Origin of the sequence: Pseudomonas sp. NFACC25 (assembly GCF_900100935.1) — a bacterium.
In the GTDB taxonomy this organism is placed as follows: Bacteria; Pseudomonadota; Gammaproteobacteria; order Pseudomonadales; family Pseudomonadaceae; genus Aquipseudomonas; species Aquipseudomonas marginalis.
This window is the reverse complement of record NZ_FMUC01000016.1, coordinates 56,340-114,010: the sequence shown is the minus strand read 5'-3', so window position 1 is coordinate 114,010 and position 57,671 is coordinate 56,340. Positions and strand designations below refer to the sequence as shown.

At 61.6% G+C, this 57,671-nt stretch carries 48 protein-coding genes and 1 pseudogene (2 of these 49 cut by a window edge); 13 read left to right on the top strand and 36 right to left on the bottom strand.

Features of this window, described 5'->3' with window-relative positions; genetic code table 11:
* Positions 1-629 carry the beginning of an AMP-binding protein gene (locus tag BLQ09_RS26770; protein ID WP_092359158.1) on the bottom strand. 1,054 nt of this gene lie to the left of the window's left edge, so 629 of the gene's 1,683 nt are visible here — the first part of the coding sequence; its start codon is at positions 627-629; the stop codon falls past the left edge of the window.
* A gap of 263 nt (positions 630-892) precedes the next feature.
* Between BLQ09_RS26770 and BLQ09_RS26765 the strand changes: the two genes are divergently transcribed.
* Complete coding sequence (locus BLQ09_RS26765) at positions 893-1,669, top strand: ABC transporter substrate-binding protein (RefSeq protein WP_092359156.1); 777 nt, start codon at positions 893-895, stop codon at positions 1,667-1,669.
* A 55-nt stretch (positions 1,670-1,724) separates the two neighbouring features.
* Here BLQ09_RS26765 and BLQ09_RS26760 read toward each other — a convergent pair whose 3' ends face one another.
* From BLQ09_RS26760 to BLQ09_RS26735, 6 genes are all read right to left on the bottom strand, one after another.
* Positions 1,725-2,351: a helix-turn-helix transcriptional regulator gene (locus tag BLQ09_RS26760; protein ID WP_027603534.1), complete on the bottom strand. Its 627-nt coding sequence runs from the start codon at positions 2,349-2,351 to the stop codon at positions 1,725-1,727.
* Positions 2,351-3,484 (bottom strand): NAD(P)/FAD-dependent oxidoreductase, encoded by a 1,134-nt coding sequence (locus tag BLQ09_RS26755; RefSeq protein WP_092359153.1) that lies wholly within the window; start codon positions 3,482-3,484, stop codon positions 2,351-2,353. The genes BLQ09_RS26760 and BLQ09_RS26755 overlap by 1 nt, the downstream gene beginning before the upstream one ends.
* Positions 3,481-4,416: an ornithine cyclodeaminase family protein gene (locus tag BLQ09_RS26750; RefSeq protein WP_092359150.1), complete on the bottom strand. Its 936-nt coding sequence runs from the start codon at positions 4,414-4,416 to the stop codon at positions 3,481-3,483. Before BLQ09_RS26750 ends, BLQ09_RS26755 begins: the two co-directional genes overlap by 4 nt.
* A gap of 113 nt (positions 4,417-4,529) precedes the next feature.
* The gene (gene adeC / locus BLQ09_RS26745) at positions 4,530-5,981 is read right to left on the bottom strand and encodes an AdeC/AdeK/OprM family multidrug efflux complex outer membrane factor (RefSeq protein ID WP_027603537.1); all 1,452 of its coding nucleotides are present in this window, start codon (positions 5,979-5,981) and stop codon (positions 4,530-4,532) included.
* 1 nt (position 5,982) lies between these two features.
* Positions 5,983-9,144, bottom strand: coding sequence for an efflux RND transporter permease subunit (locus BLQ09_RS26740; protein WP_092359148.1), 3,162 nt, complete (start codon positions 9,142-9,144; stop codon positions 5,983-5,985).
* An 18-nt stretch (positions 9,145-9,162) separates the two neighbouring features.
* Positions 9,163-10,374, bottom strand: coding sequence for an efflux RND transporter periplasmic adaptor subunit (locus BLQ09_RS26735; RefSeq protein WP_092359146.1), 1,212 nt, complete (start codon positions 10,372-10,374; stop codon positions 9,163-9,165).
* Positions 10,375-10,524: 150 nt separating this feature from the next.
* Between BLQ09_RS26735 and BLQ09_RS26730 the strand changes: the two genes are divergently transcribed.
* Positions 10,525-11,148: a TetR/AcrR family transcriptional regulator gene (locus BLQ09_RS26730; protein WP_027603540.1), complete on the top strand. Its 624-nt coding sequence runs from the start codon at positions 10,525-10,527 to the stop codon at positions 11,146-11,148.
* Positions 11,149-11,164: 16 nt separating this feature from the next.
* On the opposite strand, the gene BLQ09_RS26725 is transcribed toward BLQ09_RS26730, so the two are convergent.
* The 10 genes from BLQ09_RS26725 to BLQ09_RS26680 all read right to left on the bottom strand — a co-directional run bounded on the left by BLQ09_RS26725 (position 11,165) and on the right by BLQ09_RS26680 (position 22,913).
* On the bottom strand, positions 11,165-12,145 hold the full coding sequence (locus BLQ09_RS26725; RefSeq protein WP_027603541.1) for a helix-turn-helix domain-containing protein: 981 nt from the start codon (positions 12,143-12,145) through the stop codon (positions 11,165-11,167).
* A 58-nt stretch (positions 12,146-12,203) separates the two neighbouring features.
* Positions 12,204-13,682, bottom strand: a complete 1,479-nt coding sequence (locus tag BLQ09_RS26720; RefSeq protein ID WP_027603542.1) for an aldehyde dehydrogenase family protein — start codon at positions 13,680-13,682, stop codon at positions 12,204-12,206.
* A 49-nt stretch (positions 13,683-13,731) separates the two neighbouring features.
* On the bottom strand, positions 13,732-14,580 hold the full coding sequence (locus BLQ09_RS26715) for a VOC family protein (protein WP_027603543.1): 849 nt from the start codon (positions 14,578-14,580) through the stop codon (positions 13,732-13,734).
* Positions 14,577-16,238, bottom strand: a complete 1,662-nt coding sequence (locus tag BLQ09_RS26710) for a bifunctional 3-(3-hydroxy-phenyl)propionate/3-hydroxycinnamic acid hydroxylase (protein ID WP_092359144.1) — start codon at positions 16,236-16,238, stop codon at positions 14,577-14,579. The genes BLQ09_RS26715 and BLQ09_RS26710 overlap by 4 nt, the downstream gene beginning before the upstream one ends.
* A gap of 21 nt (positions 16,239-16,259) precedes the next feature.
* Positions 16,260-17,087: an IclR family transcriptional regulator gene (locus tag BLQ09_RS26705; protein WP_027603545.1), complete on the bottom strand. Its 828-nt coding sequence runs from the start codon at positions 17,085-17,087 to the stop codon at positions 16,260-16,262.
* Between the two features lie 3 nt (positions 17,088-17,090).
* Positions 17,091-17,942 (bottom strand): fumarylacetoacetate hydrolase family protein, encoded by an 852-nt coding sequence (locus BLQ09_RS26700; RefSeq protein ID WP_092359142.1) that lies wholly within the window; start codon positions 17,940-17,942, stop codon positions 17,091-17,093.
* Positions 17,943-18,133: 191 nt separating this feature from the next.
* Positions 18,134-19,579: a carotenoid oxygenase family protein gene (locus BLQ09_RS26695; RefSeq protein WP_092359140.1), complete on the bottom strand. Its 1,446-nt coding sequence runs from the start codon at positions 19,577-19,579 to the stop codon at positions 18,134-18,136.
* 25 nt (positions 19,580-19,604) lie between these two features.
* The gene (locus BLQ09_RS26690; RefSeq protein WP_027603548.1) at positions 19,605-20,801 is read right to left on the bottom strand and encodes an MFS transporter; all 1,197 of its coding nucleotides are present in this window, start codon (positions 20,799-20,801) and stop codon (positions 19,605-19,607) included.
* A gap of 39 nt (positions 20,802-20,840) precedes the next feature.
* Entirely contained in the window at positions 20,841-21,833 is a 993-nt protein-coding gene (locus tag BLQ09_RS26685; RefSeq protein WP_092359137.1) for a SphA family protein, read from the bottom strand.
* Positions 21,834-21,974: 141 nt separating this feature from the next.
* The gene (locus BLQ09_RS26680) at positions 21,975-22,913 is read right to left on the bottom strand and encodes a LysR family transcriptional regulator (protein WP_027603550.1); all 939 of its coding nucleotides are present in this window, start codon (positions 22,911-22,913) and stop codon (positions 21,975-21,977) included.
* A gap of 108 nt (positions 22,914-23,021) precedes the next feature.
* Here BLQ09_RS26680 and BLQ09_RS26675 point away from each other — a divergent pair, with 108 nt between their 5' ends.
* From BLQ09_RS26675 to BLQ09_RS26655, 6 genes and pseudogenes are all read left to right on the top strand, one after another.
* Positions 23,022-24,521, top strand: coding sequence for a CoA-acylating methylmalonate-semialdehyde dehydrogenase (locus tag BLQ09_RS26675; protein WP_092359136.1), 1,500 nt, complete (start codon positions 23,022-23,024; stop codon positions 24,519-24,521).
* 238 nt (positions 24,522-24,759) lie between these two features.
* Entirely contained in the window at positions 24,760-25,698 is a 939-nt protein-coding gene (locus BLQ09_RS26670) for a pectate lyase family protein (RefSeq protein ID WP_092359134.1), read from the top strand.
* A 251-nt stretch (positions 25,699-25,949) separates the two neighbouring features.
* Complete coding sequence (locus BLQ09_RS26665; RefSeq protein ID WP_027603553.1) at positions 25,950-27,200, top strand: glycoside hydrolase family 68 protein; 1,251 nt, start codon at positions 25,950-25,952, stop codon at positions 27,198-27,200.
* 212 nt (positions 27,201-27,412) lie between these two features.
* Positions 27,413-28,540: pseudogene (locus BLQ09_RS32050) on the top strand (HAMP domain-containing protein); the annotation flags it as partial.
* Between the two features lie 144 nt (positions 28,541-28,684).
* A complete protein-coding gene (locus tag BLQ09_RS32045) occupies positions 28,685-29,398 on the top strand; it encodes a methyl-accepting chemotaxis protein (RefSeq protein WP_371914553.1) in 714 nt (237 codons plus the stop codon).
* Between the two features lie 17 nt (positions 29,399-29,415).
* Positions 29,416-30,336 (top strand): substrate-binding domain-containing protein, encoded by a 921-nt coding sequence (locus BLQ09_RS26655; protein ID WP_092359129.1) that lies wholly within the window; start codon positions 29,416-29,418, stop codon positions 30,334-30,336.
* 73 nt (positions 30,337-30,409) lie between these two features.
* On the opposite strand, the gene BLQ09_RS26650 is transcribed toward BLQ09_RS26655, so the two are convergent.
* Positions 30,410-31,828 (bottom strand): MFS transporter, encoded by a 1,419-nt coding sequence (locus tag BLQ09_RS26650; protein ID WP_092359126.1) that lies wholly within the window; start codon positions 31,826-31,828, stop codon positions 30,410-30,412.
* An 88-nt stretch (positions 31,829-31,916) separates the two neighbouring features.
* Here BLQ09_RS26650 and soxR point away from each other — a divergent pair, with 88 nt between their 5' ends.
* Positions 31,917-32,369 (top strand): redox-sensitive transcriptional activator SoxR, encoded by a 453-nt coding sequence (soxR, locus tag BLQ09_RS26645; RefSeq protein ID WP_092359124.1) that lies wholly within the window; start codon positions 31,917-31,919, stop codon positions 32,367-32,369.
* A gap of 5 nt (positions 32,370-32,374) precedes the next feature.
* Here soxR and BLQ09_RS26640 read toward each other — a convergent pair whose 3' ends face one another.
* From BLQ09_RS26640 to xylA, 4 genes are all read right to left on the bottom strand, one after another.
* Positions 32,375-33,511: a sugar ABC transporter permease gene (locus BLQ09_RS26640; protein ID WP_092359122.1), complete on the bottom strand. Its 1,137-nt coding sequence runs from the start codon at positions 33,509-33,511 to the stop codon at positions 32,375-32,377.
* Complete coding sequence (xylG, locus tag BLQ09_RS26635; RefSeq protein ID WP_175472332.1) at positions 33,512-35,056, bottom strand: D-xylose ABC transporter ATP-binding protein; 1,545 nt, start codon at positions 35,054-35,056, stop codon at positions 33,512-33,514.
* A gap of 5 nt (positions 35,057-35,061) precedes the next feature.
* Positions 35,062-36,063, bottom strand: coding sequence for a D-xylose ABC transporter substrate-binding protein (xylF, locus tag BLQ09_RS26630; protein WP_027603560.1), 1,002 nt, complete (start codon positions 36,061-36,063; stop codon positions 35,062-35,064).
* 403 nt (positions 36,064-36,466) lie between these two features.
* Entirely contained in the window at positions 36,467-37,783 is a 1,317-nt protein-coding gene (xylA, locus tag BLQ09_RS26625; protein WP_092359118.1) for a xylose isomerase, read from the bottom strand.
* A 139-nt stretch (positions 37,784-37,922) separates the two neighbouring features.
* Between xylA and BLQ09_RS26620 the strand changes: the two genes are divergently transcribed.
* Both BLQ09_RS26620 and BLQ09_RS26615 read left to right on the top strand, forming a co-directional pair.
* A complete protein-coding gene (locus BLQ09_RS26620) occupies positions 37,923-39,149 on the top strand; it encodes a XylR family transcriptional regulator (protein WP_051429293.1) in 1,227 nt (408 codons plus the stop codon).
* Positions 39,150-39,338: 189 nt separating this feature from the next.
* On the top strand, positions 39,339-40,010 hold the full coding sequence (locus BLQ09_RS26615; protein WP_133822149.1) for a hypothetical protein: 672 nt from the start codon (positions 39,339-39,341) through the stop codon (positions 40,008-40,010).
* Between the two features lie 86 nt (positions 40,011-40,096).
* Here the strand turns inward: BLQ09_RS26615 and BLQ09_RS26610 are convergent, their stop codons facing one another.
* The 7 genes from BLQ09_RS26610 to BLQ09_RS26580 form a co-directional block, all read right to left on the bottom strand.
* Positions 40,097-42,505, bottom strand: coding sequence for a glucose/quinate/shikimate family membrane-bound PQQ-dependent dehydrogenase (locus BLQ09_RS26610; protein ID WP_092359116.1), 2,409 nt, complete (start codon positions 42,503-42,505; stop codon positions 40,097-40,099).
* A 180-nt stretch (positions 42,506-42,685) separates the two neighbouring features.
* On the bottom strand, positions 42,686-43,447 hold the full coding sequence (locus tag BLQ09_RS26605; RefSeq protein WP_092359114.1) for an SIR2 family NAD-dependent protein deacylase: 762 nt from the start codon (positions 43,445-43,447) through the stop codon (positions 42,686-42,688).
* A 23-nt stretch (positions 43,448-43,470) separates the two neighbouring features.
* Positions 43,471-43,950 (bottom strand): DUF4760 domain-containing protein, encoded by a 480-nt coding sequence (locus BLQ09_RS26600; RefSeq protein WP_053139554.1) that lies wholly within the window; start codon positions 43,948-43,950, stop codon positions 43,471-43,473.
* A complete protein-coding gene (locus tag BLQ09_RS26595) occupies positions 43,943-44,371 on the bottom strand; it encodes a DUF1810 domain-containing protein (protein ID WP_092359112.1) in 429 nt (142 codons plus the stop codon). The genes BLQ09_RS26600 and BLQ09_RS26595 overlap by 8 nt, the downstream gene beginning before the upstream one ends.
* A 23-nt stretch (positions 44,372-44,394) precedes the next feature.
* A complete protein-coding gene (locus BLQ09_RS26590; RefSeq protein WP_092359110.1) occupies positions 44,395-45,849 on the bottom strand; it encodes a toxin-antitoxin system YwqK family antitoxin in 1,455 nt (484 codons plus the stop codon).
* 158 nt (positions 45,850-46,007) lie between these two features.
* Entirely contained in the window at positions 46,008-47,051 is a 1,044-nt protein-coding gene (locus BLQ09_RS26585) for an LLM class flavin-dependent oxidoreductase (protein WP_064052580.1), read from the bottom strand.
* Positions 47,052-47,245: 194 nt separating this feature from the next.
* Complete coding sequence (locus tag BLQ09_RS26580) at positions 47,246-47,731, bottom strand: flavin reductase family protein (RefSeq protein WP_092359108.1); 486 nt, start codon at positions 47,729-47,731, stop codon at positions 47,246-47,248.
* 322 nt (positions 47,732-48,053) lie between these two features.
* Between BLQ09_RS26580 and BLQ09_RS26575 the strand changes: the two genes are divergently transcribed.
* Positions 48,054-49,460, top strand: coding sequence for a purine-cytosine permease family protein (locus BLQ09_RS26575; protein WP_092359106.1), 1,407 nt, complete (start codon positions 48,054-48,056; stop codon positions 49,458-49,460).
* Here the strand turns inward: BLQ09_RS26575 and BLQ09_RS26570 are convergent.
* From BLQ09_RS26570 to BLQ09_RS26540, 7 genes are all read right to left on the bottom strand, one after another.
* Entirely contained in the window at positions 49,448-50,014 is a 567-nt protein-coding gene (locus BLQ09_RS26570) for a sarcosine oxidase subunit gamma (protein WP_065939713.1), read from the bottom strand. The genes BLQ09_RS26575 and BLQ09_RS26570 overlap by 13 nt on opposite strands.
* A 3-nt stretch (positions 50,015-50,017) precedes the next feature.
* Positions 50,018-52,915 carry a 2Fe-2S iron-sulfur cluster-binding protein gene (locus tag BLQ09_RS26565; RefSeq protein ID WP_092359104.1) on the bottom strand — a complete coding sequence of 966 codons (2,898 nt, stop codon included), beginning with the start codon at positions 52,913-52,915 and terminating at the stop codon, positions 50,018-50,020.
* A complete protein-coding gene (locus BLQ09_RS26560; protein ID WP_027603573.1) occupies positions 52,912-53,211 on the bottom strand; it encodes a sarcosine oxidase subunit delta in 300 nt (99 codons plus the stop codon). The genes BLQ09_RS26565 and BLQ09_RS26560 overlap by 4 nt, the downstream gene beginning before the upstream one ends.
* Before the next feature lie 13 nt (positions 53,212-53,224).
* Positions 53,225-54,466: an FAD-dependent oxidoreductase gene (locus tag BLQ09_RS26555; RefSeq protein WP_027603574.1), complete on the bottom strand. Its 1,242-nt coding sequence runs from the start codon at positions 54,464-54,466 to the stop codon at positions 53,225-53,227.
* Positions 54,448-55,353: a bifunctional methylenetetrahydrofolate dehydrogenase/methenyltetrahydrofolate cyclohydrolase FolD gene (gene folD / locus BLQ09_RS26550; protein WP_027603575.1), complete on the bottom strand. Its 906-nt coding sequence runs from the start codon at positions 55,351-55,353 to the stop codon at positions 54,448-54,450. The genes BLQ09_RS26555 and folD overlap by 19 nt, the downstream gene beginning before the upstream one ends.
* Positions 55,350-56,216, bottom strand: a complete 867-nt coding sequence (gene purU, locus BLQ09_RS26545) for a formyltetrahydrofolate deformylase (protein ID WP_027603576.1) — start codon at positions 56,214-56,216, stop codon at positions 55,350-55,352. Before purU ends, folD begins: the two co-directional genes overlap by 4 nt.
* A gap of 341 nt (positions 56,217-56,557) precedes the next feature.
* Positions 56,558-57,157 carry a helix-turn-helix domain-containing protein gene (locus BLQ09_RS26540; protein ID WP_027603577.1) on the bottom strand — a complete coding sequence of 200 codons (600 nt, stop codon included), beginning with the start codon at positions 57,155-57,157 and terminating at the stop codon, positions 56,558-56,560.
* A gap of 282 nt (positions 57,158-57,439) precedes the next feature.
* On the opposite strand from BLQ09_RS26540, the gene glnT reads away from it, so the two are divergent.
* Positions 57,440-57,671, top strand: partial view of a type III glutamate--ammonia ligase gene (glnT, locus tag BLQ09_RS26535; protein ID WP_027603578.1) — the 5' portion only. Its footprint extends 1,103 nt past the window's final position; the window shows 232 of its 1,335 coding nt (coding positions 1-232); it begins with the start codon at positions 57,440-57,442; the stop codon falls past the right edge of the window.

Here is a 57,671-nt window from a genome sequence, read left to right as displayed (position 1 = left end):
AGCACCATCTTCGGTTTTGAAGTGGTACCGGAGGTGAAATACAGCAGCATCGGGTCCGTGGCCAAGGTACGGCCCTCGACCTCGAACCGCTCGGGGTATTCGAAGGCGGCGCTGTGCGCGACCCAGCCAGTCGGCGCCGCTCCCACGCAGACGCGGCTGCAACCTTCGCCCAGGCCCTCGAACTTGCCGACATGCGCCGCACCGACCACCAGGTGGCGGACCTGGCCCCGCTCGATGCGGTCGTGCAGGTCGACGGGGTTGAGCAGGGCGGTGGCGGGGATCACCACGGCGCCGAGCTTGAAGGCCGCCAGCATGGTTTCCCACAGCGCCACATCGTTGCCGAGCATCAGCAGCACGCGCTCGCCACGCTTCACGCCGAGGGCGCGCAGGTGGTTGGCCACCTGGTTGGAACGCGCGGCCAGTTGCTGGAAGCTGTAGCGCTGCTCGCTGCCGTCCTCTTCGACGATCCACAGCGCGTCGGCGGCATTGCCCTCGGCGATGGCATCGAAGTAGTCCAGGGCCCAATTGAATTCGCTCAGCTGTGGCCAACGAAAATCCCGGGCGGCGGTGGCGTAGTCGGTGCGGTGCGCGAGCAGGAAATCCCGGGCAGCCAGGAAGGACTGGGTCATGGTCGGTGTCCTTAATTATTGTTGTGGGGACTGGCCCTTCGGGTGCACCGAGAGGCTGGACCGAGTATAGGCACGCATAAATAAGAGCAAAACGCTCAAAAACACCGGAGCGTTGTGCAAAAAAGTCATGGGCGATAAGGGCTGGCGAGGAGTGATTGACGGGTGATACGTAAAAGTCCAGTATGGAATTATAAGTACAAAATACCCGCTCCAGCTTTTTCTTCACGCTTGCCAAAACCAATAACAACTCGCGAGACACGACCATGAAGAAACTCTCCCTCATCACCGCCATGGCCTTGGGCCTGATCGCCTCCAGCCAGCTGCTGGCCGCCGAGAAAACCCTGCGTATCGGCATCGAAGCGGCTTACCCGCCGTTTGCGTCCAAGACCGAAGAGGGCAAGATCGTCGGCTTCGACTACGACATCGGCAATGCGCTGTGCGCGCAGATGAAGGTCAAGTGTGTGTGGGTCGAAGGTGAATTCGACGGCCTGATTCCTTCCCTCAAGGTGAAGAAAATCGACATGGCGTTGTCGTCCATGACCATCAATGACGATCGCAAGAAGTCGGTGGATTTCTCCCACAAGTACTACTTCACCTCGTCGCGCCTGGTGATGAAGGACGGTGCCGTGGTGGACGACCAGTACGCCAGCCTCAAGGGCAAGACCGTGGGTGTGCAGCGCGCCACCACCACCGACCGTTACGCCACCGAGGTGTTCGAACCCAAGGGCATCAACGTCAAGCGCTACAGCAATAACGAAGAGATCTACATGGACCTGGCGGCAGGCCGGCTGGATGCGATCTTTGCCGACACCATTCCCTTGAATGACTTTTTGCAGATGCCTCGGGGCAAGGGCTACGGGTTTGTCGGCCCGGAACTCAAGGACCCGAAATACGTGGGCGAGGGCGCCGGGATCGCGGTGCGCAAGGGCAATACCGCACTGGTCAGCGAACTGAACAGCGCCATCGACGGCATTCGCGCCAGTGGGGAATACCAGAAGATTTCACAGCAGTACTTCAAGGCCGATATCTACGGCGATTGAGCGTCCTGCGCGGGCAAAATGTGGTGGGAGAGGGCAAGCCCCCTCCCACATTTGATCAGCCCTTGAGTTCCTTCAAGTGCTTGTAGACCGTGGCCCGCCCCATGCCCAGCACATTGGCCACATAGTTCGAGGCGCTCTTGCCCTTGAACGCGCCTTCGGCATGCAGCGCCAGTACCAACTCGCGCTTGTGGTCACGGGTGAGCAGGTTCAGGCTCAGTTGGCGCTCGCGCATCCAGGCATGCAGGAACGTGTTGATGCGCTCCTGCCAGTCATCGCGAAACAGCGAGTCCGGTTGCGGGATCAGCTTGCTCGGCGACAGGAACAGGTCCAGCGCGGCCTTGGCGTTTTCGAACAGTGAGATATTCAGGTTGATGCACAGCACTGCCAGCCGGCGACCTGTGTGGTCATGCAGCACGGTGCTCAGGCTGCGGATTTTCTGGCCATCCCAATTGAGCTTTTCGTAGGGGCCGATATTCACGTCGCTGACGTCGGCGCTGAGCATGTCCTCCAGCGCCGAGTCGTCGCCAATGCCCCGTTTGGACAGGTTATTGGCGATGTAATCGACTTTTTGCGTGCGCAGGTCATGCAGCACCACTTCGGCGTGGGGGAAGAACAGCGTGGCGATTGCATCGGCAATCGCACGGAAATTCTGCAGGACTTTTTCGTGTTCGGCGCTGTTCATCAATGGGGCTCCAGGCGGGCGAGGGAGAGCATACCAGCGTCGAGGGCGAACCGTGTCAGTGCCTCCGGCAACGCTTCACCGCGCACCAGCGCCGCACTGGCCTGGCCCATGGCGGGGGAGGTCTGGATCCCATAACCGCCTTGCGCCGCGACCCAGAACAGGCCGGGCACCAGCGGGTCGAAGCCGCTGAGCAAATCACCATCGTGCACAAAGCTGCGCAGGCCGGCCCAGGTGCGCGTCGGGCGGCGGATGCTCAGGGTGGTGGCTTCTTCGATCTGGTAGATGCCCATGGCGATGTCCAGTTCTTCGGGCTGGATATCCTGGGGCTCCACCGGGTCGGCATTCGCCGGCGAGCCGAGGAACATGCCGGCGTCGGGCTTCATGTAGAAGGCTTCGTCGAGGGCCACCAGCATCGGCCAGGCATGGCTGTCCACGCCTTCGGGGCCGGCGAAGATAAATGCCGAGCGCCGCTTGGGTTGCAGGCCGATGGACGCGGCGCCCGCCAGCCCGCCGATATGATCGGCCCAGGCGCCGGCGGCGTTGATGATGATCGGCGCGGTGTAGGTCCCGTCCTGGGTGCTTACGTGCCAGAGGCCCGCGCTGTCACGGCTCAAGCCCAGCACGTGGCTGTCGGTGCGCACTTCGCCCTGATTGCGTCGGATACCGCGCAGATAGCCCTGGTGCAGGGCGTCGGTGTCGATGTCGCTGGCGGTCGGGTCATACAGCGCGCCATGGACTTTTTCCCGGCGCAGGATCGGCAGGCGCGCGCAGGCTTCATCCGCCGTGAGCCGTTCGACCTGGGGCACCGTGGCCTTGGCACTCAGGTACTGGGCCTGCAATTCGGCAGCGTCGCCGTTGAAGTCCACGGTCATTTCGCCGCGCGGCGTCAGCAGCGGGTGCTCGCAGAAACCCGGCGGCGGGTTATCGAAAAACGCGCGGCTGGCCTGGGTCAACGCCCGCACCTGCGGGGTGCCATACGCCGCCGTGTAGAGCGCCGCCGAGCGTCCGGTGGAGTGATAGGCCGGGTGGGATTCACGCTCCAGCACCAGCACCTTGGCATGCTGCGACAACCAGAAACCCGTGGACGCGCCGGCAATGCCGCCGCCGATGATGATGAAGTCGGCGTGGCTCATAACAGTCTCCATAGGGCATTGGCCAGGGCGATGTCTTCCAGGCCCAGGCCGATGGAACGGAAAAATACGTGGCGGTCATAGGGCGGGCGCTGTACCTGCTCACTGAGCAGTTCGGGCAGGTCGCCGACGATCGCGTTTTTGTCCCAGCCGTGCTGTTCAGCGGCGATCAGCATCTCGCCGGCCGAGCCGGGGGTGGTCTGGCGATAGTCGCAGAACACCTGCATGGCGTTGAGGCTCTGGGGCGGCACTTCATGGGCACGCGGGGCGTTGGTGCTGATCGAGGTGATCAGCGCCGGCTTGCTCAAGCGCGACGGGTCGATCACCGGGCCGGCCGATGAGGTGCACAGCAGGATCACATCGGCGTCGGCCACCGCCGCATCGCAGCTGTCGGCGACGCTCAAGCGTGGATCCAGGCGTTTGATGGCGTCGGTATTGGCAGTGGCCAGGCTGGGCGAAAACACACTGATGCTCTGCCAGTCCCGCAGGTTTTTCACGTAGTGCAGATGCGCCTGGGCCACCTTGCCGTTGCCGATGATCGCCAGGCGCCGTGCTGCCTGCGGGGCCAACGCCTCCACCGCCAGCGCAGTGGTCGCGGCGGTGCGCGCGGTGGTCAACTCGGCGGCATCGCACAGCAACAGGGGCTCGCCGGTTTGCATCGACATCAACAGCGTCCAGGCCGTTACCAGCGGCCCTTGCTCGCGCACGATATACGGCGAGGTCTTGACCCCGTACACCCCCTCTGCAGCCAGCACGCCCAGGTAATTGATGAAGTCGCCCGCGCCGTGGGGGAACGCCACTAACTGCTGCGCCGGTTGCACCGCATGCCCGGCGGCCAGGGCGCGGAACAGCGTGAGCAGGATCTGCGGTACATCGACTTGGGCGAGCAATTCGCGGGCCTGGGCTTGGTTGATGACAAAAGGGGGGCTGGACATGGAGAACTTCCAAATTAAACTAATTTGTCCATTATGGACTTTTAGTTTTATTGGGCAACCACTGGGCGCAAAAAATCTGCAGACCTTCTCCCCTCCGTTAGAAGCAACGGTGGTCAGTTTGTCACTGAGCTCACCTTGGCGACCACGGCCCCGCGAGTTTCGACCCATCCTCCTCCAAGCACTTTGTAGAAGGTCACCAGGTTTGTCAGGCGCGACAACTGCGTGCCGATCAGGTCCTGTTGCGCGGTGTAGAGCGAACGTTGCGAGTCCAATACCGTGAGGTAACTGTCGATCCCCTGACTGAAGCGTGCCTGTGACAGCCGATAGCTTCTGGCGGTCGCATCTACCAGCGCTTGCTGTGCATCAAGCTGGCGCCCCAGTGTGCCGCGTTGCGCGAGCGCATCGCTGACTTCGCGAAACGCCGTTTGAATCGCCTTCTCGTAGTCCGCTACATAGATGTCTCGATCCGCTGTGGCGCTGGCCAGGTTGGCTTGGTTGGTACCGCCATCGAAGATCGGCAGCGAGAGTTGCGGCGCGAAACTCCAGGTTCCCGAACCGCCTTTGAACATGTTCGACAAACTCGCGCTTGAAGTCCCCGCCGAAGCCGTGAGGGTAATGCTTGGGTAAAACGCCGCACGGGCGGCGCCGATGTAGGCATTGGCGGCCTTCAGGTCGCGCTCGGCCTTGAGTATGTCGGGGCGGCGTTGCAGAAGGTCCGAGGTCAAGCCGGGCGGGATGTTGGCCAAAGGGCTCGCTTCGGCTGTCGAGCGTTCGGGCAGGGTCTTGGGCAGCAGCGCGGCTGGCAGATCGGCACCGACTACCAGGCGCAATGCGTTCAGGTCCTCGGCGACTTGAGCGGTATATTTTTCCACATCGACGCGTGCCGTTTCGACGCTGGTCTGTGCCTGGCTCAGGGTGAGGGCGGAAGATGAACCCAGGTCGAACATGCGCTGGTCGAGTGCGTAGCTGTCTTGCTGGCTGGTGAGCGTATCGTGCGCCAGCTTGAGTCGGTCCTGGTCGGACGCCAGTGTGAGGTAGTCCGTGGCGACTTCCGCGATCAGGCTGATTTGAGTGCTTCGGCGATTCTCAGCCGTGGAGAAGTATTGCTCGAGTGCCTGCGCGCTGAGGCTGCGCAAGCGACCAAACAGGTCCAGTTCGTAGGCACTGAAGCCCAGCGTCGCGCTGTAGCTGTGCGTGACCATGGCCTGGCCCGTCTGGGATTGATCGGCCGGTGTGCGGCTGGCGCTGGAGCTGCCGCTGGCATCGACGCTGGGAAATAACGCCGCGTCTTGAACGCGGTAGGTGGCGCGAGCCTTTTCGATATTGAGCACCGCCACCCTCAGATCGCGGTTGTTGGCCAGGGCCAGCTCGATGACCTTTTGCAGGGACGGGTCGGTGAACACATCGCGCCAGCCCAGGTCAGCGACCGGCACGGTGGGCACTACGCCCTGGTCTTCGGGAAACGTCGCCGGGACGGGCGAGGGTGGAGGCTGGTAGGCCGGTATCAGGCTGCAACCGCTCAACAGAGCCCCCACTACCAGTACAGAACGTGTAAACCGTTGCATATCAGAGACCTTGTGCAGGGGCTGGTTGGGCAGGGGATTGCGTGGATGTCGGCGCAACGGTTTTTGGGTTGAACAGGCGCATCACCAGTACAAAAAACAGTGGAACAAAGACAATCGCCAGGAGCGTGCCGGAGAGCATGCCGCCGATCACTGCGCTGCCCAACGCGTGCTGTGCACCGGCCCCCGCGCCGCTGCCCAATACCATCGGTAACACGCCAAGAATGAATGCCAGGGACGTCATGAGTACCGGACGCAAGCGCATGCGCGCGGCTTCGAGTGCTGAATCCACCAGGCTCTGACCGCCGGCGTAGAGGTCTTTGGCGAACTCCACGATCAGGATGGCGTTTTTCGAGGCGAGGCCAATGGTGGTCAATATCCCGACCTGGAAGTACACGTCGTTCATTTTCCACGTCAGGATTGCGCCGACCAGGGCCCCCAGCACCCCCAGCGGTACCACCAGCACCACTGACAATGGAATCGCCCAGCTCTCATACAGTGCGGCCAGGCACAGGAACACGAACAGGATCGACAGGCTGTACAGCAAGCCGGTCTGGCCGGTCGAGGCTTTTTCCTGGCGCGACAGGCCAGTCCATTCGTAGCCGATGCCGGTCGGCAACTTGGCAACGGCGTCTTGCACGATCGCCAGTGCTTCGCCGCTGGACGCGGCTCCAGGCATGGCCATGCCCAATATCTCTACGGACGGGACGCCGTTATAGCGTTCAAGCCGTGGCGACCCCGAGGCCCACACCGCCTTTGAAAAGGCAGAGAAGGGCACCATGCCGCTGTCACTGTTGCGGATGTACCAGCGATTGATGTCATCGGGGAGCATGCGGTAGGTGGCATCCGCCTGCAGCATGACCTTTTTGACCCTGCCCTTGTCGATGAAGTCATTGACGTAACTGCTGCCCCAGGCAGCCGAGAAATTGTCATTGATATCGACGATCGACACACCCAGTGCCTGGGCCTTGTCCGGGTCAATCTCGAGCTGCAGTTCAGGCGCGTCTTCCTGGCCGTTGGGCCGCACCGCCACCAGGCGCTTGTCTTTTGCGAGCTCGGCGAGCAGTTGGTTACGCGCACTCATCAAGGCTGCGTGGCCAAGGTTGGCGCGGTCTTGCAGCATCAGGTCGAAGCCGGTGGCATTGCCCAACTCCGCCACGGCCGGCGGGGCGAACGCAAATACCCGTGCGTCCCTGAGCGTCGAAAAGTAAGCCATGGCTTTGCTGGACACACCAGACACACTGAGCGCGTCACCCTTGCGCTCATCCCAGGGCCTGAGTTTGACGAACGCCAGGCCGGTGTTCTGGCCACTGCCGGCAAAGCTGAAGCCGGACACTGTGAACACGCCGGAGACCGCATCTTTCTGATCGACCAGGAAGTGTTGCTCGACCTGATGAATGACTTCATCGGTACGCGCGCCTGTCGCACCGGGTGGCAATTGCACCAGTACGAACAGGGTGCCCTGGTCTTCATCGGGCAGGAAGCCGACCGGCAACTTCATGAAGCCGAAGACCACCGCGCCCAGCACCACGGCGTACACCAGCATGTACCGCCAACCCTTGCCCACGATGTGGCGCACGATGCCTTGGTAGCCAAGGTTGCCTCGGTCAAACGAACGGTTGAACCAGCCGAAGAAACCGGTGGTAGCAGCGCCATGGCCTTGCTCAATGGGTTTGAGTAACGTTGCGCACAGGGCGGGTGTGAGCACCAGCGCTACCAGTACCGACAGCGTCATGGCCGAGACGATGGTGATGGAAAACTGTCGGTAGATCACGCCGCTGGAACCACTGAAAAACGCCATCGGCACAAATACGGCGGCCAGCACCAGGGCGACGCCCACCAAGGCTCCGGTGATCTGGCCCATTGACTTGCGAGTGGCCTCCTTCGGCGATAGCCCTTCCTGGGCCATGATCCGTTCGACGTTTTCCACCACGACAATGGCATCGTCCACCAGCAAACCGATGGCCAGTACCATGGCAAACATGGTCAGCGTATTGATCGTGAAACCGAACGTCGCGAGCACGCCGAAGGTGCCGAGCAGCACCACAGGTACAGCTATCGTCGGAATCAGCGTGGCCCTGAAGTTTTGCAGGAACAGGTACATCACCAGGAAAACCAGTGCCACGGCTTCAACCAGGGTACGTACGACCTCCTCGATCGAAATACGCACGAAGGGCGTGGTGTCATAGGGCTTTTGCACGGCCATGCCGGGCGGGAAGAATTGCTCAAGCTCTGCTACCCGGGCGTCTATCGCCTTGACGGTGTCCAGGGCGTTGGCACCCGCGGCGAGCTTGATAGCCAGGCCAGCAGCGGGTTTGGCGTTGTAACGTCCGGCACTGGTGTAGCTTTCACTGCCCAGTTCTATGCGCGCAACGTCACGCAGGCGCACCTGAGAGCCATCAGTCTGGGTGCGCAGCAGGATGTCCTCGAATTCTTTCGCCGTTCTCAGGCGGGTCTGCGAGGTGATCGTCGCGTTGATCTGCTGGTTGCTGGTAGCGGGGAGGGCGCCCAACTGCCCGGCGGAGACCTGGACGTTCTGCGCCTGGATCGCGGTTTTCACATCGGTTGGCGTAAGGCTGAAGTTGGCCAACTGGTCGGGGTTGAGCCAGATGCGCATGGCGTACTGTGAGCCAAACAGCGTGGTGTCGCCCACCCCTTCAACCCGACTGATCGCATCCTGCACGTTGGCGGCCACGTAGTCCGAGAGGTCGGAGCCGCTCATGCTGCCGTCCTCGGAAGTAAACGCCAGGACATTGAGGAAGTTCGTCGCTGACTTTGTCACCGTCAGGCCCTGGTTCTGCACCTCTTGCGGCAACAGCGGTGTTGCCAGCGCGAGCTTGTTCTGAACCTGCACCTGCGCGGTATCGGGGTTGGTGCCGTTCTCGAACGTGAGTGTGATGGTGGCCGAACCGGAGGACTCACTGGTGGATGACATGTAGCTCAACCGGTCCAGCCCCTTCATCTTCTGCTCGATGATCTGGGTGACCGTGTCTTCCAGTGTCTTGGCCGACGCGCCGGGATAGGTGGCAGTAATTGCCACGGCGGGAGGCGCGATATCCGGGTACTGCGCGATCGGCAGCGTGAGGATCGAAAGGATGCCGGCCAGCATCACGAGAATAGCCAGCACCCATGCGAACACCGGGCGATCAATAAAAAAACGTGCCATGAGTAGCTCTCTCGCAGGTCAGTTTGACGCGGTGGCCTTGATGGCTGGCGCAGGGGGGGCAACGTGGGAGGCGTCGTCAGTCGGTTTGGTTACCCACGGTGTGACATTCACCTCCAGGCCCGGCGCGGCGTTTTGCTGGCCGTCGACTACAAGCTGGTCCCCCGGCTCAAGTCCGGCCTGCACCAACCACTGATCGCCTACTGCCCGCTCGGTCTGTAGTGGTCGACGCTGCAGTTTTTTCTCGCTGTCGACGACATAGGCGAACGGCTTGCCCGCACCATCCCTGGAGACCGCTTGCTGGGGCACCAACAGGGCGTTTTCCTTGACGGCCTCCTGCAGTATCGCGCGCACATACATGCCGGGCAGCAGGTCGCCGTCGGGGTTGGGAAATACCGCCCGCAAGGTGATCGTGCCGGTGTTCTGGTCCACGGTGACATCCGAGAATTCCAGGGTGCCCTCGTGCGGATAAGCGCTGCCATCTTCAAGCAGCAATTGCACCTTGGCCGAGTTGGCGCCGCTCTTTTGCAGTTCGCCTCGGGCCATCGCGTGTTTGAGTTGCAGCAGCGCGGTGCTGGATTGGGAGAGGTCGACGTACAGGGGATCCAGCTGTTGGACCGTCGCCAGTTCCGTGGTCTGGCTGGCGGTAACCAGTGTGCCGGGGGTGACGCTCGACTTGCCGATGCGCCCGGAGATCGGTGAATCCACACGGGCGTAAGACAGATTGATACGGCTGCTTTCAACGTCAGCCTTGGCTGATGCTACCTGGGCTTCGTCCTCGCCGAGGGAGGCGCTTGCATCATCGTAGTCCTGTTGGCTGACCGCCTGGATGGCCAGCAATTGCTTATAGCGTTCGGCCTTGAGCCGCGCAGTCTTGAGGGTTGCTTGCGCTTTGGCGAGCGCTGCTAGATTGCTGTCGTGGGTGGCCTTGTAGGTGGCCGGGTCGATTTGATACAGCGCCTGGCCTGCAGTGACATCACTGCCTTCCTTGAACAGGCGAGTCTTGATGATCCCGGCAACTTGCGGGCGTACCTGCGCGACCAGGTACGCTGAGGTGCGGCCGGGGAGTTGTGTCGTCAGCGCCAGATGCCGGGGTTGCACGGTGATCACCCCCACGGTCGGTTTGCCCTGTGCGGGCGGAGGACCACCCGGCGGCTTGCCGCAGGCGGTGAGAAAGCAAGCAGCAGTACAGGCTGCGAAGAAGCTTAAGAAGTAAGTCAGGGGCGGGCGCAAGGCATTCTCCAGGGCGGGAAGGAGGAAGCGGGTTAGTTATTTAAATACCGTACCGTACGGTAATGTATTGAGGTAAATTTGCGCCGTCAACCGGGATGAACGCCCCTGGGGTATCATCCGGGCGTTTGTGGAAGCAGTGGAGCAAGGGTTATGCGAGTCAAGACTGAAGCCAAACGCGAGTCCATCGTCGAGGCTGCAGCGCAGGTTTTTCTGGAGTTCGGCTTTGATGGTGCGTCCATGACGCAGATCGCCACGCGAGTGGGCGGATCAAAGGGGACGTTGTACGGGTACTTCAGCAGTAAGGAGGAGTTGTTTGTCGAGGTCATGCATGGCATGGCCAAGCGTTTCCTGGAGCCCATCTTCGAAGCGTTGCAGAAGGACCATGATGACTTGCGGCATGCATTGCAGCAGTTCGGCGAGCGCACCCTGGCCGTGTTGTGCCTGGAAGCTTCCATTCAGGCACGCCGCGCGATCATCGCGCAGTCGGGTCGCAGTGACATCGGCTTGCGGTTCTACGAGCGGGGCCCGAAAAAAGGCATGCGCGAAGTGGCCAGTTTCCTGACACGCCGGATCGAGGCGGGCCAGCTCAGGCCGTGCGACCCGGAGGTCGCAGCCTGCCACCTGATGGCACTGTTGGATTCGGAGACCGTCACTCCTTGTCTGTTGGGCGTCAACCGCAAGCCTTCGACCGCCCATATACGAGCAGCGGTAAGTCGTGCGCTGGATACCTTTCTGGCGGGCTATGCGCTCGGGCCTCACAGCGTTGTCCCCTAGGGAAACGCGGCCTGGCTCATTGGGCGGCGCTGGCCGTTTCACGGTAGAGCCTGGGCGGCATGCCGAATGCTGCCTTGAAATGGCGACTGAAGTGAGCGCTGCTGCCATAGCCCCAGGCGTAAGCAATGTCGGTGAGCGAGCGATGGCTGAGGTCACGGTTGCGTAGGTCTTGCGCACAGCGCGCCACGCGGCGTTGCCAGATGTACTCGCTGACACTGCAACCGAATTCGTCCTGGAATGCCCGATGCAGACTGCGCACGGAGCAGTGTTCGGCAAACGCGATGCGCTCGATGCTCAGGTCGCGGTCGGCCAGGTGAAGTTCGATATAGCGCTTGAGGCGGTTCTGCTTGTAGTGACGGAAGTCGTGTTCGAGCTTCTTCTCTTCCTGCTTGTTGCCCAGCGCATTGTTCAAAAGCCCGACGATACTGTCGCCGATCAGCGCCGCCGACTGGCTGTTCAGCAGCGGATATTGGCTGTAGGCGTCAACGATAAGGTGCATCAACATCCGCCCAAGCCCGTTGCGCGCGCTGATATGCAGGTCGTCAGCGTCCAGTGCCTGCCCGGCGCCTTCGTTGAACAACAGGATGAAGTGCTCACAGCCTTGTGGGCTGCTGACGTTGAATGGTTGGGCGCAGTCAACCACCAGCAACTCGTCGGGCGCCAAGGCGTTGCTGTGCTTGCCTTGCTGGAAATGACTGACGCCGGCGGTTTGCAGAATCAACATGCGTGACGTATCGGGTGCCTCGACTGCTTTGCTCAGGTGACGGGAGTAGCGGTGCGCGCTGGCGGTCATGCGGCAAAAACGCAGTTTTCCAAGATCGCCGTATTCCAGGCGGCCCTGGAAATCGGCATCGTGCAAAGGTTCGATGTAGGTGGACTCGAGGCGCTTGATGTACTCCGGCGTGCGGCCGAGGTTGTCACTCATAAACTCCTTCCACTTCATCAGGCGGTCGGAGCGCATCACTTGATCGGTAGAAACGCAGGCTAGATTGCTCATGGTTCGCCTCTTTTTATTGTTATGGGGTGGGCCACACCGGGTGGGCCCACCCTGTTTCCTAGAAGGGGTAGTGGTGGCTCCCGGCTTGCCAGGTCACCCAGTGCGCACGTGTGAATTCATCCAGGGCATAGTGACCGTTGAAGCGTCCCAGCCCGGAGTTCTTTTCGCCACCGAACGGGGCATTGGGCTGGTCGTCCACAGTGATGTCGTTAATGTGCGTCATCCCAGCCACGATGCCACGGGAAAAATTCAGCGCGCGGGCCATATCTTTACTGAACACGGCGCTGGACAGCCCATATTCGCTGGCGTTGGCCAGGGTCAGGGCATGTGCCTCATTGTCGGCGATCAATATTGGCAGCAAGGGCCCGAAGGTTTCATCGTGCGCCAGTTCGTGGTCGAAAGGGACATCCCCGTATACATGGGGCGGCAGCACCAGCCCGGACGCCGGGCCACCGTGCAGTTTCTTCAGGCTCGCGCTGTCGGCGGCATTGACCTTGCGCAGCAGGCCGTCCAACTGGCTGCGGTTGATCACCGGGCCAATCACTGTATCGGCGAGGTTAGGGTTGCCGGTTTTCAAGTTGCGCACGCGCTCCACCACCAACGCGCTGAAGTCGGCGTAGAGCGAACGGTCCACAATCACCCGATTGACGCTCATGCAGATCTGGCCCTGATGCAGGAAGCGTCCGACCACTGCTGCATGCGCGGCAAGGTCGATATCCGCATCATCGAGCACCACCAGCGGCGCGTTGCCGCCAAGCTCCAGGGCGACCCGCTTGATGTGCTGGCCGCCGGTGGCGATGCGCCCGACATTGCGCCCGACATCGGTAGACCCGGTAAATGAGATCAGGCTGGGAACGGGGTGCCCCACAAAGGCATCGCCGATTTCCGAGCCGGCGCCGACCACTACATTGAGCGTGCCCTCGGGAAAACCCGCTTCTTCGAACAGGTGCGCAATCAGCAGGCCGCCGGTCACGGCCGTGTCGCTGGCCGGTTTAAGGACCACCGTATTGCCCAGTGCCAACGCCGGAACCACCGAACGCATGCTCAAGTACAGAGGGAAGTTCCAGGGGCTGATGACCCCAATCACCCCGAGCGGCTCACGGAACACGAAGCTTTGTTCGCCGGGCTTGTAGCTGCTCAGGATGCGCCCCTCCACCTGCATGGGCAGCGCAATGCATTCACGCACCAGGTTCAGGGTGAATTGCCACTCCATGGTCGCCTTGATACGGGTACTGCCGGACTCGCGAATCAGCCAGTCGATGATCTCTTCGCGGCGTTGCTGGATGACGTGAGCGAGCTTTTCCAGCTGGGCGCCCCGTGTGGTTGGATGCAACTGCGCCCACGGGGTTTGTGCGCGTTGTGCTGCTGCGTAGGCCGCGTCGAGGTCGGCAACGCTGGCCAGGGGCATTTCGAGCAATGTCTCGCCGTTGAAAGGATTGCGATCGTCCAGCCGTGCTGAGGAACGACCGGTGTGCCAGGTGCCGTCGATGAACTGGTCGCCATTGAGGGCGTAAGGGGTTGGGCGTTGGGCAGTCATGGTTTTACCTTTGGGTCAGTGGGGCACGTGGTTTCAGAGCGAGACGGGCTCAGGTTCTGATCCACGCGCGGCCCCAGGAATTGAGGGTGTGTTCTTCTTGCGGCCAAGTGCCAGGAGGGTCGCTCGCTTCGGTGATTTGCAGCTCCGCCGAGAACTCCAGCCGGTTGCGATCGGCATCCACCACCATGAAGAACAGGTTGTCGCCCGGCCCATGACGACCGGGGCCAAAGAAAATGCTGATGCGCTCCTTGGCAAAGCGATCACCCCAGTCTCGAATGTCATTCCATTCATTGGTTTCGTAACAGTGATGATCCCACTCGTTTTTCGAGCCGCGGAAGAACGCCAGCGAATGGTGCTCATCGTCCGAACGCAGGAAGCACACCATCAACAGGCCGCTCTGTTGGTCGACCACGCTGTCGGACACCGTGAAGCCAACGGTGTTGACGTAGAACTCAATCATCGCTTCCAGCTCGGTGGTCTGGAACACCACATGCTGCAGGCGGCCGGGCATGCCGGGTGGGGTGGCATGGGTGTGTGCCTGGGATACGCCAAAAATCGTCTGGCGACCTTGAGGATCGCGTATTGCAAAGGCGCCCGGGGCGAGCAGTGGCGAGCTGATGTCTTCGGTGGTGCAGTTGCGCTCGCGCAGGCGGCGGTACAGCATGGCGAGTTTCTCTGGGCATGCCAGGTCATACGCCGCCGCCAGCAGGCCGCTGTGCTCGGCCGGGGAGAGCAGCATGGCGCGATTAGGTCCCCTGAGTAGCCAGTGGCCGTCGGCTTGAGGCTGGCCCTGCATGTCCATCATGCGTTGATAGAAGTCGATCTGCCGTTGCGGGTCTTTGCTCGCCAGGTGCAAGTAGCACAGGCGAGCCGGGGTGGACGTTTGCAATGTGTTCATACGCACCTCTCGAGCGTAACGGGCGTTGTGATGGACGGTCGGGGCGTGCGATCGCCCGCGGGCACGGCACCCAGCAAGGACTGCAAGGCCTCGGCAGTGATTGTCTCGGTGGCGCTGTGGAAAATCGCGGCGATGTAGCGATCAGGCCGCAGCAGGAAGAAGCTGGCGCTGGCGCCGAGCAATGCCTCGAGCGCCCCGGCGTGATCGTGCAATACCGTGCAGCCCGGCAGGGCAGGCGGCTTGCTGACGGAACCTGGCAGGACCAGAATCCGCTTCACCTCCAAGTGCGCCCAGAGCGGGTGTTGCAATTGATCCAGGCGTTCGCGATGAGGGTCTCCGTATTGGACCAGGGCGAAACCTGCACCGATGTAATCGTCGAGCAGGCGTTCAGTGCCCTGGCTGTCGGTGAGGCTGGGCTGGGGGAACATCTGCCCGCTGCGCACGCCGCCCGCGGCACCGGCGGTGAGCACCAGGCCTTGGCGCAGCCGTGGTTTTGGCTTGAAGCGCATCTGCAGGAAGTAGTCACGCAGCGGCGGTACCCGCCCGATCAGCGAGAATGCACCACTGATCAATCGCGCCCGCAGCACGGTAGCGGGCGCCATCACCACCCCGAGGTTCAGCGCGAGCTTGATCAATGCCCACGCGTGATCGCGGCGCTCGCTTTCGTAGGTGAGCAAAACGGCCGGGGCCATTTTCCCGGTCAGTACGCCGATCAGTTTCCAGGCCAGGTTATGGGCATCGCGCACGCCGCTGTTCATGCCTTGTCCGGCATAGGGCGGCGTGAGGTGTGCCGCGTCACCGGCGAGCAACACACGGTTGACTTGCCAGCGTTCGGCGATGCGGGCGTGAAAGGTGTACACGGTTTTACGCACGATGGAGAGCGGTGCATCGCCCTTGAACGGGCGTAGCAAAGCTTGCAATCGCGCTTGGCTGAGCATCTGCGCGTCGCTTTCGCCGTCCTTGAGCATGAACTCGAAGCGCCGCGTGCGATGCGGGCCGGGGACCTCGACGATCGGGCGGCGCGCATCGCAGTACACGCGGGTTTGCCAGAACGGGTCATCGTCCTGATCGGTGTCCACCACCAGCCAGCGCGAGGCGAAGCTGGAGCCGACCATATTGATCCCAAGCTGTTTACGCACCGGGCTGCGCCCACCATCACAGGCGATCAGGTAGTCGGCCTGCACTTCCAGCAGTTCCTTGTTGGCGTCCACGACCAGCGCGCGCACGCCGTGCTCGTCCTGGGTGAACTCCAGCAGTTCGTGGCTGAAGCGTGCAGTCAGGCAAGCGAAACGCTGCAGGCCGGCCCTCAACGTGCTTTCGAACAGCGGTTGGCGGAACGCATTGCGCTTGGGAAAACCGTATAGCTTGCCGCTGGGTTCGACCTTGCCGAAGCACCGCCCGCCAGGGCGCGTAAAGTAATGCACGCCATAGCCGGCCACCACGTCCGCCAGCACCGCCTGGCTCAAGCCCATGGCCTGCATGGTGCGCAACGACTCATCGTCGATCGAGACCGCGCGAGGCTCGGTGACGGTGCCCGGTTTGCTGTCGATAATCCAGGCATCCACGCCGGCCTGGCCCAGCAGGTTGGCCAGGGTCAGCCCGGTAGGGCCGGCACCGACGATCAGGACACGGGTATTGATACTGTTCAGGGTTGTCATTGTTGTTCCCCTACGACTGCATCAGTCCAATGGCTTGGAGGATGGGTTGGCGCTGTGGGTCAGCGCGAGCATGTGCCGCGAGAGGGTGTGGGCCAGCGCGACCATCTGCTCACCCTGTTCCTGCTCCAGCGCCTTGTGCCGCTCGGCTGCCGGGCGCACGCAACTGAGGCTGCCCACCACCTTGCCGTCGCCGTCGAATATCGGTGCGGCCAGGCCGTACACGCCGGGGTCGACTTCGCCTGCACTGGCCACATAGCCCTGGCGCCGCAAGCGTTGCAGCGAGCGGCGGAAGTCTTCCCAGGTGGCGCCCAGGTTGCTGGCGCGCACCTCGTCAGGGTGCTCGAGAAACAGCTGGCTGTGCTGGCGGGCGTTCATGTGCGCAAGGATGGCTTTTGAGGTCGCGCCCATGAACAACGGCCGTGGCGAACCACGGGAATAGCTGACGGTGCTGGCCAATTCACCGCACTGGTGAACACACACCACTTGGTCCTTGAACAACCGGCAGATCAGCCAGACTTGTTGCTCACTCCAGCCTGGCAGGTTGGCCTCCAGCTGCTGAGCGGCGCGTACCAGCGGGTCGCTGAGCCGCAGTTGACGGTCCCAGGTAATGATCCTGGCTCCCAGTGCATAGCGCCCGGCCTCGACCTGGAACAACAGATTGGTCTCGGCCAGTTCACGCACGTAGCGGTAGGCGGTGGAGCGGGTAAACCCCAGCGCGCTGACCATGTCGTCGACCGCCCAGATCGGCTGCGCCTCGGTAAACAGATCCAGCACGCGCAGCATGCGCTCCAGGCTGGAACCCTTGGTGTCGCGCTCTGGTGGTTGGGATGATTCATCGATCAGGGTCATGGTTTATTGCTCGTCGACGATGGTGTTACGCAGGGTGCCGATGCGCGAGATCTCCACTTCCACCACATCACCGGGCTGCATCCACACCGGCGGCTCGCGGAAGGCTCCAACCCCGCCGGTGGTGCCGCTGACAATCACGTCACCGGGGGCGAGTTCGGTAAAGGTGGAGCAGTATTCGATCAGTGCGCCGACGTCGAAGATCATGTCGCGCGTGGACGTGTGCTGCATGACCTCGCCGTTGAGCCGGGTGGTCAATTCGAGGTTCTGCGGGTCGCTGATTTCGTCACGGGTGACCAGCCACGGGCCAAACCCGCCGGTGCTCGGGAAGTTCTTGCCGGGGACGAATTGAAGGGTGTGCTTTTGCCAATCGCGCACGCTGCCATCGTTGTAGCAGGCGTAGCCGGCGACGTAATCGAGGGCGTCGGCTTTGCGGATGTGGCGCGCGGTCTTGCCAATGATGATGGCGAGTTCGCCCTCGAAATCCAGCTTGTGCGAGACCGTCGGCCGCACGATGGGTTGCAGGTGAGCGGTCTGGCTGTCGGCAAATCGCGTGAAAATCATTGGGTAAACCGGCATGTCACGCCCGGTTTCGCGCACGTGGGTCGCGTAGTTGATGCCGATGCACAGCACCTTGCCGGGGTTTGGAATGACCGGCAGCAGCGTCACGCCGGCCAGTGCCCGGCGCGGCAGGCTCGACACCTGCTCATCGCTCACCGACCCCAGGCGGCCGAGGGCAAGCGCCTGCTTGAGATCCGCGCCGAGGGTATTTTTCATCGATTCCAGATCAGCCACCTGGTCGCCTTCGACGATGCCATAGGTGGGACGGCCTTCAACGGCGAAGCTTGCAAGTTTCATTCGATAGTCCTTGTTGGCGAGGGAAGCGTGGACAGAATTTCACTCTATTCGCGCTTAAAAATCCTGTAAAGCGGGATTTTTCTTAAATCCCAAATTGCAGGAAAAATGTATATTTTTTGCCTTCGCGCAGCCGCGTGCCTGCCTTCGGGAGCAGGCCATTCGGTGTGCTGGCGGTCGGGTCTAGCCCAGGGTTATCCCTGTGCCCAGCAGCCGTGCAGGGACATGCGCATCCGTAACGGAACCTTGATCCGCGCAATGGGCCCGCTGGCCATGTCTCGCGAATCCAGGATCACCAGTTCGCTGCGCGCCTGGTCCAGCACATTCAGCAGTGCGACCACGTAACCGTCGGCCTCTTCGGCATCCGCGGAACGAGGGATGAATATGGGCTCCTGGAAGCAACTGTTGTCCCCTGGGAACCAGGCGTCGGTGCTGCCCGTCTTGAGGTTCAGATGGGCCAACTGGTTGAAAAACTGAAAGGGCATGGGTCCGTTTGCGGGGTTGTAGGGCAGTGTCGGATCAAAAGCGAGCACAAAGCCGTGTTCGTACGGGCGACCCAGATAGCGCTCATCGCAGCGGGGAAACTCACACATGTAGTCGGTCAACGGTTGCGGCTCGACGTCATCCCGCGCGTCGTTCAGATCAAACGTCCAGCGCATCAGGCTCGAAGGCAGGTCCTCGGGGGCGGGCACCGCACCGTCCGCCTGGGGGAAGAAATAAAACACGTTGCCGCCAGTAACCGGCATGTCCACGTACACTTTGCCGTCTTGATCGAAGGCATTGAGGGTGTGGCCTTGAAAGCTGTCCTTGGGTCCTTTGAACCAGCGGATAGCCTGCGCGTTGCCATTGCGCGGCAGCACGGCAAACAACTGCGGCAGATCAGGTTGCCACTGAAAATGCGGCCCGCCGTTTTTCATGCGTTCTACATCGACGGTCAGCGGAATCAGTGGGAACACGACGTAGTGCTCGGTGACCGCAAAGTCATGCACCATCGCCGCATAAGGTGCCTGGAACCAGATCTCTTTGAGCAGATTGCCGTCGGGCGAGAGTTCGAAATACGCCATATCCGGCGTGCCGTCACCTTTGGCTTCATAACTGAAGGCCAGCAGGTTGCCGGTGACGGGGTCGATCTTGGGGTGGGCGGTAAAGGTCGCCGACTTGATTTGCCCGGCAAAATCCCATTCGCCCAGGGTTTCCAGGGTTTGCAGGTCCATGGCCCAGGGCAGGGCGTCCTCCTTGAGTGCGAGCAGCCTGCCGTTGTGAGGGATCACCGACGTATTGGCGGTGGTGTTTTTTTTGGCCGCCAGTGGGTCATTGGTGTACGCGTTTCGATAGACGCCATTGAGGGAGCGGCCTTCACGGCGCTGCGCGAGCAAGCGATCGGTCTGCACGTAGCGTCGCCGCAGGGACACCTTGCCGTCAGCAAAATAGAAACCGCTGACTATCCCGTCACCGTTGAAAAACATATCGCTGCCCAGCATGGGCGGGTATTGCGGGTCGGGGGCCACCTGATAGAAGACGCCTAGGATGGACGCGGGAAGGGTGCCTTCGACCTCAAGGTCCAGCACCTCGGCTTCGACACGACTGGGGCTATACAGCGCCCCGGAAAATTCAGGGGTTTGCGGGAATCGGGTACTCATGGCTACGACCTCATGTGCGCAGTATTTATTTATCGAGCAGGCCGGCGGGCAGCGCAGGCGCGTCGGGTGTTGAAGGGCCGGACGCGCGGCGAAAACGGGCAACCATCCAGCAGGAGATGACCAGGGCGACGATATACGCCGAGGCCGCCAGCCAGCCGACCGCACGGAAGTGTCCGTCACCGACGACCAGGGCCGCGCCAAACGGGCCGAGGCCCTGGCCCACGAAGATCGCAGCATTGCCCAGGCCTGCGAGTCGGCCGCTCGCGTCCAACTCGGCCGCCATCGAGAGCAGGTAGGGAAGGCTGAAGAACCAGACCATATGGATCAGGCATGCCGTGGTGGCGAACGCCATGGGGCTGTCGCCGTAGACCATGATCAGCGTGGCCATCACCGCCGTGCCGAACCCCAGCAACTGCGGAAACAGCAGCCCCAGGCGTCGCCCGATAAGGCCCGCCAGCGCAGCACCGAGTGCCCCGGCAAGAATACTGCCACCCAGGATGGCGCCGATCTGCTGGGGCTCCAGGCCGATACTTTTGCCGATGCGCTCCTGATACACCCACAGCGCAGAATGGCCAAAAAACAACAGCGCAAACAGCCCGATCAACAAGAGTGACGTCAGGCCGAACGGCTGGGCCAGCCGCGCCGGCGCACCGTCGGCGGGGGTGTACTGCGCAGGCACGCGCCCGCAGCCGAGCAGGGCCAAGGCACTGGCGCCGGCCAGCAGGTAAAACGCGCCGTTGACGCCAAAGGCCATGAGCACCGCTGGCATCGAGGTCACCAGCAACATGCCCCAGAACAGATTGCCGATATTGATCACCGCGAACGTCGCGTCCTTGGCTGTGCGCAGTGCCGCCGAGGCATACACCACCGCCATCACCGCGCCGCCGCTGGCGCCAGAGACGATGCGGCACAGCAGCAGCGATGTTTCGCTGTGGAACCGGGTACTCGCCAGATTGGCGCAGACCAGCACCAGCAAGGCGAGCTGCGCCACCCAGCGGCGATTGACGCGGGTCATCAACAGGGCAAACACCCCGCAGGTGAGCGCCATGGCAATCAGTTCGCCTGCGAAAATCCTACCGATGGCATTGAGCGGGATACCGAGCTGATCGATAAAAGCCCCGCCCAGAATCGGTTGAATCTGCAAGGTGCCAAGGGACGTGACCATCATCAGGCAAATAGCCGCCAGGGATGTTTTGCTGTCGATGCCAGCGGATGCATTCATGAATGCAGTACCTCTATAGGGTGAGCGAGCGCTTGTCGGTCAGAAGGTGTGGGCGTAACGAACCTGCACGGCATAGTCCTGCCGGGAGCGGTTCTCGACACCGGTTTCCTTGTAAGTGTTGAGCCAGAAGCCTTGGCCTTCACTGATTTTCCAGAACATGCCGGGGCCTATGCCCAGCACTTTTTCCCGCGAGTCGCTCAGCCGGTCGCCGTTGATCTGGTCGTCGGTGATCTGCCGGAAGTAATAGCCGTTGATCCCCACCGACACGTTGGGGATGACTTCATAGGACGCCGTGAAGTTGGCCCAGGCCGACTGCCCGGCGCGGCTGTCGCTCACCGGTTTGCCCTCGAAGGAATCCTGCGAACTGCTGGCCGGGTCGCGGTTCTTGAAGTTGTACAGGTAATGCAGGCGCCAACTGACTTCCCAGCGCGGTGCCGGCATCCAGGTTGCGGCCCAGTAGGGGTTCAGGGAGTAATAGTTCGACCCTGGGTTGAGGTCTTTGTGTTTGTCGTATTTACCGGTCGGCAGGATCGTGTCAAAGGCCACCCGCTGCACGAACACCGGGCGCCCGTGCGCATCGACGATAGGATCGAATTGGATCTGCGGCCCGACGGTGACATCGCCAAGCCCCGTGGCGTTGTCTTGCAGCGCCGGTCCATTACTGCCAAAGGTGGCATCCAGTGACACGACGGGTACCAGCAAGCTCCAGCCCAGGTGCGCGCCGCCGCCAATGGTGTCGGGCGAGTAGTAGCTGAGCTGGTTGATCAGCGTGATCACGTTGATTTTGGGATTGTCGAAGGCGCCGTTGGCCTTGCCGCTGTTGGTCCTGAGACTGCTGGCGGTGCTGAACTTCAAGTAGGTGAGATGGGACAGGCCGGGCGGCCCGGCAAAACCATCGTAGAAACTGGTGCCGCCGAGGTTGATGCCACTGGGCTCGGTCACCGAGGGCGCTGGCGGCCCATCGGCGGCGAATACAATTGACGAGGCGAAGCTGAGCACCAGGCACGCTGGCAAGTATTTGAGTGGGCTCATTGACGTGGCTCTATTATTGGAATTGTGAGCAGAGGGAACTCCCTCGCACAATCACCCTAAGCCAAACCCCGCCGGCGTACTTGCGCGGTACCGCCAGAGTTGACTGATAGCGCCACGGGGCTCGTTTTAACGCCGGCGCTGTCAACCCTCGTAGCGAAACCCACCCGACAACTTGCCCTTCAAATACCCCACCAACGCACTCACCGACTTCGGCACATGGGGCGAATATGGCCGAATCAGGTAGATCTCATCGGCAAACGCGCCCTTGAGTGTCCAGCCCTTGAGCACCTGTACCAGCTTGCCGCTGGCCAGCGCAGCGTGGGCGCTGAAGTCCGGGAGCAGGGCGATGCCCAAGTGGTTGAGCGCCGAATCACGCAGGGCTTCGCTGTTGTTGGTGGCGAAGCTGCCGGCGATGGGCACGGTGAGGCGTTCGACCTTTTTGCTGCCACGCTCGAAGGTCCAGGCGGGCTGGTCGGTGCCGCGCGGGTAGAACAGGCAGTTGTGCGCCGACAGGTCGCCGGGTTCGCGGGGTTCGCCGTGGCGTTGCAGGTAATCGCGGCTGGCGACCAGCACCGAACCGGTGTCGCACAGCTTCCAGGCCACATGGGTTTCCGGCACCTGGAAGCCGTGGCGCACGGCGAGGTCGTAGCCCTCGGCCGCCAGCGAACTCAGGGCATCCGAGACATCCAGCTGGATACGCACCTGCGGGTACTGCTGCAGGAATTCCGCCAAGTGCGGCACCAGCTGTTGCCGGGCGAATGCCACGGGGGCGGTCAAGCGCACCAGGCCACGAATCTCCCCGGCGGAATCGCGCACCGACGAGAAGCTGCGCGCGATTTGCTCATAGGCACCGCGCACTTCACGGGTCAGCGACAACCCGGCATCGGTCAAGCGCACGCTGCGCGTGGTGCGGGTCACCAGCCGTGTGCCGGTGGCTTTCTCGAGGTCGGAAATGCGCTGGCTGACCGCGGATTTACTCACCCCCAGGCGCGCAGCGGCGGCGGTGTAGGTGCCGTGTTCCTCCAGCACTGAGAGCCAGTGAATGTGGGTCCACAGCCCTTCGATCTCGGATTTTTCCATGGGTTTATTGTTCGCTTGTGAGGACAATCAGTTCTTGATTCTGCTCTGGTTTGGAACAAACCGAAAGCCTATCGTGTGTCCCAACGCAACCCACCTGGATCGACTGCCATGACTACAACCATCGAGCACTACATCAACGACCAGCGCGTCAGCCGCGATGATCGCTATCAGGACGTCTACAACCCGGCCACCGGCGAAGTGACCGGCCGCGTTGCCCTGGCCAGCAGCCAGACCGTGTCCGAAGCCGTCGCCGCTGCCCAGGCCGCTTTTGCCGGTTGGGCCGACACCCCGCCTATCCGTCGCGCCCGCGTGCTGTTCGAATACCTGCACCTGCTGCGTGAGCGCAAGGACGACCTGGCGCGCATCATCGTCGCCGAACACGGCAAGGTCTTCACCGATGCCCAGGGCGAAGTTGACCGTGGCATCGACATTCTCGAATTCGCCTGCGGCATCCCCAACCTGCTCAAGGGCGAGCATTCCGACCAGGTCTCCCGTGGCATGGACAACTGGACGATGCGCCAGCCGCTGGGTGTGGTGGCCGGCGTCACGCCGTTCAACTTCCCGGTGATGGTGCCGATGTGGATGTACCCGATCGCCATTGCGGCGGGCAACACCTTCATCCTCAAGCCAAGCCCGACCGATCCAAGTGCTTCGCTGTTCATGGCTGAACTGCTGCGTGAAGCCGGCCTGCCCAAAGGCGTATTCAACGTGGTGCAGGGCGACAAGGAATCGGTGGACGCGCTGATCGCGCACCCGGACGTCAAGGCTGTGAGCTTTGTCGGCTCCACGCCGATTGCCCAGTACATCTACGAAACCGGTGCGCGCAACGGCAAGCGTGTGCAAGGCCTGGGCGGCGCGAAGAACCATATGGTGGTGATGCCGGACGCGGATATCGAAAAAACCGTCGACGCCTTGATGGGCGCCGCCTACGGCAGTGCCGGCGAACGCTGCATGGCCATTTCTGTCGCGGTACTGGTCGGCGATGTCGGTGACAAAGTCATCGCCGCCCTGACCGAACGCGCCAGGCACCTGCGCATCACCGACGGCCGCGACCTCAAGGCCGAGATGGGCCCGATTGTGTCCCGCGCCGCACTGGAGCGCATCAGCGGCTACATCGAACAAGGCGTGCAGGCCGGCGCGCAATTGCTGCTCGACGGGCGTGACTATGTACCCACCGAGGCTGGCCTGGAAAACGGTTTCTGGCTCGGCGCGACCCTGTTCGACCACGTGACCCAGGAGATGAGCATCTACCGCGAAGAAATTTTCGGCCCGGTACTGGCCTGCGTGCGCGTGAATGACTTCGCCGAGGCGGTGAAGCTGGTCAACGACCACGAATTCGGCAACGGCGTCAGCTGCTTTACCCGCGACGGCAACATTGCCCGCGAGTTTGCCCGGCGTATCGAAGTGGGCATGGTCGGCATCAACGTGCCGATCCCGGTGCCGATGGCCTGGCACGGGTTTGGTGGCTGGAAGAAGAGCCTGTTCGGCGACATGCATGCCTACGGCACTGAGGGTGTGCGCTTCTACACCAAGCAGAAATCGATCATGCAGCGCTGGTCGGAGAGCATCGAGCAGGGCGCGGAGTTTGCGATGCCGGTGTCCAAATAACGCTTGGCACCGCAGGGCAAAGGTGGGAGGGGGCAGGCTCCCTCCCACTTTTGGTTGTTTTTCACTTGAGGGTTGACGGCCAGGCGAATGACGAATACTGTACATAAACACAGTGTTTAAGCGCTGATCAACCAGGATGGCAACATCAGCCACGCCCAACACTGTGTGCAAGTTAATGGATTAACTTAATGCGCAGGCTCGTTCTACCGAGCCGTTTTTATTGATAGAGAGGGAACTCATGTCCTATCCAGAAAGCAAACTCACCGGCTTGACCGGTTTCGCCCTCGCGGCAAAAGTCACCGGTGGCTGGTCCGGCCCTGTGGTCAGCATTACTACCCTGGATCAACTCAAGGCCAATATCGGCGACACCACGCCTCGGGTATTGGTGATCAACAGTAATATCTCGGCGTCGGGCCTGACCAAAGTCAACTTGGGCGCCAACAAGACCCTGATCGGTTCCTTCCAGAACCGCACGTTGGAGAATATTCACCTGCGTGCAACCGCGCAGTCGCAGAACATCATCCTGCAGAATATTATCTTCAAGCATTCGGCAAGTATTAAGGCCAATGACGATATTCAGGTCTACCTGAACTACGGCAGCAAGTACTGGATTGATCATTGCTCCTTTGTCGGTCACAGCTGGTCAACCACTGACGGCAGTGAAGATAAACTGCTGTATATCGGTGAAAAAGCCGATTATGCCACCATCAGCAACTGCTTCTTTGGCAGCCACAAGTACGGGCTGATCTTCGGTCACCCGGCGGATGATAATAAGGCAGAGTTCAACGGTTATCCGCGCCTGACGTTGTGTCATAACCGCTTCGACAATATGGAAGTGCGCGCACCCGGCTTGATGCGCTACGGTTACTTCCATGTGTACAACAACTACATCAATAACTTCCACCTCGGTTTTACCCTGGCGCAGAACGCCAATATCCTGTCTGAAAGTAACTATTTTGGCGAAGGCAGCCAGAATAAAGGCATGTTGGATGACAAAGGCACCGGGACGTTCACTGATATAAACAGTGTGCCGCCGATCACCAACCAGAAGTCGCCCAAAGCACAATGGACGGCCAGTTCCAACTACGCCTATACCTTGAAGACCGCGACGCAAGCCAAGGACTTCACCCAGAAGAATGCCGGTGCCCAGGCTGCGGCGCTGGTATTCGGTAGTTGAGTAGCTAGCTTTCTATTGAGCTGTCATTTATTGCAAGTGCCACTGTATTTATATCAAGGATATAAATACAGTGATGGCCTTTGTAATCTAAATAATTCTTCATGTTGCGATAAGCAAGTGCCCATGTTAAACCTTGGGGCGCACTTGCAGGGCCAACTATCTCTTGCTCTTTCAGTCAGTATTAAGTTGCTGGCTGCCAGGTGCTATTTAATCTTCGCTTGTCACTTAAGCGTCAGCAAAAGGACATCATCATGAAACATGCGAATCACACACCCACTCGCTGGACACGGGCCGATGCGCTGAAAGTTAATGAAAATGACCCGACGACGACACAGCCGTTAGTGAGTCCTGACTTTCCTGTCATGAGTGACACGGTCTTTATCTGGGACACCATGCCCTTGCGTGAACTGGATGGCACGGTGGTATCGGTGGATGGCTGGTCGGTGATCTTCACCCTGACCGCCGATCGTCGCCCCCATGATCCACAATTCATCAATGCCGATGGCCGCTACGACATCAAGCGCGATTGGGAAGACCGTCATGGTCATGCGCGGATCTGCTACTGGTATTCGCGCACCGGCAAGGACTGGATCTTCGGCGGCCGGGTCATGGCCGAAGGGGTTTCGCCGACCACCCGTGAATGGGCGGGCACGCCGATCCTGTTGAATAACAACGGCGATATCGACCTGTACTACACCTGCGTCACGCCGGGTGCCACGATTGCCAAAGTCCGGGGCCAGGTCATTACGTCCGACACCGGTGTCACCCTCCAGGGCTTTGATCAGGTCAAGTCGTTGTTCGACGCCGACGGCACCTATTATCAAACCGAAGCGCAGAATGCGACCTGGAACTTTCGCGATCCCAGCCCCTTTATCGATCCCGTCGATGGCAAGTTGTACATGGTGTTCGAAGGCAATGTCGCCGGTGAGCGCGGCACTCACGAAGTGGGCCCGAACGAGCTGGGCCTGGTGCCGCCGGGGCACGAGGACGTGGGCGGTGCCCGTTACCAGGTGGGCTGCATCGGCATCGCCGTGGCCAAGGACCTCAACGGTGACGAGTGGGAAATCCTGCCGCCACTGGTCACGGCCGTCGGCGTGAACGACCAGACCGAACGGCCGCACTATGTGTTCCAGGACAACAAGTACTACCTGTTCACCATCAGCCACAAGTTCACCTATGCCGATGGCGTGACGGGGCCGGATGGCGTCTATGGGTTTGTCAGCGATCATCTGTTCGGGCCCTATACGCCGATGAACGCGTCCGGGCTGGTCCTCGGCAATCCGCCGTCGCAACCGTTCCAGACGTATTCCCACTGCGTGATGCCCAACGGCCTGGTGACGTCGTTTATCGACAGCGTGCCCACCACCGGCGATGACTATCGCATCGGCGGCACCGAAGCGCCGACGGTCAGGATCGTGTTGAAGGGCGCACGTTCGTTTGTGCAGGAGGCTTATGACTATGGCTATATTCCGGCGATGCGGGATGTGGTGTTGAGCCAGTGACCGCCGTGCAAAACCCAGCCTGATTTCATCAGGTAGGTGGGAGGGGGCTTGCCACCTCCCACTTTTTTTTGACCGCATTTCAGCCTGCCTTCAAGGCTCAAGTCCTCGCCCACCTGGCCGATACAGGCACTAGCAGCACGAGTGATCCCGAACTCGTAGGTGCACGCCTGGTCGTCGCTCAGGTCAACGAATAAAAATCAAAAGGGGTGGCCATGACCATATTGCAGCGTGTGATCGGCGGGTTTGCGGTGTTGGTGCTGTTACTGCTAGTCATGGCGGGGATCAGTTATCAGAACACGCAGTCCATCAGCAGTCGCTTGAACATTATCACCGGCGAGTCGGCACCCTTGAGCCGGGCCGCCAGTGAGCTATACGTGCACATCCTGCGCGCCAACCAGGCGTTGCTGGCCCTTCAGATCAGCACCGACCCCAAGCAGATCGAGGACGGCAAGCGACCGTTCACCGAGAGCATCGCCCAGTTCAATCAATTGCTCGACAGCACCGTTGCCTATACGGGCGAGCATGAGGCGCTGCGGGCGAACCTGGCGCAGCAGCGCCAACAGGTCGCGGCCTACGCCGAACAGGCGCAGGCGCTGATGGCGTCCCACGTGCAACACGTGCAGCAATTGGCGCTGACCCGCCAACTGCAAGGCTACAGCAGTGCACAGGCGATACAGCTGACCAGCTATCTGCGCGATTACATTGCCCATGCACGCAGTGTCGGCGAACCGCAACAGGTGGCCGCAGCGGAAAAGCTGCTGTTGGAAGTCAACAAATCCTACGATGGCTTCGCGGCTCATACCGTCACGCCGGCCATTGATAAATTACAGCGTGTGCTCAATCTCCAGGACGAAGTGATCAGCACCCGGGCCCAGGCCCTGGCGGCGATTGACCCCAGGGTCGGGCGGATTGCCGGCGTCATGGTCAATCGCCTGCTGACTGACCTGACCGCCCCTGACGGCCTGTTCCAGGCTTATCAGGTGGAGGCAAAACTGGCCGCGCAGGTGCAGCAGCAACGCAGTGCGGTTGACGCGGCGCTGAAAGCCACCCTGGACAGGATTGGCGAGTTCGGCAGCCAGTCCCTGGAGGTCGCCAACCAGGCCAGCCAGTCGGCCAATGCCACCATCGGCACCAGCCGCAGCTTGCTGTTGATCGCGTGTGTGCTGGCGGTGCTGGCGGCGGTGGCGATTGGTACCTGGGTCGCCTTCAGCCTGCGGCGTCCACTGGCGGCGTTTCGTGAAGTCCTCAAGACGCTCACGGCGGGAGACATGCGGGTCAGTTTCGATGTCAGCCGTAAAGACGAGTTCGGTGAGTTGGGCGGTTACCTGAACGAACTGACCACGGCCCTGCGTAAAACCTTCCGTGAGTTGATCGGCTCTGCCGATGCGCTGGCCGTTACCGCGGGCAGCAACGCCCTGAACAGCGAGCAGACCACCCGGGTGGTGGATGAACAGAAGGACCGCTTGCAATCGGCGGCTTCGGCCATGACGCAGATGGAAAGCACGGTCGAAGAGGTGGCCCGGCGTGCGCAGGACACCCGCCAGGCCGTGGACGACACGAGTGAGCTCACGCACAAGGTGCAGGCGCGTGTGGCCGAGACCATCGTCAATATCCGCCAGCAGGCCGACCAGGTGAACAAGGCCACGCAGGTGACCGATGAGTTGCAGAAGTACGGACAGAATATCGAGGGCATTGTTGTCGCCATTCGCACCATTGCCGAACAGACCAACCTGCTCGCCCTGAATGCGGCGATCGAAGCGGCCCGTGCCGGCGAGCAGGGACGCGGTTTTGCGGTGGTGGCCGATGAAGTGCGCTCCCTGGCCAGCCGTACCCAGACCTCGACCAGCGAAATCCAGGACATGATCGGGCTCATGCAGGAAAAGATTCACTCGGTGGTGCACGTGATGAACGAAAGCCAGGCGCAGTCCACCCAATGCGTGTCCCTGGCCTCGGGCGCGGGTGACTTGCTGCTGTCGATGAGCGACTCGGTCGACAGTATCCGCGACATGAATATCCAGATCGCCGCCGCCACCGAGGAGCAGAGCGCCACGGTGCAGGAAACCAGTCGGATGGTCATCCAGATCAACGATTCGGCCCAGCAGACGGCAGACGGCGCCGAGCAGTCCGCCATCAGCAGCCACGAGCTGGCGGACATGGCCAAGGTGCAGCGCGAGCTGCTCCATCATTTCAGCGTTTGAGCCGCGGGAGTCAGAACATGAAAGCATGGTTAATCCTCGCCTTGGGGGCGACGCTGTTCATTCCGGGCCCGGCCCAGGCCGCCACGCCCTTGCTGGGTGTGGGCATGGCAAAGTACGACGATAACTTCCAGACCCTGCTGCGCAACGGGGTGCAGCAACAGGCCAGCGTCATGAACGCCGACATCTTTATGGAGAACGGGCAGGACAGCGTCGATCTGCAGATGCGCCAATTCCGCAACCTGGTCAATTCCAAGGTGGATGCGATCATCGTCGCGATGGTCGACGGCAAAAGTGCGGCGCAGATGATGCAGCTGGCCGCGGATGCAAAGATCCCGCTGGTGTTCGTCAACCGCAATCCGAACCCGCAAACGTGGCCGGCGCAGACCGCGTTTGTCGGCTCCAACGAGCTGGAGTCGGGTACGTTGCAGATGGAAGAGCTGGCGCGCCGCGCCGGTTACAAGGGCAACGTGGTGATTCTGGTGGGCGACCCCGCCAACGCGTCCTCCTTGATGCGCACCGAGGACGTGGAGAAAGTCGTCGCCAAATACCCCGGTATGAAAGTCGTACAGAAAAAAGTCGGCAACTGGGAGCGTAGCCAGGCCGCCACGATTGTCATTGACTGGGTCAAGCAGGGCGTCGATTTCTCGATCATTGCGGCCAATAACGATGAAATGGCGATCGGCGCGATCATGGGCCTGGAAAAGGCCGGCAAGCAGGCCAAGGACTATTGGGTCGGCGGCATCGACGGCACACCGGACGGCTTGAAATTGATGGCTGAGGGCAAGATGGCGGTCAGCGTGTTCCAGGATGCCGCCGGCCAGGCCGGCGGCGCAGTGGACACCGCACTGCGCCTGGTACGCGGCGAGGTGCTGGAGTCGGCGGTGGTCTGGGTGCCGTTCAAGTTGATCACGCCTGAGAATCGCCAGGCGTTTGAATAGCACTGGGCACCTCGATCCAACCTTGGAGTGCAGTCAAATGTGCTCAGGCAGGGGGTTTGGTGAGCTTGGCATGCTACTGACCGATCATGCGAACCACCCGCCTGGCAATCAGAACACCCACCACGGGCGCCAGTGCAAACACCCCAAACAACCACACCGCCGCGCTCGCGGTGCCTTCGACACCGCCGGGCTCAGTGAGGCCGGCGACGTTCGCGACCATCCCCGCCAGTGCCGCGCCAAATGCGGTGGCGAACAGTTGCACGGTAGTAATCGAGGCGCTGGCGAGGTCCTGCTCACCGGCCGGCGCCACCTGGAACACCCGCGTCAGCAAGTGCGGCCAAGCCAGCCCCACGCCCAACCCAATCAGGATAAGCGCCAGGCAGATCGGTATGAGTGTCTGCCCGCTGCCGTTGCTTTCGACGGGCATCAAGATGGCCAGCGCCACCATGCCCACCACGCCCAGGATCGGCCCGGCCAGGATCGCCCGTCGAATGTTGCTGCCCGTCACACCCGCGCTGGCGATTGACCCCAGCGTCCAGCCAGCCGCCATCAATGCCGCCAGATAACCGGCCACCAGCGGCGACTGGTGGTGCAGGACTTGAAGAAACAACGGCACGAAGATTTCGCCACTGGTCACGGCCACCGCCAGCAATGACATCGTCGCGTACAGTGCGCCGAGTGCCGTGGTGATCCGAAACGCTCCGGCGGGCAACAGTCGATGGCGGGCGCGGCTTTCCGTGACGATCAGCAGCGCGGTGAACACCGCAGCCACGGCCAGCCCCAGCAGGTTCAGGGGCAGGGTGGACGAGACACTGCCGGCCGACACCGCCAGTACCGCCGCCGTCAGCAGCACCAGTTGGGCGAGTGGCAACGCGGTCGGCGCAGCGCTCTCGGTGCTGCGCCTGGGCAGGACCGCCGCCGCCAGCACCGCGAATAACCCGGCCACCGGAATCAACGACCAGAACGCCGCGCGCCATATGCCCAGCTCGGCAAACACTCCGCCCACCGCCGGGCCGACCAGCGTCGCCACGCCCCACATCCCCGACACCAACGCCATCGCGCGCGGCCACAGGCTTTCATCGAACACCAAGCGGATCATCGCGTAGGACAGCGCGAACAAGAACCCACCGCCCAGCCCCTGCACCAACCGCCCAACGAGCATCACCGGCATGGACGGCGCAAACGCACAGGCCAAGGCCCCGCCGGCAAACACCAGGCTGGCGGCCAGGTACGCCGCACGCGGCCCGAGGCTGCCGAGCAGGCGCGCCGACAACGCCGAGCCGAGGATCGAGGCGGCGACAAATAACGTGGTATTCCATGCGTAGTAGTCGATGCCGCCGATGTCCTGGACCACCGACGGCAGAATCGTGGTGGCGATGTACACGTTGATCGCATGCAGCACCACGCCGCCGGCCAGTGCGAGCGAACGTACGCCGTTGGTACCGGACAACAGCGCGGCCCAGTTGGAGGGGGAGGGTTGAGGTGTGTCCATGCAGGCTCCGATTCAAAGGGCTGAAGGCTTGCCAAGGCAAGCCGACACCCTTTATAAAACCTCATGTTTAGATGAGGTCAAGAGCTGGATGGAAGCGAAAATCGATGTGCGCATCCCCCTCGGCGTGGGCGAACTGGCCCGCCGCAGCGGCGTGACCGTGGCCACGGTGCATTTCTACGAAGCCAAGGGGTTGATTCACGCACAACGCAGCGCGGGCAATCAGCGTCGTTATCAGCGTGACGTACTGCGCCGGATCGCGGTGATCAAGGTCGCGCAGCGCGCGGGCATTCCCTTGGCGGCCATCAAGGACGCGTTGGACGAACTGCCTTCAGGACGGCCGTTGACGGCCAAGGACTGGACCCAACTCTCCACACACTGGCGCGACCTGTTGAGTGAGCGCATCAACAGCCTCACTCAACTGCGCGACCAACTCGATGGCTGTATCGGCTGTGGATGCCTGTCCCTGGATGATTGCCCGTTGCGCAATCCGGGGGATCAGTTGGGACGGCTGGGGGATGGGGCCGTATTGCTCGGAAAGTGAGGCAGTCAGCGCCGACCCGTGCGCGTACTCACATCCACCCACACCGCCAATACCAGGATGCTGCCCTTCACAATCATCTGCCAGTAACTGTCCACGTCCAGCATCGACATGCCGTTATCCAGGCTGGTAATCACCAATGCCCCGAGCAACGCGCCATACACCGTGCCCGAGCCGCCGCGCATCGACGTCCCCCCAATAAAGCACGCAGCGATGGCATCCAACTCGCCCATATTGCCCGCCGACGGTGATCCCGCCGCCAGGCGCGCGGTATTGACCAGGCCGGCGAGGGCGCACATCACGCCCATGATCCCGAAGATCCACAGTTTCACCGCCTGCACGTTGATGCCCGACAGGCGCGTGGCTTCCATGTTGCTGCCCACCGCGTAGACGCGGCGGCCGAACACGGTCTGGCTGGTGACGTAGCTGAACACGCCGAGCAGCACCAGCAACAGCAGCACCGGTACGGGGATGCCGTCGTAGCTGTTGAGGGTAGTAACGAACCCGGCGAGCACCGCGCCGATCACCCCCACGCGCAGCACATCGCGCATCAGGGCGTGCGGCGCCAAGCTATGCAGCGCGCGGTTGCGCCGTTGTCTCCAGGTCAAAAACAGGGTCAGGGCAAACAGCAAGACCCCAAGGCCAACCCCCACCGAATGCGGCAAATACCCCTGGCCTACATACACCAGCGACGGCGACACCGGCGCGATGGTGGTGCCGCCGGTGATCCCCAGCAGAATCCCGCGAAACGCGAGCATGCCGCCGAGGCCAACGATAAACGACGGAATGCGCAGGTAAGCGGTCATGTAGCCGTTGGCCAAGCCGATCATCAGGCCGCACAACGCCACCAGGCTGAGGTTGGCCAGCAGCGGAATGTGATAGACCACATCCAGGATCGCTGCGAGCCCGCCCAACAGTCCCAGCAACGAACCCACCGACAAATCGATCTCGCCGCTGATGATCACCAGCACCATGCCGCACGCCAATATCCCGGTGATCGACATCTGCCGCAGCAGGTTGGACAGGTTGCGCGGGGTGAGGAAGCCGCCCTCGGTCTGCCAGCTGAAAAACAGCCAGATAAACGCCACGGCGATCACCAGGGCGAGCATTTTGTAGCGAGTGAACAGCTGTTTGACCTGATTCATCTACGCGTTTTTCCGATTGTTATTGTTTTGGCTGAGCGCGGCGGCGAGCACCTGTTCCTGGGTGAGCCCCTCGTTGATGAAGTCGCCACGCAACTGGCCGTCGCCGATCACCAGCACGCGGTTGGACACGCCGAGCACTTCGGCCAGCTCCGAGGAAACCATGATGATCGACACGCCTTCGGCCGCCAGTGCACCCATCAGTTTGTAGATCTCATACTTGGCGCCCACATCCACCCCGCGCGTGGGCTCGTCGAGGATCAGCACCTTGGGCTTGGCCATCAGCATTTTCGCCAGCACGGCCTTTTGCTGGTTGCCGCCGGACAGGCTGGTGATCGGCAGGAACGGGCTGGCGGTCTTGAGGTGCATGCGCGCGATCTGCTGGTCGATGCTGCCCAGTTCGGCCTCGGCGTCGATGCGGGTCAGGTGGGCATAGGTGTCGAGCACCGCCAGGGTGATGTTCTGGCCCACGCCCAGGTCAGGGATGATGCCCTGGCGCTTGCGGTCCTCGGGCACCATGCACAGTCCGGCGCGGATCGATTTGAGCGGCGTGCGCGTGTCGATCACCTGGCCGTCGAGCCACACCTCGGCGCTGTAGCGGCCGGGGTAGGCGCCGAACAACGCCGACACCAGCTCCGTGCGCCCGGCGCCCACCAGCCCGGCTATGCCGAGGATTTCGCCGCGCTTGAGCACGAAGGAAATATCGTCGACGCGCTTGCGCCTGGGGTTGTCGACGTCATAGCAGGTGACATTGCGCGCTTCGAAAATCACCTCGCCGATGGCATGGGGCTCGGTGGGGTAGAGGTTACTCATTTCGCGGCCGACCATCTGCGTGATGATCTGCGGGATGTCCATGTCGGCCATGGCCGTGGTCGCGATGTGCTTGCCATCGCGGATCACCGTGATGGTGTCGCACACGGCCGCCACTTCATCGAGCTTATGGGAGATGTACACGCAGGCCACGCCCTTGGCCTTGAGGCCGCGGATGATGTCCAGCAGCACTTCGATTTCCGAGCGGGTCAGGGCCGAGGAAGGCTCGTCAAGGATCAGCAGGCGCGCCTGTTTGTTCAGGGCCTTGGCGATTTCCACCAGTTGCTGGTAGCCGCCGCCGTACTGCGACACCGGCAGCGCCACGTTCATGTCCGGCACCTTGAGCTCGCGCATCAACGCTTCGGCGCGGTGCAGCATCGCCGGGTAGTTCATACGCCCGCCGGGCAACGTCAGCTCGTGGCCCATGAAGATGTTCTCGGCTACCGACAGGTCAGGCACCAGGGTCAGTTCCTGGTGAATGATGACGATGCCGGCGGCCTCGGTTTCGCTGATGGACTGGGCCCTGAGCGGTTGCCCGTCCCAGAGGATTTCCCCCTCCCAGGTGCCATGGGGGTAGACCGCCGACAGCACCTTCATCAGGGTGGATTTACCGGCGCCGTTCTCGCCGCACAGGCCGACGCACTCCCCCGGCCGCACCTTGATGTCGATGCCGTTCAGCGCGTGGACACCGCCAAAGGTTTTGACGATGCCGTTCATTTGCAGCAGGTAGTCGGCCATGGCGATCACTGCCCGCCGATCTGCTCTTTGGTATAGAACCCGTCCTTCTCCAACAGGTCGATATTGGCCTTGGTCAGCGGGGTCGGGGTGAGCAGGATGGTGTCGACTTTCTTGCTGCCATTGTCGTACTGCGAGCTGTAGGTGGGCTTCTCGTTACGCGCCAGTTGCACCGAGAGCTTGGCGGCTTCGGTGGCGATCAGCTTGAGTGGCTTGTACACGGTCATGGTCTGGGTACCGTCGATCACGCGCTTGACGGCGGCCAGGTCGGCGTCCTGGCCGGAGATCGGCACCTTGCCTGCCAGTTTCTGCGCGGCCAGGGCCTGGATCGCACCGCCGGCGGTGGCGTCGTTGGAGGCGACGATGGCGTCGATCTTGTTGCTGTTGCGGGTCAGGGCGTTCTCGACGATGCTCAGGGCTTCGGTGGGGTTCCATTCCTTGACCCACTGTTGGCCGACAATCTTGATGTCGCCCTTGTCGATGGCCGGTTGCAGCACCTTCATCTGGCCTTCGCGCAGTACCTTGGCGTTGTTGTCGGTGGGCGCGCCGCCGAGCAGGAAGTAATTGCCCTTGGGCGCCGCCTGCAGCACGCCGCTGGCCTGCATCTCGCCGACTTTTTCGTTATCGAAGGAGATGTAGGCATCGATGTCCGCGTTGAGAATCAGGCGGTCATAGGACACCACCTTGATCCCGGCTTTCTTGGCTTCGGCGACCGCGTTGGTCAGCACCGTGGCGTTGAACGGCACGATCACGATCACATCGACACCCCGGGAGATCAGGTTTTCGATCTGCGAAATCTGCTTCTGCTCGTTGGCATCGGCGGACTGCACAAAGACCTTGGCATCGAGTTTTTCCGCAGCGGCGACGAAGTAGTCACGATCCCGGGACCAGCGTTCCAGGCGCAGGTCGTCGATGGAAAAACCGATTTTCGGGTGGGCGGAGTCGGCCATCACCGGCAGTGCGAACAGGGCCAGGGCGGTGGCGAGCAGGGTACGTTTGAATGACTTCATGGTGGTGCGTCCTTTTATTGTTGTTGGAAAGACACTGGGTGAAGACTCTAGGCGAACACTGTAGGTGTGGCTAACCGGCGTGTTGTGGCAAGCCGGGCTTTTGTGGTGAACAGGACTTTTGTGGTGAATGGGCTTGTCGTGGTGAATGGGTTTAGTGTGGTGAGCGGGCTTATTGTGGTGAATGGGTTTGGTGTGGTGAGCAGGCTTGTTGTGGTGAGCGGGCTTGTTGTGGTGAGCGGGCTTGCCCCGCGCTGGGCTGCGAAGCAGCCCCAAACCCAGGCACCTCGGTGTGTCAGCTAAAAACACATCGCCTGCAATGGGGCCGCTTCGCGCCCCAGCGCGGGGCAAGCCCGCTCACCACACAACAAGGCCACTCACTACAATAAACCCGCTCGCCACACTGTCACCGATAAATAAACCGGTTGACCACCCCCTCCAGCATCTCCTGCCGACCACTCACGGCCTGCGGGTTCAGTTGGTGGGTAAACGCGTGTTCGGCCAGTGACTCCAGGCTGAACTCACCGGCCAGCACGGCCTGGCCCAGCGGCTGCTGCCAGCCGGCATAGCGCTGGTCCTTGAACTGCTGCAGCCGGTCGTTCTGCACCATCGCCGCCGCACGTTCCAGCGCCAGGGCGAGTACATCCATGGCGGCGACATGGCCGTGGAACAGGTCGACCTCGTCCAGGCTCTGGCGGCGTACCTTGGAGTCGAAATTGTAGCCGCCATTCTTGAAGCCACCGGCCTTGAGGATTTCATAGGTGGCGAGGGTCATCTCCTCGACGCTGTTGGGGAATTGGTCGGTGTCCCAGCCGTTCTGCGGGTCGCCCCGGTTGGCGTCGATGCTGCCGAAGATGCCCAGGGACACGGCGGTGGCGATCTCGTGATGGAAACTGTGCCCGGCCAGGGTGGCGTGGTTGGCCTCGATATTCACCTTGATTTCATGCTCCAGGCCGTACTCATGCAAAAAGCCGAACACCGTGGCGCTGTCGTAATCGTACTGGTGCTTGGTCGGCTCCTGGGGCTTGGGCTCGATCAGCAGGTCGCCCTTGAAGCCGATCTTGTGCTTGTGCTCCACCACCATGCGCATAAAGCGCCCGAGCTGTTCGCGCTCGCGCTTGAGGTCGGTGTTGAGCAGGGTTTCATAACCTTCACGGCCGCCCCACAGCACATAGTTGGCGCCCTTGAGTCGCAGCGTGGCGTTCATCGCGCTGAACACCTGGGCAGCGGCGTAGGCAAACACCTCCGGGTCCGGGTTACTGGCGGCACCGGCGGCAAAACGCGGGTTGCTGAAGCAGTTGGCGGTGCCCCACAGCAACTTGATGCCGGTCTGTTCCTGATGGCGCTCCAGATGGTCGACCATCTGCGCAAAGTGGTTGCGGTACTCCTTGAGCGAACTGCCTTCGGGCGCCACATCGGTGTCGTGAAAACTGTAGTAGTCGATGCCCAGCTTGGAGAAAAACTCGAAGGCCGCCTCTGCCTTGCCGATGGCCACGTCCATCGGCTCGCCGCTGCGCTGCCATGGGCGCTTGAAGGTGCCCATGCCGAACATATCGGCGCCGGGCCACACGAAGGTGTGCCAGTAACACGCGGCCATGCGCAGGTGCTCGCGCATCGGTTTGCCGAGGATCAGCTTGTTGGCGTCGTAATGGCGAAAGGCGAGGGGGGCATCGCTGCTGGGACCTTCGAAGCGAACCTTGTCGACACCGGGGAAGTACGGCATGGCGTTTTCCTTATTGTTCTTGGCGGTGTCTGGATACTAGCAACGGCACCGGGCCCGCTGATTATGAAAATCACCAAGGGGTGGTGCGATTTTGACCGGCGAGGGCTAGTCTGTTGCCACAGGCCCGAGGACAAAAACAATGAAAACCCTACCGCCCGTGCACCGTATCGCCTTGCTTTTCAACGGCAGCAAAATCTATGACCGCGGCATCATCGCCGGTATTGGCAATTACTTGAGCAGCACCCGCGCGTCTTGGGACTTGTTCCTGGAAGAGGACTTTCTATGCCGGCTCAAAGGCATCGAGCGCTGGCAGGGCGACGGCATCATTGCCGACTTCGACGACCCGCTGATCGGCGAAGCGTTGGCCGACAGCACGTTGCCGGTGGTGGCGGTGGGTGGCTCCTATGAAGACGCGCGCGCCTATCCCAAGGGCATTCCCTATGTGGCGACCGATAACCACGCATTGATGAAGTTGGCTTACGAACACTTGATCGAAGCCGGCCTGACCCGATTTGCCTGTTTCAGCCTGCCCGAGGCCCAGGCCAATCGCTGGGCCCAGGAGCGTGAAAAAGCCTTTCGCCGCCTGCTGCAACGGGATGGTTTGCACGTCGAGGTGTATCGCGGCCTGGGCACCAGCGCGCCGTTGTGGGACAGCGCGGTGGAACAGCAGATTGCCTGGCTGCACAGCCTGCCCAAGCCCATCGGCATCATCGCCGTCACCGATGCCCGCGCCCGGCAACTGCTGCAAGCCTGCCTGACTGCCGGCATCGCCGTGCCGGAGCAAGTGGCGTTGATCGGCATCGACAACGACCCCCTGACCCGCACCCTCACGCGGGTGCCGCTGAGTTCGGTGATCCAGGGCACGGAAACCATGGGGCGCACGGCCGCCGCCTTGCTGCACCAGATGCTGCACGGCAAACCGTGCCTGGGCACGCAGGTCCTGGTGCCGCCGGAGGCGATCAACGTTCAGGCCTCCAGCCTGCATCAACCCTTGGGTAATCCGTACGTGATGCAGGCGCTGCTGTTTATCCGCCAGTACGCCTGCCAGGGCATCAAGACCGCGCAGGTGGCGGCCTATGTCGGCGTGTCGCGTTCATCCCTGGAAGCGCACTTTCGCAAGGTACGCGGCTGCAGCGTGCATGACGAGATCCTGCGCTTCAAACTCGCCGCCGCCGCCAAGGGCCTGGAAAGCCACGAACTGGCGATTGCCGATATTGCCGCCAAGTGCGGGTTCAAATCGGCGCAGTACCTGCATACGGTGTTTCGGCGAGAGTTTGGCTGCACGCCCCGCGAGTATCAGCAGGGCGCAGGGGGGACGATGCCTGCGTCGCACTCATCCACAACGTTCAACCACAGTGTCATTTAGCTCGCTAGGCTGCTGTCCGTGTGCAAGTGCAACCTGTTCGCTTGCTCTGCGTAGCGGAACTTGGCACGCTCAAACGGTGAGTGAGTACGCCAGGATGATCAATAAGGAAGCATTACATTGAGTTGGGGAAACGTTGGAAAATTTCTGTTGGCCCTAGTGACGGGTCTGGGATCAATTACCGGGATATACGTGGCTTTCAAGGATGACACTAAGCTCGAGGCTGATCTGTCCTACCGGTATGAAAGTGCACCCCGTCAATTCTCTGAGCGTTTAGGCAGTACTGCTGAAAAGCTCAAGTACGCCGATTTGTATGACAGCATCAAGCGCATTGGCGACGGTGCGCTCAGCCATGAACAGATCGATAAAATGGTCAACCTGAGCCAGGCGCCTTACCTCGCGCTACTCGATGCGCCGTTCGAAAAAGGGCCGGACAATTACCCCATAAGCCTGTTGATTACGCTGAGGAACAGCGGCAGCAAGGTCATCAAGGATGTACACATCAAGCTGCCTGCAAAGGGACTGGTCCAGATCAGGGATGATTCGCGCTCTGATACGGTGATGCCTGATCCGGTCAGCAGTGTTGTCATTCCTTCGATTGTGCAAAACGGTGTGTACACGCTCTGGATTCATTTTCAGGGTGATTTAAAAACGCTAAAAGAGCAGGACGTGTACATCGGTTACAGTGACGGCGTTGCGCAAGTTCGGGTGTATGAGGATTTCATAGGGTTTGAAGCGAGCATGGCCCGATATGGCATTTTGGTGTTGGGTGCTCTGGTGATGCTTGCGTACTGTTTCCTGGTAGCTGTTTATCTTTTGATAACGACCGATAGAAACAATGATGCGAATACGGTCCAGAGGTGACCGCCTGCACTTGAACGCGAGCATTGCTTGCTCGAAGAGCGATCCAGTCCAGACAGCGCGGTACCGGGGCACCGCGCCAGGAGGGGTTATGGCAGGGCGTAGGCGATCACGTAGTCGCCACGGTCGGTGGACTGGCGCGCACCGCCGGCGGTGATCACGATGTACTGCTTGCCGGTTTTCGGCGACACGTAGGTCATTGGGCCACCCTGGCTGCCGACGGGCAGGCGGGCCTTCCAGATTTCATCGCCGTTGCCGCTGTTGAAAGCGCGCAGGTAGAAGTCCTGGGTGCCGGCGATAAAGATCAGGCCGCCCTGGGTCGACAGCGTGCCGCCGAGGGTCGGCAGGCCGATCTTGATCGGCAGGTGCATGCGGATGCCCAGGGGGCCGGTGTCTTCAACCGTGCCGACCGGTACTTGCCATGCGACTTTCTGGGTCCTCATGTCGATGGCGGTGAGGGTGCCGAACGGCGGCGCCTGGCACGGAATGCCGGCCACCGACAGGAAGCGGTTTTTGTTCACCGCATACGGCGTGCCCTTGAGCGGGACCGCGCCCATGCCGGTGTTCAGCGCTTCGCCACCGGACGAAGACTGGGCCTTGTTCTGCGACGGCAGCATCTGGATCCACAGGCCCAGGCGCATGTCGTTGACAAAGATAAAGCCATGCACCGGGTCGGTGGAAATGCTGCCCCAGTTCATGCCACCCAGGGAACCCGGGAAGCTCAGGGATTTATCCGTGCCCGGCGCAGTGTACAGGCCGTCGTAGCGCATGCCCTTGAAGTCGATGCGGCACAGCAACTGGTCGTACGGGGTGGCGCCCCACATGTCCGACTCGCTCAGGGTCTGCGCGCCGATCTGCGGCATGCCCACAGACTTGGGCTGGGTCGGCGAATAAGGCTCGTTTGGAATGTTGGCGGCCTTGACCGGTACTTCCTTGACCTCGGTCAGCGGCGTGCCGGTGGCGCGGTCGAGTACATAGATCTGCCCGGCCTTGGTGCCGATCACCACCGCCGGTACCGCCTTGTCGCTGCCCGGTGGGGTGAAGTCGATCAGGCTCGGCTGCATCGGCAGGTCGAAGTCCCACAGGTCATTGTGGACGGTCTGGTACACCCACTTTTCAGCACCGGTCGAGGCATCCAGCGCCAGCACGGACGCGCCGTATTTATGGTTGAGCGGGGTGCGTTCCACGCCGTAGATGTCGGTGGACGAGCTGCCCATCGGCAGGAAGACCGTGTTCATCAACGGGTCGTAGGACATCGGCGCCCAGCTGTTTGGGGTGCTGCGCACATAGGTCTTGTCGCCGGTCGGGGCCTGTTTGTCTTCCGGGTTGCCCGGGTCGAAGGCCCAGCGCATTTGCCCGCTGATCACATCGAAGCCACGGATCACGCCGCCGGGCATGTCGGTCTGGACGTTATCCGCGACGCGGCCGCCCACCACCACGGTAGTCCCGGCGATCAACGGCGCGGACGACAGCTGGTAGTAGCTGTCCGGCACATTGCCCAGGCCGGCTTTCAGGTCCACCTGGCCGTGGGTACCGAAGTCTTCGCAGAATTTGCCGGTGTCGGCATCCACGGCGATCAGGCGCGCATCGATGGTGTTGGTCAGCAAGCGGCGCTGGCACTGCGCACCGGCGGGAACGCTGGCGGCGACGATCGGCGAGCTGTTGGGCTGGGTCGGCTGGGCAATCGGCGCGGTGGCGTCGAAATACGCCATGCCCCGGCAACGCTGCCACACCGCCGACTTGGCGTTGACTTCGTTCTTCCACAGCTCTTTGCCGGTGTCGGCGTCGAGGGCGATCAGGTTGTTGTGGGGCGTGCAGATAAACACCTTGTTGCCGATCTGCAGGGGCGTGAGCTGGTCTTCGGCGCCGTTGCCGTCGCTGAGGGCCACGTCACCGGTGTGATACGTCCAGGCCACCTTGAGCTTGTCGACAGTGTCGCGGTTGATCTGGTCCAGCGCGGCGAAGCGGCTGCCCCCTTCGGTGTTGCCGTAGTGGGCCCAGTCCTTCTGCGCGTCGGCTGCGGCCACGGGCGTGATGCCTGGGCCTGCACCGGTCGGCGCGACGCTGGGGTGGGCGACAAACATATTGCCCGCCGCCACCGCCACGCCCACCGCCAATACGGCGGCAACGCCATAGGCACCGCGCGCGGGCCGGCCGGCCAGCAGCGGATACACCAGCGCCACTACCAGGCCGATGACCGCGAACATGAACAGCCGCGAGAACAGCGGCCAGAACACCAGGCCTACATCCGCCACCGCCCAGATGGCCGTGCCGATCAGGAACGCCGCGAACAGCCATGCACCTGCGGTTTTTTGCCGGGCAATCAGCAGGCCGGAAACCGCCATGGCCACGCCGCCGACCAGGAAGTACCAGGAACCACCAAGGCTGACCAGTTTGGCGCCGCCAACGGCCAGCGCGAGGCCGAGCAGGGCGATGATTACGCCCAGGCCCAGGAGTAGGAATCTAGAGACGCCAGTGGCGCGCGATGCTCGTTTCATGTCGAAAGGACTCGAGTGAGAGAGGGCAAAGACGCGATTTTAGCAAGATAAGTAACCAGTTAGTACATTGTGGTTCTGCAATAGACTATTACAGGTGCTGCGATGATGCAGTGCGGTTAAATGCCGCTTTGGGTGCGATGCGGGGGCATCGCACGGCAAAGGCCACGTTGTTCTGGTGATTTAAACGCTGATCAATGCCTGTGCAATTCTGGGAAGCCAACTGGTCGCGGTGCCAATTAGGGTGTTGCCGGGCGCTGATACGGAGGGTGCAAGATTGATGTGCACGACCCAGGCTCCCCGTTCGGCGGCCAAGATCGGCAGGTATACCGCTGGAGCGACGCTTTCGGAGGTCCCAACGGACAGGAAAACGTCGCAGTCGAGCGCCGCTGCATTGGCGCGTTTTATGTCCTCAGGCGACAATTTCTCACCAAACCAGACAACGTTCGGTCGAACCAGGCCGTCACAGTGTTGGCAGTGCGGCGGATCTGATGGACCTTCTTCCTGGGACGCATTGACAGGCAGGGCATCCAGATAAGGTTTATTACACGTGTAGCAGCGAGCAGTGGTCAGGTGCCCATGTAGATGAATCGCATCCCTGGAGCCCGCGCGCTCATGCAGATCGTCGACGTTCTGCGTGATAAGTGTTACGCGGTGCAGGGATTGTTCGAGCTCGGCCACGGCCAGATGCGCAGCATTTGGCTTCGCTTTGCTGACCAGCATTCGACGCCAGGAATACCAGCCCCAGACCAATGCAGGGTTTTGTTCAAAGGCTTCAGCACTGGCGAGTTCGCCTTGCTTATAGCGCGACCAGAGCCCGGTCGCGGGGTCGCGGAATGTGGCAATGCCGCTTTCGGCGGAGATACCTGCACCAGTAGAAATCACTACATGCCGTGCCGTGCGCAGCTTCTCGAGAGTGTGTTGGAAAAGGGTTTCGGCGTTCATCGTTTCACCTCAAGAAGTTGCATTCAGCTTCGGACGCACTGATCGCGCAACCAATCGAAGTTGCTCCAGTATTTGCGGTCGCCGCCTGCCTGGGTGCGCTTTTTCTCGATGTAGGGCGCAAGCACTTGGTGGCAGTGCAGGATGCTGGGCGCCCAGTTTTCGATGATGACGTGTTTGTTCGTTATCAAATCCACACGCAGCAGTGCTGCCACAACGTCGTAGTTTGCACAGGCCAAGGATGCCTGCTGGACGTGGCGTTCGTCCCAGCTGTCATGGTGCAGGCTCGATAGCGTCGCGCGGACCGTTTCGCGTGCTTCGCGGGCGTCACTGGCTTGCAGGAATTCGACAATCGAGATGATGCTCTGTGCTTCGGAGGCCAGCTGTGTTGCCTTGAGTTGGGACGTCAAGATTCCGATCTGGCGGCCCACCAGGTACACAGAGAGGAAAGCGGCCAACGCCACGATGATCTGCACTGCCAATGTCCATTTTTCGTAATCAGTCATGTCCATTCTCTTGCTGGTTAAGAATCATACGTGTTTTTTCATCTACGCCGCTCAGGCCATCCCGCGCTTGCGCATAGAGGGATCCGGCATCAGTGACAGCCGCGAACAGCGTCATGCAGGAGGCGAATTTCAGCGCGTCGACGTCGCCGAGCAGCTCCTCCAAAGGCACTGCTGCATCGAGGACTGCACGGGTGGCGCGAGCAAGCCGGGGACCTAATATCGGGTGTTGCAAGTAGTCGCGTGCTTCAGCAGCACCCTGCAAGCCGTAGTAGGTGGCCTTTTCACTGGAGCCCAGGCCACGCAGTTGGGGAAAGATGAACCACATCCAATGGCCGTCTTTTTTTCCGTGCTCCAACTCATTAAGCGCAGCTTCGAATTGTGAGGCTTGAGCCAGGACAAAGCGTTCCAGCGATTGCTTCATGTCGCACTCCATCAACAAGGCCGTTACAGGCAGCTCTGCTCGAACTCTTCGAGCATGTCGGCGCGGATCAGCGCCTCAGGGTCTTCGGCATGCACCGCGTCGACCTGGCGTTGTACGCAGCTTTCACGATCACGGGTGCTGTTGCCGGAGTTCGTGGCCACCGTTGCCTGGGGCGGGGTGGTGACGATCGCCTGGCCTGGCGCGGGGATGTCGACCAGTTGCTCATAGCGGGAGACAAAGCCGGCACCGACGTAGGTGCTGTTCTTGTCGAAGGCCTCTTCCTCTCTCACCGGGTTGGCCCATTGCTGAAAGCCGCCGAGCAAGCCCATTTTGCCGGGGTGCTGCTGGCGCAGATCGGGTGTGAGGGTGACAAGCACCTGACTGACCTGGCCCGCATTCCAGACGATGATTGCCTGTAGTTCACCCTTGTCACTGAACAGCCGTTCCTGGCCCTGTTTGACCACGCGCTGTTGTTGGTCATAGTTATCGCGCCCGAGTCCCTGGAACTGGCTTTCCTGGCGGTCACCGACCCACACCGTTGCGGTGGCACTGATCAACTTGCCTTTGTTCCACTCCAGTTCGCGGATGAGGTGGCCGTTGTCATCCCAGTACTGTTCGGTGCCGTCGTTGGCCAAGTCACTGGCCATGTATTGGTTGACGTCTTCCTTGAGGGCCACACGGCTGACGTGATGGATGTGTTTACCGTCATAGCTGTACTGGTCAACTACGCGTGTGCGCAGTTTTCCATGTTCGAACACACTGGACTCAGTCACGTTCCCGCGCGCATCGATACGCCGCTGGGCGCCGTGCTGCAGGCCGTTTTCGTAGTTTTCTTCGTCAGAGACATAGAAGCGATTGCCGGTCAGGCCATAGTCTTTTTGAGGACCGTGCTGCTTGCCGTTCAGGTACGTGCGGTGCTGGGTGCCACGGTTATCGAAACCACTGCGCAGGCCGTTCTCCCATTTCAGGTCGGCGATCAATGCATCGCCTTCATTGTCCCAGGCGCGTTCGGCGCCATTCTTTTTACCGGCGGTGTAGTGCACCTCGAGGATACGTTCACCGTTCTGCGGGTTGAACTGCTCGGTTACACCGTCCTGCGCTCCGTTTTTCCAATGGGCGATCAAGATTTTCTTGCCGGTCTTGGCGTCGAATTTTTCTTCTTTGCCATCGCGCTTGCCGGCTTTGAACTCGCCCGAGGCCAGCAAGTTACCGGCGTTGTCGGAGCAATGAATTTCACCGTCGGGCAGCCCTTTTTCGATATCGACAGTACAGGTGCCGACGTTGAACAAACCGAGCACGGACATCGGGTAATTGAGCACGCGCCCGCTGAACGGATCGTCCGCGTGCACTTTGTAGAGCAGGCCTTGGATTTCCCGTGTCTGACGCGCGTCAATTTCTTCGGTGAAGCAGCCTGTGAGGCTGAGGGATGCCAGGGTTATTGCACCCATGGCGAGGCAACTACGGACGTTGAGCGACACCAGAATCTCCTTATTCACGGGACGGCAACTGCCGATCAGTGAGGCGTGAAAAGGACGCAGTGTAGAGCAAATGAGGTGGGTGATTCCAATTTGATATTAGTTGGTCCGAAGGCAGCCGGGAGGCGGCTGCCTTCGCAAGAGCCAGTCTCGGTGTTCAGTTACCGAAACGCTGGCACCACCTGCTCGATAAACAACGCCAACGACTTCTTCTTCTCGGCATGGGGCAGGCTGTTGTCGCACCAGAAGCTGAACTCATCCACGCCCAGTTCCTGGTAGTAGCGGATGCGCGGGATGATTTCTTCGGCGGTGCCGATCATCGCGGTCTTGTGCAGGCTGTCCAGTTCGAACTCCGGGCGGGCGGCGAATTTTTCTTCCGGGCTCGGTGCCAGGAAGCCATTCACCGGCACCTCTTTATTACCGAACCAGGCATCGAAGGTGCGATAGAACTTCGAGATCGCCTTGGCCCCGACTTTCCAGCCGTCCGGATCATCGGCGGCATGCACGTGGGTGTGGCGCAGCACCATCAGTTGCGGGCGCGGTACGCCAGGATTGTTGTCGAGGGCGGCCTGGAATTTGTTTTTCAGGTCGAGGACTTCCTCGTCGCCCTTCATCAGCGGCGTGACCATCACGTTGCAGCCGTTGGCCACTGCGAAGTTGTGCGAATCCGGGTCGCGGGCGGCGATCCACATCGGCGGGTTGGGCTGCTGGATCGGCTTGGGCACGCTGGTGGAGGTGGGGAATTTCCAGATGTCGCCGTCGTGGGCGTAGTCGCCTTTCCACAACGCACGCACCACCGGCACCATCTCGCGCAGCGCCTGGCCGCCGCTGGAGGCGGGCATGCCGCCGGCCATGCGGTCGAACTCTACCTGGTAAGCGCCACGGGCCAGGCCGACTTCCATGCGCCCGTTGCTGATCACATCGAGCAGGGCGCATTCACCGGCGACTCGCAACGGGTGCCAGAACGGCGCGATGATGGTGCCGGCACCCAGGTGAATGGTGGTGGTCTTGGCCGCGAGGTAAGCCAGCAGCGGCATCGGGCTTGGCGAGATGGTGTATTCCATGGCGTGGTGTTCGCCAATCCATACGGTGCTGAAACCGCCAGCCTCCGCCATCAAGGTCAGTTCAGTCAGGTCTTCGAACAACTGACGGTGGCTGACACTTTCGTCCCAACGTTCCATGTGTACGAACAGGGAAAACTTCATGACGCTTACCTCGGATCTATTGTGATCGGCCTGTCGACTGCGGGCCCTTAAGTGCTCTCGCCAATGTGAAGCCTGCCAGTGATGACGGCGGTTCGGCGGATTGATTATTGGTATACCATAATACGGAATGTCCGCAAAATTTTTCTCTCAACCGGTTACCGGGCTGACACCTGCAATCAAACTGTGGGAGGGGCTCAGGCCGGCAGCGGCAGGGCGCCCATCTTGCCGTGGCAATACACCAGTGGCCCGGCGTTCTGCCGGGGCACGATCAGGTTCTTCACTGCGCCGACCATGATCGCGTGATCGCCGCCTTCGTATTCGCGCCACAACTCGCACTCGATCACCGCCGTGGCATTCGCCAGGATCGGGTTGCCCAACTCACTGAGGGTCCATTCAATGCCCTGGGCCTTGTCCTTGCCCTTGCGCGCAAAGGCATAGGCTTCTGTTTGCTGCCCACCGGAAAGCACATGAATGGCAAAGCGTTTGTTCTTGATCAACACCGGGTACGAGTCGGAGCTGTAGTTGGGGCAGAACAGCACCAGGGCCGGGTCCATGGACAACGAGCTGAAGGCACTGGCGGTCAACCCGACGATTTGCCCGTCGTCATCGAGCGTGGTGATCACGGTGACCCCGGACGGAAACGAACCCATCACTTGTTTGTAGATAGCGGCATCGATCATGGGGCGGTCCTCTGCGGATAAAGCGGTTTTTATGGGTTTGTAGGTCTGATGGTATACCGTAATACAATCGATGCAACCGCTTTTTCAGTCGCCCGATGAACGTCAAGGCTGGGTCTAATAGCCAATAAATACGGGCGCCATGGCAGGAAATAACGGGGTGCCCTGTGGCACACTTGCGGATCAGATGGGCGCTGAAACTACGGATCAGCCTTGTGAAAATGTTGGAATACCATAATATGGTGTTCATCTGAGGGGCGGCCAGAGAGCTCCCCCGGTGTGGCGTCAAACAACTATAAGATCAGACAAACGCGAGTTCATTTCCATGCCCCAGATGTCCCGGCAAGACCCCCTGATCGAGCATCACACGGTCGATTACGTCCCCCTCGCAGAGCGCCATGGAAAGGCCCGCGACCTGTTCACCTTATGGTTCAGCACCAACATCGCACCGCTGCCGATTGTCACCGGTGCCATGGTGGCCCAGGTGTTCCATCTCAATCTGGCGTGGGGGCTGCTGGCGATTGCCCTCGGGCATCTGCTCGGCGGCATCGTGATTGCCCTCGCATCAGCCCAGGGCCCGCGCATGGGCATCCCGCAGATGGTGCAGAGCCGTGGCCAGTTCGGCCGTTACGGCGCGCTGCTGATCGTGTTCTTTGCCGCGCTGATCTACATCGGCTTTTTCATCTCCAATATCGTCCTGGCCGGCAAGTCCATCGTCGGCATCGTGCCGTCGGTGCCGGTGCCGGCGAGCATCCTGATCGGCGCCCTCAGCGCCACCGCGATCGGCGTGATCGGCTACCGCTTTATCCATAGCCTCAACCGCATCGGCACCTGGGTGATGGGCAGCGCGTTGCTGGCCGGTTTTATCTACATCTTCGCCCATGACCTGCCGGCAGATTTCCTGACCCGTGGCGGCTTCAACGCCGCTGGCTGGTTGGCCACCGTGTCGCTGGGGGTGATCTGGCAGATCAGCTTTTCGCCCTACACCAGCGACTACTCGCGCTACCTGCCGGCGGATATTGGCATCACCCGGCCGTTCATTGCGACCTACCTGGGCGCCACCCTCGGCACCATCCTGTCCTTCGCCTTTGGCCTGGTAGCCGCACTGGCCACGCCCGAAGGCACCGAAGCCATGGTCGCGGTCAAGCAAGCCACCGGCTGGCTGGGGCCGATCCTGATGGTGCTGTTCCTGCTCAATATCATCAGCCACAACGCCCTGAATCTGTACGGCGCGGTGCTGTCGATCATCACCTCGGTGCAGACCTTCGCCAGCCACTGGACCCCGAGCATCAAGGTGCGCGTGCTGCTGTCGGGCGTGGTCCTGGCCGGTTGCTGCGTGGTGGCGTTGGGCGCGTCGGCGGACTTCATCTCGCAATTCATCGGCCTGATCCTCGCGCTGTTGCTGGTGCTGGTGCCGTGGGCGTCGATCAACCTGATCGACTTCTACATCATCAAGCGCGGGGTCTATGACATTGCCTCGATCTTCCGGGCGGATGGCGGGGTGTATGGGCGTTTCAACCTGCATGCGATCGTGGCGTACTGCATCGGCATCATCGTGCAACTGCCGTTTGCCAATACGTCGCTGTATGTGGGGCCGTGGGCCAACCTGGTGGAAGGCGCGGATCTGTCGTGGCTGATGGGACTGGTGGTGACGTGCCCGTTGTATTACTGCCTGGCGACACGTCAACACACCCGGAAGATCAGGGCGGTGCGGTTGGGCTACACCGACTGAGCCACTCCGCCGAACTCCTCCAACGCATCCCGCAACGCGCCCTCGAAGTATTCCTTCGAGGCGCGATCCCAGAGGATATGAAACGCCGGCAGCTCCACACTCCCTGTGTGGATGACAATCGCATTGACCCGCGCCACTGACGTCTGCGCCACCATCCCGGGCTTGAACGCCGGGTCGCTCAAGTCAACCCCGCACAGCTTGGCCATCACCTGCGCAATCACGCCCCCGCTGAGTCGCACACAGGCATGGCTGTCCTGGCGCGGCAGCAGGTAATTGGCGCGGTGGTCCAGTTCCCAACGCGCTTCTTCATCGGCAATCCGTTGCCCCTGATCCTGCGGACTGCCCAGCACCAGGTATTCGTTCTGCGACAGGCGCGCCACCCAGCTGCCGTCCGCTTGTGCGCTGGCTTGGTTGGGCGCGCCCGGCAACGTGAAGCCGCGCGCGGTAAGGTACTCGGCGCTTTGTGCGCCGCGAAAGCCGACCCGGGGCAGGTCGGTCTGGTCCTGCAGTTGGCAGGGCGGCGTGAACAATTCGTGGGCTTTCAGACTGGTCATGGCTTAACCCTCCTGGCGTTGGTTAGTGGGGTCGAAGAACGGCAGTTGCACCACCTCGGCCTGGACGACGATGCCGCCTTCGACGCGAATCGGAATGCGCTGCCCCGGTGTGCTCTGGTCGATCCCGGCGTAGGCCAGGCCGATGATGCGGCCCAGACTGGCGGAATATTCACAGGAGGTGACGTTGCCGCTGATGTCCGCGCCGTTGAGCACCAGGTGGCCTTCCAGCGGTTGCACGCTGCCCTTGGGCAGGCTGAAGCCCACCAGTTTGCGTTTCAGCGGCTGGGCTTCAAGGATGTCCACCGAGCGGCGGCCGACGAAGAACGGCTTGTTGCGGCTGACCGCCCAGCCCATGTCGATTTCTGCCGGGTGAGTCATGCCGTCGGTGTCCTGGCTGATGATCACATGGCCTTTTTCCAGGCGCAGCAGGCGTTGGGTTTCGACGCCGAAGGGGCGAATGTCAAAGGCCTTGCCGGCCGTCATCAACGCGTCCCACAACGCCAGGCCGTGGCGTGCCGGTACGTGGATTTCATAGCCCAGCTCGCCGACGAACCCCACCCGCAGTAGGCGCGCCTTGATTCCGGCCACCGTGCCCTGGCGCACGCCCAGGTAGGGGAAGCCTTCGGCACTCAGGTCGAGGTCGCTGCACACCTGCTCCAGCACCTTGCGCGAATCCGGCCCGGCGAGGTTCACCGCACAAATCGCTGCCGTGACGTTGGTCACGTCCACGTCCAGGCGCCACTGTGCGTTCCACTTGAGCATCTGCTGGTAGATGCGGTCGACGCCGCTGGTGGCGGCGGTGACGTAGAAATGCTTGTCGGCCAGCCGTGCGCACACGCCGTCGTCGATCACCACGCCGTGTTCGTTGGTCATCAGTGCATAACGCGAACGACCCACCGGCTGCTTGAGGAACGCGAAGGTGTACATGCGGTTGAGCAATTCGGCGGCGTCCGGGCCGCGCACGTCCAGGCCACCGAGTGTGGACACATCGATCAGCCCGACCTTGTTGCGCACGTGCAGCGCTTCGGCCTGCATGCACGCTTCGCGGTCCTGGGGCTTGCCGTAATAGGCCGGGCGCTGCCAGATACCGGCAGGCATCATCTTCGCCCCGGCTTGCACATGGCGCGCGTGCATCGGCGTTTGGCGGTAAGGGTCGAAGGCCCGTCCGGCGACATGCGCAAGTTTTTCCGCCACGAACGGCGGCCGTGCGGTGGTGACCCCGGTTTCGCTGATCGTGCGCTGGGTCGCCCAGGCCACCAGCCGTGCGGTCGGCAGCGCCGAGTGACGTCCCTGGGACGGACCCATGCCGACCGTGGAGTAACGCTTGACCAACTGCACATCGCGGTAGCCGATGCGGGTGGCGTTGACGATGTCTGCCACTTGCAGGTCTTCGTCGAAGTCGACGAAATCCTTGCCCTTGGGGTGCGGGAAGATCGGCCAGTGGAAGTTGACCTGGGCTTCGCTGCGCAACGCTGCAGGCAGGCTCGGGCTGTTCAAACCGAGGGCGCGCAGGCTGTCGGCGGCGGCGTTGGTCCCATCCGCCAGCACATTGTCCAGTTGATGCCGACCGTGTACGGAACCGGCCACGCCCAGGTTGCGCGGCAGGCCACTGAGGCTGAACTCCGCCCGCGAGTCGTCATAGGCCAGCTTGCCACCGGCCTGGCATAGCAGCTGATAGACCGGCATATAACCGGCCGACATGCACAGCAGGTCGCAGTCGATCACTTGCCCGCTGGTGCTGACCTGGCCCTGGCCGGTGATCTGGCGCACATCGACGCCTTTCACATGGCGCAGGCCTTTTTCATGCAGGGCCTCGAACACCGTGCTGTTGTTCAGGCACGGGATCTTGCGCTGGGCCAGCGCGCCCGGCAGGGCTTTGTCCGCCGGGGCATTACGCAGGTCGATCACGGCGGCCACGTCCACGCCCTGGTCATGCAGGTCGAGGGCGGCGAGGTAGCCGTCATCGTTGCCGGTGAGCACTACCGCGCGCTTGCCGGGCTTGACTGCATACAGCTTCATCAGGCGTTGCGCGGCGCTGGTGAGCATCACCCCCGGCAGGTCGTTATTGCGGAAGACCACCGGTTGGTCGAACGAACCGCTGCACACCAGGCACTGCTGCGCGCGCACTTTGTACAGGCGCTTGCCCTGGATCACCGGCAGGTAGTTGTCGGTGAACCAGGCATTGCAGGTGGCGTCGGTGAACACCTGGATATTCGCGTGTTGCTGCACCGCGCCGAGCAACTCGCGGCGCAGGGTGTCGGCACGGGTGCCGGCAATATCGAAGCGCGCGTAGGTCAGCGACCCGCCGAGAATCGGCTGCTGCTCGATCAGCAGCACCTTGGCGCCGGCATTCGCAGCGGTCAGCGCGGCCTGCAAGCCGGCGGGACCGGCGCCGATCACGGCGAGGTCGGTGAACAGGTAGGCCTTGTCGTAGTACTCGGGCTGGAAGGTCAAGTCGAGCACGCCCAGGCCGGCCTTTTTGCGGATGATCGGCTCCCAGACTTTCCACATGCCCTTGGGCTTGTAGAACGAACGGTAGTAGAAACCCACCGGCATGAACCTGGAGAACTTGCCCAGGTAGGCGTCCTTGTCGTTATCCAGCGAGCCGTTGACGTTCTGCGCCGTCACCGCCAGGCCGGCGGACAGCGCGTGGGCATCGGCCAATACGTTGGGTTCGCGGGGCAGTTGCACCAGGCTGTTGGCGTCATGGCCGGCCATGGTCAATGGGCCGCGTGGGCGGTGGTACTTGAACGACCGCGACATCAGGAAGCGCCCGTTGGCGAGCAGCGCGCTGGCGATGCTGTCGCCCTGTAAACCCTGGTAGGGCAGGCCGTCGAAACTGAAATCGAGTGGCTGGTCACGCTGGATCAGCAGGCCCATGGGGGCGGGGAGGCGGTTCATCCGGCGATCTCCTTGGCGGTGGTGAAGTCGACGCGGGTAGTGAACACTTCGCGCGGATCGAAGGTGCGCAGGATCTCGTCGGTGACCGTGTGGCGCTCGGCGAGGAACCAGTAACTGGACGGCGTGTGCATCCACCATTCGCGCACCACACCGGCGAGGTTATCGGTGTTGAACACGTAGTCGGCCCATTCGGCATCGCTGCAGGTCACCGGATCGGGCATCGGTTTGAATTCACCGCCGTAGGTGAACTCGCTGATATTGCGCGGCCCGTTGAGCGGGCAAATCATGATTTTCATCGTCTGCTCTCCGTCAGTGGCTGGCCGCTGTGGCGCCCATTTCGTTGACTTGCTGGAAGGTCGAGAAACGTTCGAGGCCGAAGGGCTTGATCAAGTCCGGGACCTTGCCGCCGCTGGCGACCAGCTCGGCCATGGTCTTGCCGCAGATCGGCGTGGCCTTGAAGCCCCAGGTGCCCCAGCCGGCGTCGAGGTAGTAATTCTTCAGCGGCGACAGGCCCATGATCGGGCTGTAGTCGGGGGTCATGTCGGTGATCCCGGCCCACTGGCGCATCAACTTGGCGTTGGCCAGGAAAGGGAACATCTCGATGGCATGGGCCAACAGGCTTTCCTTGAGGTCCAGGGTCGAGCGGGTGTTGAACAGCGGGTACGGGTCGGAGCCGCCACCGAACACCACTTCGCCACGGCTGGTTTGCTGCACGTAGCAGTGCAGGGCCGAGGAACTCACCAACGGGTCGAGGAACGGCTTGAACGGCTGGGTGACCATGGCCTGCAACGGGAAGGTCTGGATCGGCGAACGGATACCGGCCTTGGCCATCAGCAGCGAGCTGTGCCCGGCAATCGCCTGCACCGCGCAGCCGCACCGGATGGTGCCGCGATTGGTTTTCACCGCGGTGATGGCGCCGTTTTCGATGATCAGGTCCTGCACTTCGGTGAGCTGATGGATTTCCACGCCGCGCTTGGCTGCCTGCTTGGCGTAGCCCCAGGCCACAGCATCGTGACGCGCGGTGGCGCCGTCGATATGCCAGAGCCCGGCGATTACCGGCAAGTGGCCGGGGTCGAGGTTGAGGCTGGGCACCAGCTCGCGGATCTGTTGGCGGTCGATCATCTCGGTACGCCCGCCGAAGTGCTTGTTGACCTCGGCGCGCTGGCGGAACGAACGCACGGTGGCGTCGGTGTGGGCCAGGGTCAGTTGGCCGCGCTCGGAGTACATGATGTTGAAATCGAATTCGTTGGACAGCGACTGGAACATCTTCACCGACTCGGCGTAGAAACGAACGCCTTCGCTGGTGAGGTAGTTGGAGCGGATCACCGCTGTATTGCGCGCGGTATTGCCGCCGCCCAGGTAAGCCTTTTCCAGCACCGCGATATTGGTGATGCCGTGGTACTTGGCCAGGTAGTAGGCCGTCGCCAGGCCATGGCCACCGGCGCCGATGATCACCACGTCGTAACTCGACTTGAGTTCCTTGGGCGGTGGCAGGTCCACCTCCACCGGGTACTCCGAACTCAGCCCGTATTTCAATAGATTGAATGGCATACGGCCTCCGATTGGCTGCGTAGGGCGTGGTGTTGCGCCAGGGCGGCGGCCACGGTGTTTTTCATCAGGAAGGCAATGGTCATCGGCCCGACACCGCCGGGCACCGGGGTGATGGCGGCGACATGGGGCAGGGCGCTGTCGAAGTCGACATCACCCACCAGGCGGCTGCGGCCGTCGTCGTCGATGCGGTTGATGCCGACATCGATCACCACCGCGCCGGGCTTCAACCAGCTCGCGTCAATCAAGCGGGCGCGGCCCACGGCGGCGATCACGATATCGGCCTGGCGACACAGGGCCTGGGCGTCGTGGCTGCGCGAATGCAGCACGGTCACCGAGCAATCCGCCTTGAGCAGCAGCGCGGCCATGGGCTTGCCGACGATGTTCGAACGGCCGATCACCACCGCGTGTTTGCCACGCAGGTCGCCGCAGGTTTGCTCCAACAGATACAGGCAACCGCTCGGGGTGCACGGCGTGAGCACTGCGCGGCCCTGGCTGAGGCCGCCGACGTTCTGGCTGTGAAACCCGTCGACGTCCTTGTCCGGCGCGATGGCCTCCAGGGCGCGCAGTTCGTCCATCTGCGCCGGCAACGGCAATTGCAGGAGGATGCCGTGGATCGCCGGGTCGGCGTTCAATTGGCCGATCAGGATCAATAAGTGTTCGGTGCTGGTATCGCCGGGCAGGCGATGCTCCACGGAGCGGATGCCCACCTCTCCGGCGCGCAGGATCTTGTTGCGCACATAGACCTGGCTGGCCGGGTCGCTGCCCACCAGGATCACCGCCAGCGCCGGTTGAATAGCCTGCCCATGCAGTCGCGCCACGTCCTCGCGCACTTGCAGCAGCACTCGCGCCGCAGCGGCTTTGCCGTCGATCAGTTTATGCGCGCTCACCGGAACACCACCGTTCTGTCCTGATTGAGGAAGACCCGGTGCTCCAGGTGGTACTTGACCGCCTTGGACAAGGCTACGGTTTCGGTGTCGCGGCCGATGGCGACGAGGTCGTCGGGCTTGTACACGTGGTCGACGCGCTGCACTTCCTGCTCGATGATCGGGCCCTCATCCAGGTCGCTGGTCACATAGTGCGCGGTGGCACCGATCAACTTCACACCGCGTTGATACGCCTGGTGATAGGGCTTGGCACCCTTGAACCCGGGCAGGAACGAATGGTGGATATTGATCGCCCGCCCCGACAGTTGCCGGCACAGGTCGTCGGAGAGGATCTGCATGTAGCGCGCCAACACCACCAGCTCGGTGCGGGTGTCGTCGACGATCTTCATCAGCTCGGCTTCCTGCGCGGCCTTGTTGTCCCTGGACACCGGCAGGTAGATAAAGCGAATGCCCTCGCGCTCGGCCATCGGCCGCAGGTCGAGGTGGTTGGAGACGATGGCGGTGATGGTCATGTCCATCTCGCCCTTGTGGTAGCGGTAGAGCAGGTCGGTGAGGCAGTGGTCGAACTTGCTCACCATCAGCATCACGCGCATCGGCTCGCGGGTGTCGTACAGCTCCCACTGCATGTCGAAGGCCTGGGCGACATCGGCGAAACCGTCTCTGATCGCTTGCAGGTCGCCTGTGTGGCCATCGTTGAAACGGAACACCGCACGCATGAAAAAGCGGCCGCTGAAGTCATCGTCGAACTGCGCCATTTCCCCGATGTAGCACGCCTTGTCCGCCAGGTAAGTGGTGACGGCAGCGACAATGCCGGACACGGCGGGGCACGTCACCTTGATGATGAAATGGTTTTTTTCGTGTTGCATGACACGTCCTCGGGATGATGGCGGCAGCTCATCGCATAGCGAAAAAATGTCTGAGGACAGCAGGCTCATTCCTTGAGCGCGTTTTCTTGTGGGGAATAAAATATTCCTGAAGTGGCTTTATAGGGGAATGGGGCCGGGGCGTCCAGGGTTTTGGGAAAGTTTTTTAACTGAGGGGAATTTTTACACAGGCCCAACGGCATCGAACGCTGTTAAAAATGTGGGAGGGGGCTTGCCCCCGATGAGGGGGGGGCAGTGAAAGATGCATTCACTGACACTCCCTCATCGGGGGCAAGCCCCCTCCCACAATTGGATCTCTGTGCTTCAGGTGTATCGAGTCCGGATTACTCTTTGTCGTTGCCGTAATTCATGATCGACAGCAGGCGAATCGGCACCCGCACCAACTCTTCCGGCCCATGGGGAATCTCGCCTTCAAACGTCAAGCTGTCCCCGGCCTCCATCCGATACAGCTGGTTGCCATGCCGGTAAATCAACTCCCCCTCCAGCAAATGCAGAAACTCCGTCCCTGGATGGGCAAAGGTCGGGAACTCCTCGCTGGCGTCATCCATGCTGACCATGTACGCCTCGAAGCTCTTCTTCGGACCGCGCGTGTGGTTGAGCAGGTGATAGGTATGCCCCTTCTCCGTCCCACGGCGCACCACTTCCATGCCCTGGTCGGCCTTGACCAGCAAGGCGCTGCCATCCTGCTGGTCGTATTCGCTGAATAACTTCGACAGCGGCAGCCCGAGCACATCGCACAGGCGGCTCAAGGTATCGAGGCTGGTGGAGACCTGGGCGTTCTCGATCTTGCTCAACATGCCCTGGCTGATATCGGCAATCTTCGCCACGTCGGACAGCTTCAGGTCCTGGGCCTGGCGCTGGCGTTTGATCTGCAGCCCCAGGTATTGCTCGAGCTTGAGGCGCGGGGCGGTTTCGGTGGACATGATCATCGGCTCCTGCACGGTTTCCGTTCAGTAATATTATTTTCGCACTGGGAAAGTGCAAGGTCTGGCGCTTGAAGGCCACCCCGCTGTGCGTATTCCTGCGGGGAAAAGAATTTTCCCATATATACAGCACAAAAGCGCAGCTCCACCCACTTCGATGTGTCGATCGCGATTCTGGCAAGGGTATTGCATTCCTGTAGGGAAACTAACTTTCTTTTTAGGAATAAAAAGACAGCCTAGGCCCACCCACACGGTTTTGCCTTTCGCGAGGAGTGACACGCAATGTTGCCAGCAGAAACCCAGCGCATCATCGACAAGCACGGGATCAAATACGTGCTTGCGCAGTTTGTGGATATACACGGTGCGGCCAAGACCAAGTCGGTGCCCATCTGCGGGCTCAAGACCGTGGCCGAAGAGGGCGCGGGGTTTGCCGGGTTTGCCATCAGCGGCATGGGCATGGAACCCCATGGCCCGGACTTCATGGCGCGCGGCGATCTGTCGACCTTGACCCCGG

Bases quoted from the DNA above. Each gene is read 5' to 3' on its own strand.
- xylF (WP_027603560.1), bottom strand. From the start codon at position 36,063: ATGAAGTCATTCAAACGTACCCTGCTCGCCACCGCCCTGGCCCTGTTC.
- BLQ09_RS32045 (WP_371914553.1), top strand. From the start codon at position 28,685: ATGACGCAGATGGAAAGCACGGTCGAAGAGGTGGCCCGGCGTGCGCAG.
- BLQ09_RS26750 (WP_092359150.1), bottom strand. From the start codon at position 4,416: ATGTCCAGCCCCCCTTTTGTCATCAACCAAGCCCAGGCCCGCGAATTG.
- BLQ09_RS26540 (WP_027603577.1), bottom strand. From the start codon at position 57,157: ATGTCCACCGAAACCGCCCCGCGCCTCAAGCTCGAGCAATACCTGGGG.
- BLQ09_RS26640 (WP_092359122.1), bottom strand. From the start codon at position 33,511: ATGAATCAGGTCAAACAGCTGTTCACTCGCTACAAAATGCTCGCCCTG.
- BLQ09_RS26705 (WP_027603545.1), bottom strand. From the start codon at position 17,087: ATGACCCTGATCGATGAATCATCCCAACCACCAGAGCGCGACACCAAG.
- BLQ09_RS26725 (WP_027603541.1), bottom strand. From the start codon at position 12,145: ATGAGCAATCTAGCCTGCGTTTCTACCGATCAAGTGATGCGCTCCGAC.
- BLQ09_RS26650 (WP_092359126.1), bottom strand. From the start codon at position 31,828: ATGGACACACCTCAACCCTCCCCCTCCAACTGGGCCGCGCTGTTGTCC.
- BLQ09_RS26740 (WP_092359148.1), bottom strand. From the start codon at position 9,144: ATGGCACGTTTTTTTATTGATCGCCCGGTGTTCGCATGGGTGCTGGCT.
- BLQ09_RS26595 (WP_092359112.1), bottom strand. From the start codon at position 44,371: ATGAAGCAATCGCTGGAACGCTTTGTCCTGGCTCAAGCCTCACAATTC.
- BLQ09_RS26555 (WP_027603574.1), bottom strand. From the start codon at position 54,466: ATGCCATTCAATCTATTGAAATACGGGCTGAGTTCGGAGTACCCGGTG.
- BLQ09_RS26675 (WP_092359136.1), top strand. From the start codon at position 23,022: ATGACTACAACCATCGAGCACTACATCAACGACCAGCGCGTCAGCCGC.
- adeC (WP_027603537.1), bottom strand. From the start codon at position 5,981: ATGCAACGGTTTACACGTTCTGTACTGGTAGTGGGGGCTCTGTTGAGC.
- BLQ09_RS26665 (WP_027603553.1), top strand. From the start codon at position 25,950: ATGAAACATGCGAATCACACACCCACTCGCTGGACACGGGCCGATGCG.
- BLQ09_RS26560 (WP_027603573.1), bottom strand. From the start codon at position 53,211: ATGAAAATCATGATTTGCCCGCTCAACGGGCCGCGCAATATCAGCGAG.
- soxR (WP_092359124.1), top strand. From the start codon at position 31,917: ATGGAAGCGAAAATCGATGTGCGCATCCCCCTCGGCGTGGGCGAACTG.
- BLQ09_RS26715 (WP_027603543.1), bottom strand. From the start codon at position 14,580: ATGAACACATTGCAAACGTCCACCCCGGCTCGCCTGTGCTACTTGCAC.
- BLQ09_RS26685 (WP_092359137.1), bottom strand. From the start codon at position 21,833: ATGAGCCCACTCAAATACTTGCCAGCGTGCCTGGTGCTCAGCTTCGCC.
- xylG (WP_175472332.1), bottom strand. From the start codon at position 35,056: ATGGCCGACTACCTGCTGCAAATGAACGGCATCGTCAAAACCTTTGGC.
- xylA (WP_092359118.1), bottom strand. From the start codon at position 37,783: ATGCCGTACTTCCCCGGTGTCGACAAGGTTCGCTTCGAAGGTCCCAGC.
- BLQ09_RS26570 (WP_065939713.1), bottom strand. From the start codon at position 50,014: ATGACCAGTCTGAAAGCCCACGAATTGTTCACGCCGCCCTGCCAACTG.
- BLQ09_RS26655 (WP_092359129.1), top strand. From the start codon at position 29,416: ATGAAAGCATGGTTAATCCTCGCCTTGGGGGCGACGCTGTTCATTCCG.
- BLQ09_RS26700 (WP_092359142.1), bottom strand. From the start codon at position 17,942: ATGAAACTTGCAAGCTTCGCCGTTGAAGGCCGTCCCACCTATGGCATC.
- purU (WP_027603576.1), bottom strand. From the start codon at position 56,216: ATGCAACACGAAAAAAACCATTTCATCATCAAGGTGACGTGCCCCGCC.
- BLQ09_RS26600 (WP_053139554.1), bottom strand. From the start codon at position 43,950: ATGACTGATTACGAAAAATGGACATTGGCAGTGCAGATCATCGTGGCG.
- BLQ09_RS26610 (WP_092359116.1), bottom strand. From the start codon at position 42,505: ATGAAACGAGCATCGCGCGCCACTGGCGTCTCTAGATTCCTACTCCTG.
- BLQ09_RS26565 (WP_092359104.1), bottom strand. From the start codon at position 52,915: ATGAACCGCCTCCCCGCCCCCATGGGCCTGCTGATCCAGCGTGACCAG.
- BLQ09_RS26765 (WP_092359156.1), top strand. From the start codon at position 893: ATGAAGAAACTCTCCCTCATCACCGCCATGGCCTTGGGCCTGATCGCC.
- BLQ09_RS26760 (WP_027603534.1), bottom strand. From the start codon at position 2,351: ATGAACAGCGCCGAACACGAAAAAGTCCTGCAGAATTTCCGTGCGATT.
- BLQ09_RS26585 (WP_064052580.1), bottom strand. From the start codon at position 47,051: ATGAAGTTTTCCCTGTTCGTACACATGGAACGTTGGGACGAAAGTGTC.
- BLQ09_RS26690 (WP_027603548.1), bottom strand. From the start codon at position 20,801: ATGAATGCATCCGCTGGCATCGACAGCAAAACATCCCTGGCGGCTATT.
- BLQ09_RS26580 (WP_092359108.1), bottom strand. From the start codon at position 47,731: ATGATCGATGCCGCTATCTACAAACAAGTGATGGGTTCGTTTCCGTCC.
- BLQ09_RS26620 (WP_051429293.1), top strand. From the start codon at position 37,923: ATGAAAACCCTACCGCCCGTGCACCGTATCGCCTTGCTTTTCAACGGC.
- BLQ09_RS26670 (WP_092359134.1), top strand. From the start codon at position 24,760: ATGTCCTATCCAGAAAGCAAACTCACCGGCTTGACCGGTTTCGCCCTC.
- BLQ09_RS26730 (WP_027603540.1), top strand. From the start codon at position 10,525: ATGCGAGTCAAGACTGAAGCCAAACGCGAGTCCATCGTCGAGGCTGCA.
- BLQ09_RS26575 (WP_092359106.1), top strand. From the start codon at position 48,054: ATGCCCCAGATGTCCCGGCAAGACCCCCTGATCGAGCATCACACGGTC.
- BLQ09_RS26605 (WP_092359114.1), bottom strand. From the start codon at position 43,447: ATGAACGCCGAAACCCTTTTCCAACACACTCTCGAGAAGCTGCGCACG.
- BLQ09_RS26680 (WP_027603550.1), bottom strand. From the start codon at position 22,913: ATGGAAAAATCCGAGATCGAAGGGCTGTGGACCCACATTCACTGGCTC.
- BLQ09_RS26720 (WP_027603542.1), bottom strand. From the start codon at position 13,682: ATGACTGCCCAACGCCCAACCCCTTACGCCCTCAATGGCGACCAGTTC.
- BLQ09_RS26710 (WP_092359144.1), bottom strand. From the start codon at position 16,238: ATGACAACCCTGAACAGTATCAATACCCGTGTCCTGATCGTCGGTGCC.
- BLQ09_RS26755 (WP_092359153.1), bottom strand. From the start codon at position 3,484: ATGAGCCACGCCGACTTCATCATCATCGGCGGCGGCATTGCCGGCGCG.
- BLQ09_RS26695 (WP_092359140.1), bottom strand. From the start codon at position 19,579: ATGAGTACCCGATTCCCGCAAACCCCTGAATTTTCCGGGGCGCTGTAT.